General features: G+C 66.3%; 51 protein-coding genes (1 of these 51 only partly in view). 12 read left to right on the plus strand and 39 right to left on the minus strand.

Features of this window, described 5'->3' with window-relative positions; genetic code table 11:
* Window positions 1-517: methyl-accepting chemotaxis protein (locus ACUCV0_RS19095; protein WP_482213387.1), on the plus strand; the 517-nt coding region annotated here is incomplete at its 5' end.
* On the opposite strand, the gene ACUCV0_RS19100 is transcribed toward ACUCV0_RS19095, so the two are convergent.
* Genes ACUCV0_RS19100 through ACUCV0_RS19110 form a run of 3 tightly spaced genes read right to left on the minus strand, consistent with a single transcriptional unit; the run spans window position 518 to window position 4,294 of the window.
* Entirely contained in the window at window positions 518-1,510 is a 993-nt protein-coding gene (locus ACUCV0_RS19100; RefSeq protein ID WP_482213388.1) for a LacI family DNA-binding transcriptional regulator, read from the minus strand.
* A 45-nt stretch (window positions 1,511-1,555) separates the two neighbouring features.
* Complete coding sequence (locus ACUCV0_RS19105; RefSeq protein WP_482213389.1) at window positions 1,556-3,031, minus strand: glycoside hydrolase family 32 protein; 1,476 nt, start codon at window positions 3,029-3,031, stop codon at window positions 1,556-1,558.
* Window positions 3,032-3,040: 9 nt separating this feature from the next.
* On the minus strand, window positions 3,041-4,294 hold the full coding sequence (locus tag ACUCV0_RS19110) for an oligosaccharide MFS transporter (protein WP_482213390.1): 1,254 nt from the start codon (window positions 4,292-4,294) through the stop codon (window positions 3,041-3,043).
* 403 nt (window positions 4,295-4,697) lie between these two features.
* Between ACUCV0_RS19110 and ACUCV0_RS19115 the strand changes: the two genes are divergently transcribed.
* From ACUCV0_RS19115 to ACUCV0_RS19130, 4 genes are all read left to right on the plus strand, one after another.
* Window positions 4,698-9,542, plus strand: coding sequence for a PAS domain S-box protein (locus tag ACUCV0_RS19115; protein ID WP_482213391.1), 4,845 nt, complete (start codon window positions 4,698-4,700; stop codon window positions 9,540-9,542).
* Window positions 9,539-10,480, plus strand: a complete 942-nt coding sequence (locus ACUCV0_RS19120; RefSeq protein ID WP_482213392.1) for a diguanylate cyclase domain-containing protein — start codon at window positions 9,539-9,541, stop codon at window positions 10,478-10,480. The genes ACUCV0_RS19115 and ACUCV0_RS19120 overlap by 4 nt, the downstream gene beginning before the upstream one ends.
* A gap of 130 nt (window positions 10,481-10,610) precedes the next feature.
* Complete coding sequence (locus ACUCV0_RS19125) at window positions 10,611-11,621, plus strand: AI-2E family transporter (RefSeq protein WP_059316320.1); 1,011 nt, start codon at window positions 10,611-10,613, stop codon at window positions 11,619-11,621.
* Window positions 11,621-12,055 carry an NUDIX hydrolase gene (locus ACUCV0_RS19130; protein ID WP_482213393.1) on the plus strand — a complete coding sequence of 145 codons (435 nt, stop codon included), beginning with the start codon at window positions 11,621-11,623 and terminating at the stop codon, window positions 12,053-12,055. Before ACUCV0_RS19125 ends, ACUCV0_RS19130 begins: the two co-directional genes overlap by 1 nt.
* Here the strand turns inward: ACUCV0_RS19130 and ACUCV0_RS19135 are convergent.
* The 5 genes from ACUCV0_RS19135 to ACUCV0_RS19155 form a co-directional block, all read right to left on the minus strand.
* A complete protein-coding gene (locus ACUCV0_RS19135; protein WP_059316318.1) occupies window positions 12,052-12,312 on the minus strand; it encodes a hypothetical protein in 261 nt (86 codons plus the stop codon). The two genes, ACUCV0_RS19130 and ACUCV0_RS19135, sit on opposite strands and share 4 nt — an antisense overlap.
* A gap of 58 nt (window positions 12,313-12,370) precedes the next feature.
* Window positions 12,371-13,087, minus strand: coding sequence for a carbonic anhydrase (locus ACUCV0_RS19140; protein WP_482213394.1), 717 nt, complete (start codon window positions 13,085-13,087; stop codon window positions 12,371-12,373).
* Between the two features lie 161 nt (window positions 13,088-13,248).
* Complete coding sequence (gene pbpG, locus ACUCV0_RS19145) at window positions 13,249-14,160, minus strand: D-alanyl-D-alanine endopeptidase (RefSeq protein ID WP_434775098.1); 912 nt, start codon at window positions 14,158-14,160, stop codon at window positions 13,249-13,251.
* A 240-nt stretch (window positions 14,161-14,400) separates the two neighbouring features.
* Complete coding sequence (scpC, locus tag ACUCV0_RS19150; protein ID WP_482213395.1) at window positions 14,401-15,936, minus strand: succinyl-CoA:acetate CoA-transferase ScpC; 1,536 nt, start codon at window positions 15,934-15,936, stop codon at window positions 14,401-14,403.
* Between the two features lie 224 nt (window positions 15,937-16,160).
* Window positions 16,161-17,612: an anion permease gene (locus ACUCV0_RS19155; RefSeq protein ID WP_482213396.1), complete on the minus strand. Its 1,452-nt coding sequence runs from the start codon at window positions 17,610-17,612 to the stop codon at window positions 16,161-16,163.
* Between the two features lie 306 nt (window positions 17,613-17,918).
* Here ACUCV0_RS19155 and ACUCV0_RS19160 point away from each other — a divergent pair, with 306 nt between their 5' ends.
* Complete coding sequence (locus tag ACUCV0_RS19160) at window positions 17,919-18,443, plus strand: gamma carbonic anhydrase family protein (RefSeq protein WP_017639990.1); 525 nt, start codon at window positions 17,919-17,921, stop codon at window positions 18,441-18,443.
* Between the two features lie 794 nt (window positions 18,444-19,237).
* Here ACUCV0_RS19160 and ACUCV0_RS19165 read toward each other — a convergent pair.
* The 3 genes from ACUCV0_RS19165 to ACUCV0_RS19175 form a co-directional block, all read right to left on the minus strand.
* Window positions 19,238-20,161, minus strand: a complete 924-nt coding sequence (locus ACUCV0_RS19165; RefSeq protein WP_482213397.1) for an SdiA-regulated domain-containing protein — start codon at window positions 20,159-20,161, stop codon at window positions 19,238-19,240.
* A gap of 70 nt (window positions 20,162-20,231) precedes the next feature.
* Entirely contained in the window at window positions 20,232-21,137 is a 906-nt protein-coding gene (locus ACUCV0_RS19170) for an SdiA-regulated domain-containing protein (RefSeq protein ID WP_482213398.1), read from the minus strand.
* 247 nt (window positions 21,138-21,384) lie between these two features.
* Entirely contained in the window at window positions 21,385-22,050 is a 666-nt protein-coding gene (locus ACUCV0_RS19175) for a fumarylacetoacetate hydrolase family protein (protein ID WP_059316311.1), read from the minus strand.
* 224 nt (window positions 22,051-22,274) lie between these two features.
* Between ACUCV0_RS19175 and serA the strand changes: the two genes are divergently transcribed.
* On the plus strand, window positions 22,275-23,504 hold the full coding sequence (serA, locus tag ACUCV0_RS19180; protein WP_482213399.1) for a phosphoglycerate dehydrogenase: 1,230 nt from the start codon (window positions 22,275-22,277) through the stop codon (window positions 23,502-23,504).
* 256 nt (window positions 23,505-23,760) lie between these two features.
* Here the strand turns inward: serA and rpiA are convergent, their stop codons facing one another.
* Entirely contained in the window at window positions 23,761-24,435 is a 675-nt protein-coding gene (gene rpiA, locus ACUCV0_RS19185; protein ID WP_059316309.1) for a ribose-5-phosphate isomerase RpiA, read from the minus strand.
* A gap of 115 nt (window positions 24,436-24,550) precedes the next feature.
* Between rpiA and ilvA the strand changes: the two genes are divergently transcribed.
* Window positions 24,551-26,077, plus strand: coding sequence for a threonine ammonia-lyase, biosynthetic (gene ilvA, locus ACUCV0_RS19190; RefSeq protein ID WP_482213507.1), 1,527 nt, complete (start codon window positions 24,551-24,553; stop codon window positions 26,075-26,077).
* A gap of 381 nt (window positions 26,078-26,458) precedes the next feature.
* Here ilvA and ACUCV0_RS19195 read toward each other — a convergent pair whose 3' ends face one another.
* From ACUCV0_RS19195 to ACUCV0_RS19300, 22 genes are all read right to left on the minus strand, one after another.
* Complete coding sequence (locus tag ACUCV0_RS19195) at window positions 26,459-26,695, minus strand: hypothetical protein (RefSeq protein ID WP_482213400.1); 237 nt, start codon at window positions 26,693-26,695, stop codon at window positions 26,459-26,461.
* Window positions 26,696-26,943: 248 nt separating this feature from the next.
* Window positions 26,944-27,393 (minus strand): hypothetical protein, encoded by a 450-nt coding sequence (locus ACUCV0_RS19200; RefSeq protein WP_059316306.1) that lies wholly within the window; start codon window positions 27,391-27,393, stop codon window positions 26,944-26,946.
* Between the two features lie 102 nt (window positions 27,394-27,495).
* Window positions 27,496-27,894 carry a hypothetical protein gene (locus tag ACUCV0_RS19205; protein ID WP_482213401.1) on the minus strand — a complete coding sequence of 133 codons (399 nt, stop codon included), beginning with the start codon at window positions 27,892-27,894 and terminating at the stop codon, window positions 27,496-27,498.
* A 23-nt stretch (window positions 27,895-27,917) separates the two neighbouring features.
* Window positions 27,918-29,150: a beta-ketoacyl-ACP synthase gene (locus tag ACUCV0_RS19210; RefSeq protein ID WP_482213402.1), complete on the minus strand. Its 1,233-nt coding sequence runs from the start codon at window positions 29,148-29,150 to the stop codon at window positions 27,918-27,920.
* A complete protein-coding gene (gene fabG / locus ACUCV0_RS19215; protein WP_482213403.1) occupies window positions 29,150-29,887 on the minus strand; it encodes a 3-oxoacyl-ACP reductase FabG in 738 nt (245 codons plus the stop codon). Before fabG ends, ACUCV0_RS19210 begins: the two co-directional genes overlap by 1 nt.
* Window positions 29,884-30,333, minus strand: a complete 450-nt coding sequence (locus tag ACUCV0_RS19220) for a hotdog family protein (protein ID WP_482213404.1) — start codon at window positions 30,331-30,333, stop codon at window positions 29,884-29,886. Before ACUCV0_RS19220 ends, fabG begins: the two co-directional genes overlap by 4 nt.
* The gene (locus tag ACUCV0_RS19225) at window positions 30,330-31,514 is read right to left on the minus strand and encodes a beta-ketoacyl-[acyl-carrier-protein] synthase family protein (protein ID WP_482213405.1); all 1,185 of its coding nucleotides are present in this window, start codon (window positions 31,512-31,514) and stop codon (window positions 30,330-30,332) included. Before ACUCV0_RS19225 ends, ACUCV0_RS19220 begins: the two co-directional genes overlap by 4 nt.
* Entirely contained in the window at window positions 31,511-32,011 is a 501-nt protein-coding gene (locus tag ACUCV0_RS19230) for a hypothetical protein (RefSeq protein ID WP_059316300.1), read from the minus strand. The genes ACUCV0_RS19225 and ACUCV0_RS19230 overlap by 4 nt, the downstream gene beginning before the upstream one ends.
* Window positions 32,008-33,255, minus strand: a complete 1,248-nt coding sequence (locus ACUCV0_RS19235; protein WP_482213406.1) for an NAD(P)/FAD-dependent oxidoreductase — start codon at window positions 33,253-33,255, stop codon at window positions 32,008-32,010. The genes ACUCV0_RS19230 and ACUCV0_RS19235 overlap by 4 nt, the downstream gene beginning before the upstream one ends.
* Window positions 33,248-35,572, minus strand: coding sequence for an MMPL family transporter (locus ACUCV0_RS19240; RefSeq protein ID WP_482213407.1), 2,325 nt, complete (start codon window positions 35,570-35,572; stop codon window positions 33,248-33,250). Before ACUCV0_RS19240 ends, ACUCV0_RS19235 begins: the two co-directional genes overlap by 8 nt.
* On the minus strand, window positions 35,569-36,153 hold the full coding sequence (locus ACUCV0_RS19245; protein WP_271653131.1) for an outer membrane lipoprotein carrier protein LolA: 585 nt from the start codon (window positions 36,151-36,153) through the stop codon (window positions 35,569-35,571). Before ACUCV0_RS19245 ends, ACUCV0_RS19240 begins: the two co-directional genes overlap by 4 nt.
* The gene (locus ACUCV0_RS19250; protein WP_271653130.1) at window positions 36,141-36,575 is read right to left on the minus strand and encodes an acyl-CoA thioesterase; all 435 of its coding nucleotides are present in this window, start codon (window positions 36,573-36,575) and stop codon (window positions 36,141-36,143) included. The genes ACUCV0_RS19245 and ACUCV0_RS19250 overlap by 13 nt, the downstream gene beginning before the upstream one ends.
* The gene (locus ACUCV0_RS19255; RefSeq protein ID WP_482213408.1) at window positions 36,568-38,094 is read right to left on the minus strand and encodes an HAL/PAL/TAL family ammonia-lyase; all 1,527 of its coding nucleotides are present in this window, start codon (window positions 38,092-38,094) and stop codon (window positions 36,568-36,570) included. Before ACUCV0_RS19255 ends, ACUCV0_RS19250 begins: the two co-directional genes overlap by 8 nt.
* Window positions 38,084-38,956, minus strand: a complete 873-nt coding sequence (locus ACUCV0_RS19260; RefSeq protein ID WP_313647809.1) for an LpxL/LpxP family acyltransferase — start codon at window positions 38,954-38,956, stop codon at window positions 38,084-38,086. The genes ACUCV0_RS19255 and ACUCV0_RS19260 overlap by 11 nt, the downstream gene beginning before the upstream one ends.
* Window positions 38,957-39,000: 44 nt before the next feature.
* Window positions 39,001-39,738: a glycosyltransferase family 2 protein gene (locus tag ACUCV0_RS19265; protein ID WP_173147070.1), complete on the minus strand. Its 738-nt coding sequence runs from the start codon at window positions 39,736-39,738 to the stop codon at window positions 39,001-39,003.
* A complete protein-coding gene (locus tag ACUCV0_RS19270; RefSeq protein WP_482213409.1) occupies window positions 39,735-41,381 on the minus strand; it encodes an ApeI family dehydratase in 1,647 nt (548 codons plus the stop codon). The genes ACUCV0_RS19265 and ACUCV0_RS19270 overlap by 4 nt, the downstream gene beginning before the upstream one ends.
* Window positions 41,378-41,950 (minus strand): COG4648 family protein, encoded by a 573-nt coding sequence (locus ACUCV0_RS19275; protein WP_482213410.1) that lies wholly within the window; start codon window positions 41,948-41,950, stop codon window positions 41,378-41,380. The genes ACUCV0_RS19270 and ACUCV0_RS19275 overlap by 4 nt, the downstream gene beginning before the upstream one ends.
* 10 nt (window positions 41,951-41,960) lie before the next feature.
* Window positions 41,961-42,215, minus strand: coding sequence for an acyl carrier protein (locus ACUCV0_RS19280; protein WP_017642723.1), 255 nt, complete (start codon window positions 42,213-42,215; stop codon window positions 41,961-41,963).
* A gap of 10 nt (window positions 42,216-42,225) precedes the next feature.
* The gene (locus tag ACUCV0_RS19285) at window positions 42,226-42,486 is read right to left on the minus strand and encodes a phosphopantetheine-binding protein (RefSeq protein ID WP_017642722.1); all 261 of its coding nucleotides are present in this window, start codon (window positions 42,484-42,486) and stop codon (window positions 42,226-42,228) included.
* Window positions 42,479-43,246: a lysophospholipid acyltransferase family protein gene (locus ACUCV0_RS19290; protein ID WP_017642721.1), complete on the minus strand. Its 768-nt coding sequence runs from the start codon at window positions 43,244-43,246 to the stop codon at window positions 42,479-42,481. The genes ACUCV0_RS19285 and ACUCV0_RS19290 overlap by 8 nt, the downstream gene beginning before the upstream one ends.
* The gene (locus tag ACUCV0_RS19295; RefSeq protein ID WP_482213411.1) at window positions 43,246-43,971 is read right to left on the minus strand and encodes a beta-ketoacyl synthase chain length factor; all 726 of its coding nucleotides are present in this window, start codon (window positions 43,969-43,971) and stop codon (window positions 43,246-43,248) included. Before ACUCV0_RS19295 ends, ACUCV0_RS19290 begins: the two co-directional genes overlap by 1 nt.
* A gap of 351 nt (window positions 43,972-44,322) precedes the next feature.
* Window positions 44,323-45,600: an MFS transporter gene (locus ACUCV0_RS19300; RefSeq protein WP_482213412.1), complete on the minus strand. Its 1,278-nt coding sequence runs from the start codon at window positions 45,598-45,600 to the stop codon at window positions 44,323-44,325.
* A gap of 107 nt (window positions 45,601-45,707) precedes the next feature.
* Between ACUCV0_RS19300 and ACUCV0_RS19305 the strand changes: the two genes are divergently transcribed.
* Window positions 45,708-46,607 carry a LysR substrate-binding domain-containing protein gene (locus ACUCV0_RS19305; RefSeq protein WP_482213413.1) on the plus strand — a complete coding sequence of 300 codons (900 nt, stop codon included), beginning with the start codon at window positions 45,708-45,710 and terminating at the stop codon, window positions 46,605-46,607.
* Between the two features lie 229 nt (window positions 46,608-46,836).
* On the opposite strand, the gene ACUCV0_RS19310 is transcribed toward ACUCV0_RS19305, so the two are convergent.
* From ACUCV0_RS19310 to ACUCV0_RS19320, 3 genes are all read right to left on the minus strand, one after another.
* Window positions 46,837-48,357, minus strand: a complete 1,521-nt coding sequence (locus ACUCV0_RS19310) for an SIR2 family NAD-dependent protein deacylase (protein WP_482213414.1) — start codon at window positions 48,355-48,357, stop codon at window positions 46,837-46,839.
* 10 nt (window positions 48,358-48,367) lie between these two features.
* On the minus strand, window positions 48,368-50,239 hold the full coding sequence (locus tag ACUCV0_RS19315) for a 3'-5' exonuclease (RefSeq protein WP_482213415.1): 1,872 nt from the start codon (window positions 50,237-50,239) through the stop codon (window positions 48,368-48,370).
* Window positions 50,240-50,734: 495 nt separating this feature from the next.
* Entirely contained in the window at window positions 50,735-51,127 is a 393-nt protein-coding gene (locus ACUCV0_RS19320) for a globin domain-containing protein (RefSeq protein WP_313647745.1), read from the minus strand.
* 224 nt (window positions 51,128-51,351) lie between these two features.
* Between ACUCV0_RS19320 and ACUCV0_RS19325 the strand changes: the two genes are divergently transcribed.
* Together ACUCV0_RS19325 and ACUCV0_RS19330 are read left to right on the plus strand one after the other, a co-directional pair.
* Window positions 51,352-52,044 (plus strand): bacteriorhodopsin, encoded by a 693-nt coding sequence (locus ACUCV0_RS19325; protein WP_059316285.1) that lies wholly within the window; start codon window positions 51,352-51,354, stop codon window positions 52,042-52,044.
* 2 nt (window positions 52,045-52,046) lie between these two features.
* Entirely contained in the window at window positions 52,047-52,898 is an 852-nt protein-coding gene (locus ACUCV0_RS19330; protein ID WP_482213416.1) for a Brp/Blh family beta-carotene 15,15'-dioxygenase, read from the plus strand.
* Here the strand turns inward: ACUCV0_RS19330 and ACUCV0_RS19335 are convergent.
* Together ACUCV0_RS19335 and proP are read right to left on the minus strand one after the other, a co-directional pair.
* On the minus strand, window positions 52,872-53,351 hold the full coding sequence (locus tag ACUCV0_RS19335) for an Lrp/AsnC family transcriptional regulator (protein ID WP_064309082.1): 480 nt from the start codon (window positions 53,349-53,351) through the stop codon (window positions 52,872-52,874). The genes ACUCV0_RS19330 and ACUCV0_RS19335 overlap by 27 nt on opposite strands.
* Before the next feature lie 473 nt (window positions 53,352-53,824).
* A complete protein-coding gene (gene proP / locus ACUCV0_RS19340) occupies window positions 53,825-55,276 on the minus strand; it encodes a glycine betaine/L-proline transporter ProP (protein WP_059316283.1) in 1,452 nt (483 codons plus the stop codon).
* Between the two features lie 126 nt (window positions 55,277-55,402).
* Here proP and ACUCV0_RS19345 point away from each other — a divergent pair, with 126 nt between their 5' ends.
* On the plus strand, window positions 55,403-55,497 hold the 5' end (the start) of the coding sequence (locus tag ACUCV0_RS19345) for an aldo/keto reductase (protein WP_482213417.1). The gene runs 982 nt beyond the window's last position; 95 of the gene's 1,077 nt are visible here — the first part of the coding sequence; the start codon lies at window positions 55,403-55,405; its stop codon lies beyond the right edge, outside the window.

Below are 55,497 nucleotides of genomic sequence, written 5' to 3' on the forward strand. Positions count from 1 at the left end.
TATCGGCCAGATCCTCGAAGTCATCCGCGGCATCTCCGAGCAGACCAACCTGCTGGCGCTCAACGCCGCCATCGAAGCCGCTCGGGCCGGTGAGGCCGGTCGTGGCTTCGCCGTGGTGGCCGACGAGGTGCGTTCCCTGGCCAGCCGTACCCAGAGTTCGGCGCAGCAGATCCAGCAGATGATCGAGGAACTGCAGACCGGCTCGCGCGATGCCGTGGCCCTGATGCAGGAAAGCCAGCGGCAGAGCGCCCATAGCATGCAGGTCGCCAAGAGCGCCGGCGAACGCCTGGGCAGCGTGACCGAGCGCATCGGCGAGATCGACGGCCAGAACCAGTCGGTGGCTACTGCGACCGAGGAACAGACCTCGGTGGTGGAGACCCTGAACATGGACATCAGCGAGATCAACCTGCTGAACCAGCAGGGCGTCGACAACCTCCAGGCCACCCTGGCGGCCTGCACCGCGCTGGAAGCCGAAGCCGGTCGCCTGCAGCGCCTGGTGGGGGGCTTCCGGATCTAGCTAGAGCGACGCCCGCTCCACCAGCGGGCAGGGCAGTCTGATCAGCCCGCGGTCAGTGCGGGCCTCGATCAGGTGCAGGGCGGCTTGGCGGCCCAGTTCGAAATGCGGCAGTTGCACCGTGGTGAGGGGCGGATGAAAGAGTTCGGCCACCCCCACCATGTTGTCGTAGCCGAGTACCGCGACGTCCGTGGGAATGCGTAGGCCGCGGGCCAGCAACCATTGATAGGCCACCAGGGCAATGCGATCGTTGCCGCACACCACCAGGTCGGGTGGCGACTGGTCGGCAGCGAAGCGGCGCTCCAGTTCGGCCGGAATTTCCTGATAGGCGTCGTCGCCGCTGAGGTCGTATTGCCTGAGGTCCGCCGCGGTCAGGCCCGCCTCACGGCAGGCCTGCAGCATGCCGGCCTGACGCAACGGCCAGGCCAGGCTGTGACGCGGCAGGTTGAGGCACAACGGCTGCCGCACGCCGCGCGCCAGGGCCGCACGCATGCCAAGATACTGGCCAGCGCTATCGTCGGGCACATAGCAGGGCAGGTCGGCCGCCAGGGTATGACAGTTGCTCAGCACCAGGGGGCGTTCGCCCAGGCCGGCGGGAATCTCCACCTGGCACAGGTGCATGGAGCTGAAGACAATGCCGTCAGGACGATGCGCCAGCATCAGGGCCAGATCCTGTGGGCGGGGGCCCTCGTCCAGCAGGTTGACGATGAACAGATTCCAGTCGTGCTCACGGGCGGTACGCTCCAGGCCCAGCAGCAGATCCACGGCGAAGGGTGTGGTGGCGGTGCCGAGGGCGAAGACCCCGATGGTCTTGCCACTGGAGTGCCCGCCGCGGGTGCGCCGGGCAGCTAGGTCGGGCACATAACCCAGGGCCTGGATCGCTGCCTGGATGCGTGCCAGGGTGTCGGCGCTGAGCTTGTCCGGGCTGTTCAGGGCGCGCGACACGGTCATGGCTGAAACCCCCGCCAACCGGGCCACATCCTTTACCGACGCCATCCGCTACTCCACCGCCTGTTATCCAGGGCTGGGAGTATGCCGTCTTCAGAGCTGCAGGTCGCGCAACGTCCAGGCCTGCATGTCGCCGAACAGGGCCTGGCCGTCATGGGCGAACAGCGCCAGTCCCTGGCTGTCCCGGCGGGGATAGAGGCGGCTGCTGAGAACCCAGGCGCCGTCGTCGACAAACACCTCCAGCGAAGAGCGATCGAGAAACAGCTGCAGCTTCAGCCGTGCCTGTCCGGGCGTCAGCGGGATGCTGCGCACGCCGCTGACGCCGCATCCGGCACGTTCTCGGTCCAGCACCAGGCGGCCGGCCTGGGCATCCACATAGAGGCGGGTCTGCTCCTGACCCGTGGCGTCGCAACGCAGGGCCAGGCCGAACCGCTCGGCATCGCTGGTGGCCAGATCCAGTTCAAGCTGCAATTCCAGGCGGTCGCCCCGGAGTGGCAGCAGACGGCGCTCGTTGCGCAGCCGTGTCGCACCGTACTGCTGCGCGGTCTGGCGCAGACCCACCAGCTCCCGCGCCGGACGTTGGCGCAGACGCTCACCGTCCAGGCTCAGCTCCCGCGGTAGCGAGAGCTGGCCGCACCAGCCCTGGGCCTGGCTGGGCATGGGGCTTTCCCACATGTCCAGCCAGGCCCACAGCAGGCGGCGGCCGTCGGGCGCGTCCAGGGTCTGAGCCGCGTAGAAATCGTGGCCGTGGTCGAGTTCGACGAAGGGGGTGCGTGGCTGGAAGCGTCCGTTCGCGTCCAGCCGGCCGAGCCGGTAGCCGGTCTGGTAGCGGTTGCGATGAGCGTAGCCGCAAGGCGCCAGGCCTTGCGGTGAGTAGAGGAAGACTTCGGTGTCGTCGAGCCGAAACAGGTCGGGACACTCCCACATGTAGCCGTCCGCCTCACGGGTACCCGCAAGGGCGCTGCCCAGTGTCTCCCAATGATGCAGGTCAGTGGAGCGATAGAGCAGCAAGTAAGGATCTTCGCCATATCGCGCGCCCAGGGCCAGCCACCAGCTGTCGTCCTGGCGCCAGACCTTGGGGTCGCGAAAGTGTTGCAGCGCCGGCTCGGGCGGATCGATGATCACGCCGTGCTTGGTAAAGGTCTGGCCATCCCGGCTGCTGGCCAGACATTGCACCTGGTGCAACCCCTCGTCGTCGCGGCCCGGCGTGCCGAGCCAGCGGTGACCGGTATAGACCAGGTACAGGGTGTCGTCCCAGACCACCGCCGAGCCGGAAAAGCAGCCGTCGCGGTCGGCCTCGCTGTCCGGTGCCAAGGCCACCGGCAGATGCTCCCAGTGGACCAGGTCGGCACTGCGCGCATGGCCCCAGTGCATGGGGCCCCATTGGGTCGAATAGGGGTGGTGCTGATAGAAGACGTGGTAATGGCCGCGAAAGAACACCAGGCCGTTGGGATCATTCATCCAGCCTACCGGCGGTGCCAGGTGATAGGCCGGGCGCCAGTCATCCTGGCGCTGCGGCAGAAGATGCAGGAGGGCGGCTTGCGCATCGCGCAGGGCGGAGCTGGACATGGACTTCTCTCAGGCAGGGGTCGAGTGTTCGACGGCAAGGGCAGGGCGGGTCGTGCGTGGATCGCCGCGCAGCAGTGACCAAGACAGCAGCAGGCAAACACCCACGAGTGCGGCCAGCAGGAGGTAGACCGGGGCGAAGCCCAGCCGGTCGTAGCCATAGCCGACCACGGGGGCGAGCAGCATGGCGGTGAGTTGCTGGGCAAATTGGTAGCCGACGATGTAGAGGGTCGCCGACAGGCGCGGATCGAAGTGCAGGTTGATGTATTTGAAGACCGCTACCAGCAGGATGGGTACCTCCAGGGCATGCAGCATCTTGCAGGCAGCGAGGGCCCAGGCGGTGTCGACCAACCCCGAGCCGAGGATGCGCACGAACATCACCGTGCCGGCCAGGATCAGGCCCTGCTTGGCCCCCAGGCGGATCACCAGCCAGGGCGCCAACAGCATGCAGCCCGCTTCCACCAGCACCTGGCTGGAATTCAGGTAGCCATAGGCGCGGACGCCCTCTGCCGGCGTGGCGAAGAAGCTGGCGAAATACACCTGGAATTGCTGTTCGTAGACCATGTAAACCCCGGCCACACCAGTCAGGTACAGACTCAGCGCCCAGAACCGCCGCAGGCGCAGCAGCCCCAGGAGATCGGCACCGCGTACCGGCACGGCGGCGGTATAGGCGCGGGCTTCGGCCTGATTGAAGAGGCTCAGGTCGAGCCGGCTCAGCAGCAGCAGAAAGACCGTGCCGGCAGCGCTGCTCAGGTAGAAGGTGATCTGTGGATCGATGTTGAAGGCTATGCCCGCCACTGCGGTGGCCGCAGCCCAGCCGAGCGAGCCCCAGGTGCGGACCAGGCCGAACTCGAAGCCACCGCAACGGGCCAGGCGCTCGGTATAGGACTCGATCACACCGACGGCGGCGAGCATGGCGAAGCCGAGGAACAGCGCACCCACCAGGGCGCCGAGTACCAGGTTACCGGCTAGCAGGGTGGCGTAGACATGAGTGGAGAAGGGGGCGCCCAAGGCCAGCAGAACGCCGATCCAGACCAGGATCTTGCGCGACAACCCAAGTCGATCCTGCAGGGCCCCGTAGCAGGGCTGGATAAGCAGGGCCGCGATGGCATTGGCAGCAAAAACGAAACCGGTCTCGGTGCCATTCAAACCGACCTCTCGGTGCAACCAGAGCGAGAACAACGAGTAGCTGGACGACCAGGCGAAAAAGAAAGTGAACAGCAGACCACTGACCAGCCAATAGGCGCGACGATGCGAACGAGCCATGGAAGAACCTCTTGTTGTTGTTTTGGTAACGTTAACACTGACGCTTACTAAACGTCGTCTTTAGCGTGAAAGTCAAGGGCTGCTGCCGCAGCAGCGCTCCTGCCGGTAGGACCCAATCACGTCGAAATCTCTGGCATCTGGCGTAATTGGCCGACTAGCTACCACCGCCGTTCGTCAGATAGGGCAAAACCTGTTAGCGCACCAACTTGCTCTGGTCCGCCCTTTTCCGCGCCTGCAGCGCTGTGTTTCAGCGCTGCGACCGTTCCGCGGTATCAAGAAAGCGTTTTTTCTCGCCGATGGGTTAGCCGTTACCGCCAGGTCTGGTGGAGGCCCGCTCCCGTTGAGCTTCCTGTCCCTGGCATCGCCAATTCGCGGTGTGGCACCTTTTGCCATCAGGGGCTCCATGTTCATCAGGCTGTGCAAATCCTCTCGCGTACGCTGGAGTCTCGGCGTCTTTCTCTTTGGCGTCGTGCTGACCAGCCTGACCATGCGTCATCTGACCGAGCGTAACGATCAGCAACTGCGCAGCGCCCTGGACAGCGTGGCCGAAGACGTTCGCGATCAGGTGGTGGATCGGCTGCGCATCTACGAATACAGCCTGATCGGCATGCGTGATGTGGTGGTGGTCGCCGGGGACAATCTGTCTCGTGAGCTGCTCGGCAACTATGGCCGCGTCCACGACCTGGGCCAGGAGTTTCGTGGTGCGCGCGGCGTCGGTTTCATTCGTCGGGTGCCGCAGGCCGACGAGGCCCGCTTTCTGCGCGAGGCCCGTGCCGACGGTTGGCCCGATTTCAGCATCCGGACCTTTGCTCCCCATGACGGCGATCGCTATGTCGTCCAGTACCTGGAGCCGAGCCCGCGCAATCTGAAGGCCATTGGCATGGACGCGGCGTCCGATCCCGTCCGCCGCGAGGCCGCCGTCATGTCGATGCGGCATGCCGACATTCACCTGACGGGGCCGCTGCAACTCCAGGCCTCCTCACCGCCGGAGCCGGGCTTTCTGATGCTGCTGCCCATCTACCAGGGCGGGCGGGCACCCGCCGATCCGACCGCGCGTGAGGCCGCTACCCTGGGTTGGTCCTATGTGCCCCTGAGCATCGGCGAGATGTTCGGCAGCCTGCGCCTGAACATTCCGGGCCTGATCATTCGCCTGAGCGACGTGACCCAGCCCGAAGCGCCCAATCTGTTCTATCAACAGGGCGAAGAGGAGCAGGGCGCCGAGGAAGTGTCCGAGCGCCGGCTGGTGCAGGATGTCTATGGGCGTGAATGGCAGCTGGCGTTCACCGCCACCCCGACCTTCGTCGCGGCCCAGCACCTGGTCTCGGTGCCGCTGGTGCACCTCTTTGGCAAGCTGTTCAGCCTGCTGGCGGCCTGCCTGACCTTTGCCCTGCTCACCACCCGCCAGCGACGTCGTCAGTATCAGCAGGACCAGGCCAACCTCACCGCCGTGGTGGAAAGCTCTTCCGACGGCATCATCAGCAAGAACCTCCAGGGCGTGGTGCTGAGCTGGAACCATGCGGCCGAGCAGCTGTTCGGCTATTCCGCCAGCGAGGCCGTGGGCCAGCGCCTGCTCGATCTGGTGGTGCCCACCGAACTCGAGCACGAAGAGTGGAACGTGCTCGGCCGCATCGGTCGCGGCGAGCCGGTACCGCACTTCGAGACCCGGCGTCAGCACCGCGACGGTCGCCTGATCGATGTCCTGGTCAGCGTCTCGCCCATGCGCGGCCGTGACGGCCGGGTGATCGGCGCCTCCAAAACGGTGCGCGACATCTCGGTGCAGAAGGCCGCCCAGGCCGAGATCCTGGCGCTCAATGCCCGCCTGGAAGAGCAGGTGGCCCAGCGCACCGCCGAACTCAGCCAGACCAACCGACTGCTGGGCGACGTGCTGCGCGCGGCCTCCGAGGTGGGCATCATCGCCACCGACCGCGAGGGCCGCATCACCCTGTTCAACGAGGGCGCCGAACGACTGCTGGGCTATCGTGCCGCCGAGGTGGTGGGGCGCTGGCACGCCAGTGATTTCCATCTGCCGGAAGAGCTCTCGACCCAGGGCGTTGCCCTGGAAGCCGCGTACGGCGTGCCGGTCGCCGGCTTCCGGGTGCTGGTGGAGCGCTCCGAGCGCGCCGGCGCCGAGGCCCGCGAATGGACCTACGTGCGCCGCGACGGCGAGCACCGCGACGTCAGCCTGGTGGTGACCACCATGCGCGACGCCGGTGGCCAGATCAGCGGCTATCTGGGTATCGCCTCGGACGTCACCGAGCGCAAGGCCGCCGAGCAGGAGCTGGCCGCCAGTCTGGCCCTGACCCGGGCGATCCTGGACACCGCGGTCAGCCCCATCGTCACCGTGGACAGCGCTGGCCTGGTGCGCTCCTTCAACCCGGCCGGCGAGCACATCTTCGGCTATCGCGCTGACGAGGTGATCGGTCAACCCATCCGTCGCCTGATTCCCGGCTATCTGGCCGGCTACGAGGCGCTGTTCAGCTGCTCGCAGGCGGTACCCGACGACAATGCCGCCCAACAGGGCCAGGAAATGGAGGGGCGCCGTGCGGACGGCAGTGTCTTCCCCATCACCCTGAGCCTGGGGGTGATGTGGACCGATGGCGAGCGCCTGGCGGTTGCCATCATCGCCGACATCACCGAACAGAGTCGCCAGCGCCAGGCGCTCGTGCAGACCCGCGATCAGCTGACCATGGCCGCCGACGTCGCCCAGCTCGGCATCTGGTGCTGGCAGCCCGACACCGGCCAGGTGCAGTGCAACGATCGGATGTTCGATCTCTATGAATGGAGCGAGGAGCAGCGCACTAGCGGCATCACCTACAACGACTGGCGCGACCGTGTGCACCCGGACGACCTGGGCAGCGCCGAAGAGCGTCTGGGTGCGGCCATGGCCGGGCGCGCGGTATTCGATCCGGTGTTCCGGATCCGCCGTCGGGATGGCTCGCTACGGCACATCATCGCTGGCGCCCGCACCGAGCGTGATCCGCGCGGCCGGGTGCTGCGGGTAGTGGGCATCAACCGCGACATCACCGAACAGCTGGAGCTGGAGCATCGCCTGCGCGAGGAGCGTACCCGCGCCGACCTGGCCAGCCAGGCCAAGTCGTCCTTCCTGGCCAACATGAGCCACGAGATCCGCACCCCGATGAACGCGGTGCTGGGTATGCTGCAGCTGCTGCAGCGCACCGCCCTGGACGCGCGCCAGGGCGACTACCTGACCAAGGCCCAGCAGGCGGCGCGCTCGCTGCTGGGGCTGCTCAACGACGTGCTGGACTATTCCAAGATCGAAGCCGGCAAGCTGCAGCTGGACGTCCATCCCTTCAGCCTGGAGCAGGTGCTGCGCAACCTGGGCGTGGTGCTCTCCGGCAACAGCGGCGAGAAGAACGTCGAGATCAACTATCACCTCGAAGCCGGGCTGCCCACCGCGCTGATCGGCGACAGCCTGCGCCTGCAGCAGATCCTCATCAACCTGGCCGGCAATGCCCTCAAGTTCACCGAGGTGGGCCAGGTGCTGGTCAGCGTGCGCCAGCTGTCCTGGGCGGACGGCCAGTTGCGGCTGGAGTTCTCGGTGCAGGACACCGGCATCGGCATCAGTCCGGCCCAGCAGGCGCAGCTGTTCCAGGGCTTTACCCAGGCCGAGGCCTCCATCAGCCGGCGCTTTGGCGGTACCGGGCTGGGCCTGGCCATCTGCAAGCGCCTGGTGGAGCTGATGGATGGCCAGCTGCAGGTGGAAAGCGAACTGGGCGTGGGCAGCCGCTTCTGGTTCGATGTGACCCTGGCGCTGGATAGCCAGAGTCAGGCCCTGCTCGCGCCCCGGCAGCGCCGGGTGCTGCTGGCCGACGACAATATCCTGGTCGGGGAGGTGCTGGTGGAAACCCTGGCCGCCCTCGGCTGGGACGTCGACCTGGTCACCAGCGGCGCCGCCGCTCTGGCGCGGGTCGCCCAGGCGCAGCAGCAGGAGCAGCCCTATGAGGCGGTGCTCATGGACTGGCGCATGCCCGATGGCGACGGCCTGGTCACGGCCCGGCACCTGCGCGAGCACCAGCAGGCCAGTCGACCCAAGGTCATCATGCTCACCGGCTTCGGCCGCGATTTTCTCAATGAAGCCCAGCAGAGCGCCGATGCGCCCTTCGACGACTACCTGACCAAGCCGGTGACCCCGGCGCAGATCGTCGAGGTGGTGGAGCGCGCCCTGGGCGCCGAGGTCCCGGCCGGTGTCCACGCCGCCGCGGTGGTCGACGAAAGCCACCGCCTGGCCGGCATGCGCCTGCTGGTGGTGGAAGACAACGCCCTCAACCGCCAGGTGGCCGCCGAGCTGCTGCTGGCCCAGGGCGCCCAGGTGGAACTGGCGGAGGGTGGGCTGGAAGGCGTCGAACGGGTGCTCTCCGGTGCGCCACTGGACGTGGTCATCATGGACATGCAGATGCCCGACATCGATGGCCTGGAGGCCACCCGCCGCATCCGCGCCGACGGTCGCTTCCGCACCCTGCCGATCCTGGCGATGACGGCCAACGCCTCCCACACCGATCGCGACGCCTGCCTGGCCGCCGGCATGGATGACCACGTCGGCAAGCCCATCGACCTGGAGTTGCTGGTCAGCCGGCTGCAACGCCTGACCGGCCAGGAGGTCAGCGCCGCCGTGGACGTCGCCCCGGTCGCCACCGACCGCCAGGTGGAACCCCTGAGCATCGTCCTGCGCCGCTTCGGCGGTGATGCCCGGCTGTTCGGCTCGCTGCTCGAACGCTTCGCCGAGGACTCCGCCAGTCTGCTGGAAAACCTCGCGCGGGCCTGGCAGGCCGGCGACAGCGAGGGCGCGGTGGCTGTACTACACTCGCTCAAGGGCAGTGCCGGCACCATGGGCGCGCAGCGCCTGGCGGCTCGTGCCGCCGAGGGTGAGCGCCACGGCAAGGCCGGTGCTGGAGTGCCCGCGGATGTCATGGCTGAACTCGCTACCTTGCGACTGTTGCTGGACGAAGCCCTGGTGGAGCTGCGCAGCGCCCTGGCCGAGGTGCTGCCACCGCCGCCGGTCGTGGTCAGCCAGGACCCCGAGTCGACGGTCGACTGGTCCGCGCGCCTGGACGAGCTCGAGCAGCTGCTCGGCCAAGGCAGTCTCGAAGCCCTGGATCTCATCGCCGAGCTGCCTGTGCAGTGCCGCGCCGAAGCCCAGGTGCGTTACGACCTCTTCCGTGCCCAGGTCGAGACCCTCGACTTCGCCGCGGCCCTCACTACCCTGCCTGACCTGAAGGAAGCCCTATGAATCCGCCGACCGCCGAGGCCGCCGGGCGGCGCAGCAAACCCAAGCTGCTGATCGTCGACGACCAACCGCTGAACATCCGCATCCTCCACGAGCTCTTTCGCCAGGATTGCGAGACGCTCATGGCCACCAATGGCGCCCAGGCGTTGCAGCTGGCCCTCGCCCAGCAGCCGGACCTGATCCTGCTCGATGTGATGATGCCCCAGCTCGATGGCCATGAGGTGCTGCGGCGGCTGCAGGCCGATCCGGCCACCGCCGCCATTCCGGTGATCTTCGTCACCGGCCAGGAAGGCCCGGACGAAGAGGTCACCGGCCTGGAACTGGGCGCGGTGGACTTCATCAGCAAGCCGATCAATCCGGTCATCGTGCGTGCCCGGGTACGCACCCAGCTGACCCTCAAGGCGCAGCGTGACGCCCTGCGCAGCATCGCCCTGGTCGATGGCCTCACCGGGGTCGCCAATCGCCGCCAGTTCGACGAGGCGCTGCTGCGCGGCTGGCGCCAGAGTCAACGCGAAGGCACGCCTTTTTCGCTGATCCTCATGGATATCGATCACTTCAAGGCCTACAACGACCACTATGGCCATCTCGCCGGCGACCAGTGCCTGCGTCAGGTCGCCCAGGCCCTGAGCCAGGGGCTGTTCCGTCCCTACGACCTGTTGGCGCGCTACGGTGGCGAGGAATTCGGCTGCCTGCTGCCGGGCACCGACCTGGAGGGTGCCACTCAGGTCGCCGAGCGGCTGCTGCAGCAGTTGCACGACCAGCGGCTGCCCCACGGTTATTCATCGGTGACCGGCTACGTCACCCTGAGCCTGGGCGTGGCCACCGCGCTTCCGCCGACCAATGTCGATCCAGCCGCCCTGATCACCGCCGCCGATGCGCAGCTCTATGCGGCCAAGCACCAGGGGCGCGCGCGGGTCTGCGCCGCCGAGCTGGCCGGCTGAGGCGTTCGGTCGAAAAGGGCCGGTCGGGTAACGCCGGGTAACAGAGGCTCAGGCTTTCTTCGCTATCCAGGCTGGGCGGCGAGGCGGCAGGCTGGCAGACTGCGGACAGGGATTCTGCCGCCGGTAATCTATGTACGCCTTCACGCAACGCCAGGCCATCTTGGCCAGTTGGATCATCGTCTTCACCGCGCTTTACCTGGTTCTCCCGCTCAAGCTCCTGCCCAGCCTGCTGGCTGGGCTCCTGGTGTATGAACTGGTCAACACCCTGGCCGGGCGCCTGCAGCGGCAAATGCCTGGCGGCGGCGCGCGCTGGCTCGCCGTGGCCCTGCTCGGGACCCTGGTGGTGAGCCTGCTGACACTGTTCTTCGTCTGGTTCACCAGCTTCATCATCCAGGAGGTGCAGAACCCCGGACGGTTGCTGGACAAGTTCATGGTGCTCACCGAGCGCGCGCGCGCCCAGTTGCCGCCCTCGCTGGATGCCTACCTGCCGGCCAACGCCGACAGCATGAAGCGGGAGCTGGTGGAGTGGCTGCGCGCCCACGTGGCGCAGTTGCAGCTGTTCGGCCGTGATGCGGCGCGGACCTTCGTCATCGTGCTCATCGGCATGATCCTGGGCGCCATCGTCGCCCTGCAGCCCACCCCCGATCCCGAGCGCCTGCGGCCGCTCAGCGGCGCCCTGCTGGTGCGCGTCGGCCTGGTTGCCCAGGCCTTTCGCAACATCGTCTTCGCCCAGATCAAGATCTCGCTGCTCAACACCACCCTGACCGGCATTTTCCTGCTCGGGGTGCTGCCGCTGTTCGACGTCCATCTGCCGCTGGCCAAGACCCTGGTGATCCTCACCTTCATCCTGGGGCTGCTGCCGGTGATCGGCAACCTGATGTCCAACACCCTGATCTTCATCGCCGGCCTGTCGCTGTCAATCTGGGTCGCGGTGGCGGCGCTGGGCTACCTCATCGCCATCCACAAGCTGGAATACTTCCTCAACGCCCGCATCGTCGGCGGCCAGATCAGCGCCCGCTCCTGGGAGTTGCTGGTGGCCATGCTGGTATTCGAAGCGGCCTTCGGCCTGCCGGGCCTGGTGGCGGCGCCGGTGTACTACGCCTATCTCAAGAGCGAATTGAAGGCGGAAGGGTTGGTGTGATGCGTAACCAGATTCGTGTCCTGGCGCTCTGTCTCCTGCGTCAGGGCAACCGCATCTTGGTGCGCGAGACGCAGGACCCGCACGATGGCCGGAGTTTCTGCCGGCCCCTGGGCGGTGGCGTGGAGTTCGGTGAAACCAGCCACGCAGCCGTGCGCCGCGAGATTCGCGAAGAATTGGGCGTCGAACTGGCCGAGGTAAAGCTGCTAGGCACCCTGGAATCGCTGTTCAGTTACGCGGGGCGGCCGGGCCATGAGGTGGTGCTGGTCTATGCAGCGGAATTTGCTGATCGGCAGCTCTACGCAGAAGCGGAGCTGCCGGGTCAAGAAAGTGATGGCGAAGCCTTCGTGGCGACCTGGCGGTCACTCCACTCCTTTGACCAGGCTTGTCCTCTGGTACCTGAGGGCCTGCTGGACCTTATCACCAGGTCAGCCTAGGGCGTTTTCCGGCTTTCCTGACGATCCAGATTCGACCACATGCGTTGCCAGAAGGCGCCGGCTTCTTCATTAATGGCGCGCCAGTTCTGTTCCAGCCGCTCACGCTCGGGCGTGCCCAGGTCTTCCGGACAGGCCAGGTAGCGATCGGCGGCGGCCTGGGCCTCGGCCTGCAGTCGGCGCCATTCGCGGACGTCATCCAGCCAGCAGCGGCCGGTGACGACTTCATAGTATTCGTGAGCGATCGCGTCTTTGTTCATGGCATATTCCGGACGGTGATAGAGCCCTAGACCTCAGGCGACGTCCGGGGTGCCCGTATCAGACGTCGAAGAAGTCGACATGGCCGTTTTCCAGGGTGTAGTAGGCGCCCACCACCTTGACCCGACCCTCCTTCTGCGGCGCCAGCAGGGTTGGTTCGGAGGCTGCGCGCAGCCGCCGGACCGTGCGCTGCACATTGCTGCGCACCGCGGCTTCCAGCAGATCCGGCGGATTGCCGGCGCGGGCGCTGAGTACCGCCGGCAGGATGGGTTCGATCATGGCGCCGATGGCGCCGGGATAGAGGACGTTCTGCTCCACCACCGCCACCGCGGCCTCCACCGCGCCGCATTTCTCGTGGCCCATGACCACGATCAGTGGCACGCCCAGCTGGCTGATGGCGTATTCCACCGAGCCGAAGGCGGTGGTGTCCAGGGTATTGCCGGCGTTGCGTACGATAAACAACTCGCCCAGCCCGCGCCCGAACAGCAACTCCGGCGAGACCCGCGAATCCGAGCAGGACACCAGCACGCAGAAGGGCGTCTGGCCCTTGGCGATCTCCAGGCGGCGGTCGCGATTGGTTTCCCCATGCAGGGGCTTGTCCTCCATGAAGCCCTGGTTGCCGTCGATCAGCCGTTGCAGGGCCTGCTCGGCCGTGAGGGTGGTGTGGGCCTTGGTGGGAGCAGCCAGGGCGGGCAGGGTCAGGGGCGCCAGGGCCGCGGCGAGCGGCAGGTAACAGGCGCAGTGCAGGAGCTGGCGACGCGACAGGGCAGGCTTCATCGGAACACCTCTTCGAGGGCGGACGGGCAGGGCGTGCCGGTACGGCGATCTCCAGCGCTTCAGCTAACTATTGCTGGCCACTGCCGATCACGCCAGCCGCCTGGACGCCAGACATGAAAAAGCCGCATCGGGGACGCGGCTTCGGGCCTTTCCTGGGCGAGTTACTTGCGCGCCAGTACCGTGCTGCGTGCGCCCTTGGGCGCGCCCGGCAGGGGCGTCAGCTCGCCACTTTCCAGCCAGCGACGGACGCGGGTGGCGTCGGCCATGTGGGTGAACTTGCCAAAGGCGTCCATCACCACGAAGGCCACCGGACGACCGGCCATCACGGTGCGCATCACCAGGCAGTGACCCGCCTTGTCGGTGTAGCCGGTCTTGGTCAGCTGCACGCTCCAGTCGGCGTTGTAGACCAGGTGGTTGGTGTTGCGAAAGCCCAGCACATAGTTGGGATTGTGGAAGGCCTGGGTCTTTTCCGGGGTGGTGCTGAGCTGACCGAGCAGGGGGTAGCGCTCGGTGGCCTTGAGCAGGGTGACCAGGTCGCGGGCGGTGGAGACGTTGAGCGGCGACAGGCCGGTGGGCTCGGCGTAGCGGGTATTCTTCATGCCCAGGGCACGGGCCTTGGCATTCATGGCGGCGACGAAGGCGCGCTGACCACCCGGATAGTGGTGGGCGAGGCTGGTGGCGGCACGGTTTTCCGAGGACATCAGCGCCAGTTGCAGCATGTCGCGGCGGGTCAGCTGGCTGCCCAGGCGCACCCGCGAGAAGATGCCGCGCATGGCGGGGTTCTCGCTGATGTCGATGTCGATGGTCTGCTCCAGCGGCAGCTTGGCATCGAGCACCACCATGGCGGTCATCAGCTTGGTCACCGATGCGATGGGGGCGACCTGATCGGGGTTCTGGGAAAAGAGTACCTGGTTGGTCTTGAGGTCGACGACCAGGGCGTGGTTCGAGGCCAGGCGCTGGGCGGTGGCGGCAGCCGCGGCCTTGACCTTGGGTGGGGTCTGGGCCAGGACGGCCGGACTCAGCCCGACCAAGCCAGCCAGCAGCAAGCCGGCAAGTTGATGACAGATCTTCACGGTGGCAGCTCTCAAAGGGGGGCGGGGTTAGAACAACCGCGAACGGCAATGCACCTTGCAGATCAAGGACATTGCTCAGAGATTTCACGTCTTTTATCACCCGGGATGTCGGCTGGGAATCCGACAAGGCAGCTTTTTACACAGCGCGCTGGCAAAAAGTCACAATTAGTTGCATATGGGCGACGGACGGCATGGATGGCAGGGCGAAAGGGCGCCCGAGTGGCCTCGGACGCCTTGCCTTCAGTCGTGGGCTTCCTGGGCGGCGGGACCGAGCATGCTGCCGGTGATCAGGTAGCGTTCGTGCCAGGCCAGGGCCTCGGGAAGGAGGTGCGGAGTGTGCTTGCCATGGCTGCCGGCCAGGGCGCGCTCGAAGTAATCCTCCAGCGCCGGGCGGAAACTCGGATGCACGCAGTGCTCGAGGATGGCCCGGGCACGCTGCTTGGGACTGAGCATGCGCAGATCGGCCAGGCCCTGGTCGGTGACGATCACCGAGACATCATGTTCGGTATGGTCGACGTGGCTGACCATGGGCACCAGGGTCGAGATCAGGCCGTTCTTGGCCGTGCTTGGCGCCATGAAGACCGACAGGTAGGCATTGCGGGCAAAATCCCCGGAGCCGCCGATGCCGTTCATCATCCCGGTACCCATCTGGTGGGTGGAATTGACGTTGCCATAGAGGTCGGCTTCGAGCATGCCGTTCAGGGCGATGCAGCCCAGGCGGCGCACCAGTTCCGGATGATTGCTCACCCCCTGCTGGCGCAGGATGATGCGCTGGCGCAGGGACTCGGCGTGTTCGAGGAAGCGCTCGATGCCCGCCGGGCTCAGGGAGAAGGACGTCGCCGAGGCCAGTTCCATCTTGCCGCTGATGAGTAGCTCCAGCATGCCGTCCTGGATCACCTCGGTGAAGGCGGTCAGCCCCTCAAATTCGCTTTCGGCCAGGCCCTGCATGAAGGCGTTGGCGATGTTGCCGACGCCCGACTGGATGGGCAGCAAATTGGCCGGGATGCGCCCCTGGCGTACCTCGAATCTGAGGAAGTCCAGCAGGTGCGCGGCGATGGCCTGGGACGCGGCGTCGGGTGCCTTGAAGGGACTGTTGCGATCGGGGGCGTCGGTCTCCACCACAGCCACCACCTTGTCCAGCGGTACCTCCAGGTAAGGCGAGCCGATGCGGTCACTGGGATGGGCGAGCGGAATGGGCGTGCGGTGGGGCGGCAGGGCGCCGTCGGTGTAGATGTCGTGCATGCCGTCCAGGGCATCGGGCTGCCAGCGATTGACCTCGAGGATCACCGCATCGGCCATGTCCAGCCAGGTCTTGTTGTTGCCGACCGAGGAGGAGGGTACCAACAGGCCGTCTTCGCGGATCGCCGCGATCTCCACCACCGCCACGTCGATCTTGCCGAAGAAACCGTAGCGCACCTTTTCCGCCAGCTGGCCCAGGTGGATGTCCATGTAGTCCAGGCCGCCGGCGTTGATGCGGCTACGCAGCTCGGGATCCGACTGGAAGGGCACCCGCAGCTCGATGCCATCGACCCGCGCCAAGGCGCCATCCAGTTCCGGAGCGGTGGAAGCACCGGTCAGCACCTTGATACGAAACGGCTCGCCGGCGCCATGGCTGGCAGTGATGCGCTGGGCCAGGGCGCCGGGCACGGCCTTGGGATAACCGGCTCCGGTAAAACCGCTCATGCCCACGGTCATGCCGTGACGGATGAACTGTGCGGCCTGCTCGGCGCTCTGGCGCTTGGCGGCGAAACCGGGATGGCGAATACGGTGGGACATGACGACCTCTGCGGGCATTATCGAAAGCACACTAAGAATGTGGATTCTACGCCGAAGGGATGCTTAGGTCCCTAAGCAAAAGGTCGGGTGGGCGAAACGAAGACCATCCGAGTACTCGATAAGCAGCCAGGGCACCGCTAAACCAAGGCTTCACGGCAACCTCCGCAATGTTGGGCTTCGCTATCGCTCAACCCAACCTACGGTGCTCCGCACGGGCCTCCGCCTCATGCCACCATCATGATCCACGGCACCCCGATCCCCAGCAGCACCAGCAGGAACAGCGCGCCGAAAATGGTCCCCAGTCGCCAGTAGTCCGCGCTGGGCAGGTAGCCGCTGCCGTAGTACACCGGACTTGGCCCGGTGCCATAGGGGGTAATGATCCCCATCAGCCCCAGCGAGGTGCCCAGCAGCAGGGCGAACACCGGCAGGTCGATGCCGGGGATGCCCATGCCGGCGGCCAGCATCACGGGGAGCAGGGCGGTGGTATGGGCGGTAGAGCTGGCGAACAGGTAGTGGGCGAGATAGAAGACCACCACCAGCGCCACCATGGCGGTGCCGGCATGGAAGCCGCCCAGGTGGCCGGCGACCCACTGGCCGAACCAGGCTACGAAGCCGACCCGGGTCAGGCCGTCGGCCAGGGATACCAGGGTGGCGAACCAGGCGAAGGTGTTCCAGGCGGCCTTGTTGCCCAGGGCATCGTTCCAGTTGATGACCTTCAGCAGCAGCATCAGCACGATCACCAGGATGCCCACCAGTGCCGGATCGGCCCAGGCGGCACCGAAGATCCATAGCGCCAGGGCGCCGATTACCAGGGCCAGCAGCAGCTTCTCGTTGCGTGTCAGCGGGCCGAGTTCGGCCAGTTCCTTGGCTGCCCACAGCGGCACCTGGTCGTTGCGTTTGATCTCAGGCGGATATAGCCAGTAGGCCAGCAGCGGCAGCACGGTCAGCAGCAGGATGCCCATGGGCGCGGCGGCGATGAACCACTGGCCCCAGCTGATGTGCACCTGGGCGGTCTTCTCGATCAGGGCGGCGGCCAGCAGGTTGGGTGCCAGGGCGGTGAGGAAGAGGGTGCTGGTGACGCAGGTGGAGGAGATCGCCACCCACATCAGGTAGGAGCCGATGCGCCGGGCGCTGGGGTCGTTGGGCTTGGAATCGTAGAGCAGCGGCAGGTTGCGAATCACCGGGTAGACGGTGCCACCACTGCGCGCGGTGTTGGACGGCGTGAAGGGCGCCAGGGCCAGGTCCGCCAGCATCACCGCGTAGCCCAGGGTCAGGGTCCGGCGGCCCATGGCCTTGACCAGCAGGAGGGCGATCCGTCGGCCGAGACCGGTCTTTTCGTAGCCCAGGGCGAACATGAAGGCGCTGAAGATCAGCCAGACGGTGTTGTTGGAAAAGCCCGCCAGGCCCCATTTCAGAGCCTCCTGGGGCGCGCGGAAGCCCGGTGTCGCCAGTTGCGCCGGGCTGAACAGCACCCAGGGCGCCAGCAAGGCCGCCAGGGCCACGCCGATCAGACCGATCACCGCCCCGGGCAGGGGTTCGAGGATCAGCCCCACCACCACCCCGGCGAAGAGGGCGAAGTACAGCCAGGCATGGCTGGGCAGGCCGGCGGGGGCAGGCAGCAGCGCCAGCAGTCCGGTGACGGCGAGGGGCAACAGGAATTTCCAGGTGGTACGCATCGGGCGCTCGCAGATTCCGGTGGTCTCGGGAAACCGGCCTGGGCCGGGATGGCTGACGTCCCTGGCCCGGTAGGGGCCAGGGACGTCAGCAGCAGCAAGCTTTGCAAAGGGCAGCACCCTTTCCCAGCGCTCTGGCCGTGGTCATTCGTCGCAGTCCTGCGGTCTTAGGTTCCCTGAAGGCATTCTTTCGTTATCGAGAATGACTTGCAACAACCGATGGGCTGATCGCGCACCGATTGCACCCGCAGCTCGCATCGGCGAACAATCGGCCCTTCCGCCAATGACAACAACACGAGGATGAGCACCATGAAGTACCGCCTGGGAGAACACCGCGTCGACGCCCATCCGCACAGTTGGGTCGCGCCCACTGCCGCAGTGATCGGCAAGGTACGCCTGGATGAAGGCGCCAGCGTCTGGTTCGGCGCGGTGCTGCGCGGCGACAACGAGCTGATCCACATCGGTCCGGACAGCAATGTGCAGGACGGCGCCGTGTTGCACACCGATCCCGGCTCGCCGCTGACCTTGGGGCGTGGCGTCACCGTCGGCCACCAGGCCATGCTGCATGGCTGCGAGATCGGCGACGGCAGCCTGATCGGCATCCACGCCGTGGTGCTCAACGGCGCGCGCATCGGGCGCAACTGCCTGGTGGGCGCTAATGCCCTGGTCACCGAGAACGCGGTGATCCCCGACGGCTCCCTGGTGCTCGGCTCGCCGGCCAAGGTGGTCCGCACCTTGAGCGACGCCCAGCAGGCGCAGCTGGCGGCCAACGCCCAGGTCTATGTGGCCAATGCGCGACGCTATCTGGAAGAGTTGTTCGAGCAGGGGGAATAGGGGGAGTCAGTCGGTTGGCAGCGGTGATATGAAGGGGCACTGGACCACCCCTCGCCCTCAGGGAGAGGGCCGGGGTGAGGGAGGAGTCGCCAAAAGCCTGTTGGGCTTCGCTGCGCTCAACCCAACCTACGGCGAGTGTCGTAGGTTGGGTTGAGACGGCTCCATCGTCGAAGCCCAACACTGGTGGCGTAGCGGGGGAAGCGGCGCAGCCTTTTCCGCATGAAGATTCGTTGCCAGGCCGGCCCTCACCCCAACCCTCTCCCGAGGGGAGAGGGAGCTTTCCGAGCAGGCGTTCGTTTCCAGCGCCAAAGGCAGATTCGCGATTCATCGTCGCCACGCCATCCGCTACCGCGGAACTACCCCCGCTCGCTCTGGGAAAGGGTTGAGGTGAGGGTGAAACCCCTCCAGGCCGTTAGGCTTCGCTGTGCTCAACCCAACCTACGGCGATTGTCGTAGGTTGGGTTGAGACGGCTCCATCGTCGAAGCCCAACACTGGCGGCGTAGCGGGGGAAGCGGCGCAGCCTTTTCCGCATGAAGATTCGTTGCCAGGCCGGCCCTCACCCCAACCCTCTCCCGGAGGGAGAGGGGGCTGTCCGGGCGGGCGTTCGTTTCCAGCGCCAAAGGCAAATTCGCGATCCCTTGTCGCCACGCTAGCCACAGGCGCGAGACCACCTAGAGGGTTGGGGAGGGAAGGCTATGCATTGATCGCGGCCATGGGCCGCTCCTACAGGTGCTTCCTGATCTGTAGGAGCGGTCGCTACGGCGCACCGGCATGGCCGCGATGAGCCTCTACCTCATGGCTTCTCGAAGCGATAGAACAGATTCGGCTCGCTGACCACGTACAGCCTGCCCTGGTCGTCCATGGCCACGCCCTCGGCCTGGGGCACGCTGCGGCTCAGGCCGTGCTGGCCGCGCAGCAGGGACAGGGAGCTGATCGGCTTGCCGTCATCGTCCAGCTCCAGTACCAGCCGCGACTGGTCGGAGAGCGCCAGCAGGTGGCCGGTGCCAGGATCGAATTGCAGGCTGGAGAGATCGCGCACGAACAGCCGGCGGTCACGCTTGGGGTCGCTGCGCAGTGACAAGGCCTGCAGGCCCTCGAAGGCCTCGCTGCCCAGGCCGTCGATCTCGTAGATGCGTACCGGATTGCTTTCCTTGGCGACGAAAAAGCGCTCGCGGGCGGCGTCGTAGGCCAGACCTTCGTTGCCGCGGTTGTCGCTTTCCACGTCGCTCAGGCTGAAGGGGTGACTGACCTGGCGATCGTCGATGTCCACCTCGCGGGTGTCGGCGCCGATATGTACCCGCACCAGGCGCTGGCGGCGCTCCTCGCTGATCATGTACACACCCGGCTTGATGTACTCGATGGCTTCCGGATCGCTGAAGCCCTTGAGATCCACCTGGCGCAGCAGCCGTCCGTCCAGGTCCAGTTCGAGAAAGCGCGCCGGCTTGTTGGTCACGCTGACCAGGGTATGGCGATCCGGATCGAAGCTCAGGGCCGAGACGTCGGTGATGCCCTCGCCAATGGGTCGCGCTTCGACGGTGACCCGGTAGCTCGGCAGCCACAGCGAACGGGCCTGGCGGCTCTCGGCCTGAAGCTGGCTCTGGACGTTGAACAGGAGCCGCTCGAACAGCCGGTGCTGCTGGGCCACCAGGGTCAGGCCCAGCAGCAGCGCAGCACCCAGCAGGGCGGCCAGGGTGCGGGGGGAAAACAGCGGAAACATCGACAGGGTCCTGAGGCGGTGATGCCGCGCAGCCTAAGGGCGCCACCCTGAATTCAAGCTGAATAGGCGCTCATTGCACCGCTTTGGACACCTTGTGAAACACGTGGAAGAGATTGGGTTCACCAATCAGGTAGAGATTGCCGGCCTCGTCGAGGGCCACGCCCTCCGGCTGCTCCATGGTGGCGTTCAGGCCGTGCAGGCCGCGTCTCAAGCTGATGAAGCTGACCGGTGCACCTTCCGCGGTCATTTCCACCAGCGTGTGGGACTGATCGGAAAGGGCCAGCAGGTGACCGGTGCGCGGATCGACCGCCACCGCGGAGTAGTCGATCACCAGCTGCTTGAGGGGAAAGGGCTGGAGGGTACCGGTAACGCCGCGGCCGTCGCTGGCCAGGGTGAAGAGGGCGGCCGGGTCGCGCTCCTTGCTGAGGATCAACCGCTGGTGACGCGGATCCCAGGCGATGCCTTCGAAGCCCTTGTTGCCGGCGTCGGGAAAGCCCAGGTCATGGTGTTCGAAGGTATTGGCATCCAGCTCCTGGGTGTCGTCCGTCAGCTGGAACAGCGACAGGCGCCGCTGGCGCTCGTCGACGATGGCCAGGCGCCCGTCCTGCAGGGCGCTCACCCCTTCCAGGTTGGAGACGTTGCGGATCGGGATGCGCCTGAGGATGTCGCCGGTCAGGCTCAGCTGCACCAGGTAGGGGGTGCTGCCGGTGACGGCGAAGAGGGTGCGGGTACGGGGATCGTAGGTGAGATCGGAGGTCTCGGCTTCGGCCAGGCCCGGCAGTGCCTTGCCTTGGATCACTGCCTGGTAGTCCGGCAGCCAGACCGCCTCGGCCCGGACTTCCGGCGGCGTGCGGTATTCCTGCCACCAGAGCAGGGCCCGGTCGTTCCAGTGCCAGACGAAGGTAAGGACGATCAGCACCAACAGCACGAAGGCGGGGAGGAGACGGAACAGGATGAGGCGAGGGAGTCTGGACATGCGGGCTCGTACGGCTTCTTGTTATGGCTTGCCTGCAACGTCGCCGAGCGAAGGTCAGGCAAGGCAAAAACCCTTGAGGAAGCGGATCGGACTCGCGCTCGAGTTTACGAGGGGTAAATGAGCACTCCGAAAGGGTTTTTAACGCCGCATGGCCGAGCGCAGGCACTTTTCAGGCAAAGCCTGGAGCGTCGTGGCCGTGCCGGCACACCATCGCCAGGCACTCGCCAGGCGACGGTGGGTGGCGGGGTTATAGCACGCGCGTTTCGAAGCGGCTAACGTCCGGCAGCTCCAGCACCAGCTCATCGCCCACGTTGAGAGGTCCGACACCCACGGGCGTACCGGTGAGGATGACGTCGCCTGGTTGCAGGGAGAAATGCCCGGCGATGGTCTGGATCAGCGGCAGGATGGGATTGAGCATGTCGCGGCTGTTGCCGTCCTGGCGGACCTCGCCGTTGATGGTCAGGCGCACCGGGATGTCGGCCAGGTCCTCGAAGGCATCGCCGGGCACGAAGGGCGCGAGCACGCAGGCGCCGTCGAAGCTCTTGGCGATTTCCCAGGGATAGCCCTTGTCCTTGAGGCGGCTCTGCACGTCTCTCAGGGTCAGGTCCAGGGAGGGGGCGAAGCCGGAGATGGCGTCGCGGACTTCCTCTGCCGAAGGCTTCTTCGACAGCGGCTTGCCGATCAGCACGGCGATCTCGGCCTCGTAGTGCACCGAACCCTGGTCGGTGGGAATGGCGAAGCCGTCCGCCACCGGCACCACGCAGCTGGCCGGCTTGATGAACAGCAGGGGCTCGGTGGGAACCGGGTTGTTCAGCTCCTTGGCATGTTCGGCATAGTTGCGGCCGATGCAGACGACCTTGCCCAGGGGGAAGTGGATCTTGGTGCCATCGAGGTACTGGTGCTGATAGGCCATCTTGTGCTCCTGGTGAGTGGCGTCTGCTGGCGATCTTAACCAAAAGCGGGCGCCGCGGCGCGTTGCCGGTCGCGAAGTGCTCATGGTCGCCCTGAGAAAGCTTCAGGTCGCAACCGGACCTGCATCCGGCGGCTCATGCTAAGATAGCGCCCCCTTTGCCGCTGGCTGAACTGGCCTGCGCCGCGCCGGCATCCTTCTCCCTGGAAACTCTGGATTCAACGCAGATGAGCAAGACTTCCCTCGACAAGAGCAAGATCCGCTTCCTTCTCCTGGAAGGCGTCCACCAGTCCGCCGTGGATATCCTGAAGTCCGCGGGTTACAGCAACATCGAGTACGTCACCAGCTCCCTGCCGGATGCCCAGCTCAAGGAAAAGATCGCCGACGCCCACTTCATCGGCATCCGTTCGCGCACCCAGCTCACCGAAGAGGTGTTCGACTGCGCCAAGAAGCTGGTCGCCGTCGGCTGCTTCTGCATCGGCACCAACCAGGTCGACCTGCAGGCCGCCCGCGAGCGCGGCATCGCCGTGTTCAATGCCCCCTATTCCAACACCCGTTCGGTTGCCGAGCTGGTGCTGGCCGAGGCCATCCTGCTGCTGCGCGGCATCCCGGCCAAGAACGCCTCCTGCCACCGTGGCGGCTGGATCAAGAGCGCGGCCAACTCCTTCGAGATCCGCGGCAAGAAGCTCGGCATCATCGGCTACGGCTCCATCGGCACCCAGTTGTCGGTGCTGGCCGAGGGCCTGGGCATGCAGGTGTTCTTCTATGACGTCATCACCAAGCTGCCCCTGGGCAACGCCCAGCAGGTCGGTTCCCTGACCGAGCTGCTCGGCATGAGCGACATCGTCACCCTGCACGTGCCGGAAACTCCCGCCACCCAGCTGATGATGGGCGAGCGCGAGATCCGCGCCATCAAGAAAGGCGGCATCCTGATCAACGCCGCCCGCGGCACCGTGGTCGACCTCGACGCCCTGGCCGCGGCCATCAAGGACGAGCACCTGATCGGCGCCGCCATCGACGTCTTCCCGGTGGAGCCGCGCTCCAACAACGACGAATTCGTCTCGCCGCTGCGTGGCCTGGACAACGTCATCCTGACCCCGCACATCGGTGGCTCCACCGCCGAGGCCCAGGCCAACATCGGCCTGGAAGTGGCCGAGAAACTGGTCAAGTACAGCGACAACGGCACCTCGGTGTCCTCGGTCAACTTCCCCGAAGTGGCCCTGCCGTCGCACCCGGGCAAGCACCGCCTGCTGCACATCCACCAGAACGTCCCGGGCGTGCTGTCGGAGATCAACCGCGTCTTCTCCGAGAGCGGCATCAACATCTCCGGTCAGTACCTGCAGACCGACGAGAAGGTCGGCTACGTGGTGATCGACGTCGATGCCGAGTACTCCGACCTGGCCCAGGAAAAGCTGCAGAACATCAAGGGCACCATCCGTTGCCGCGTGCTGTTCTAAGCATCCTTGCGCCATGAAAAGCCCCGGTCGGGTTCGCCTGACCGGGGCTTTTTTGTGGGCTCAGCGTTTGGGCGGTGTTGGGCTTCGCTGCGCTCAACCCAACCTACCCAAGCCTCGTAGGTTGGGTTGAGACGGCTCCATCGTCGAAGCCCAACAGCTGCTAGCGTAGCGTGGATAACGGCGCAGCCTTATCCACTGGCCGTGCTTGAGCTCACCTGTGGAAAACGCTGGCGCGGTTTTCCACGCTACGGGTGGCTTAGCTGCGCTCCAGGCGCTCCACGCCCTGGGCGGTGCCCAGCAGCAGCACGTCCGCCGGGCGGGCGGCGAAGAGGCCGTTGGCGACCACGCCGACGATGTTGTTGATCTTCGCTTCCAGGCCCACCGGATCGACGATGTGCATGTTGTGCACGTCGAGGATGACGTTGCCGTTGTCGGTCACCACGCCGTCGCGGTATTCCGGATCGCCGCCCAGTTTCACCAGCTCGCGCGCCACGTGGCTGCGGGCCATGGGGATCACCTCCACCGGCAGCGGGAATTCGCCGAGGACGTCGACGCGCTTGCTGGCGTCGGCGATGCAGATGAATTTGCGTGCCACCGCGGCAACGATCTTCTCGCGGGTCAGGGCCGCGCCGCCGCCCTTGATCAGGTTGAGGTGGCCGTCGGCTTCGTCGGCCCCGTCCACATAGAATTCTAGGTCGCTGACACCGTTGAGGTCATAGACGGTGATGCCGTGGCTCTTCAGCCGGTCGGCGGTGGCCTGGGAGCTGGCCACGGCGCCATCGAATTCCAGCTTGTGCTTGGCCAGCAGGTCGATGAAGAAGTTGGCGGTCGAGCCGGTGCCCACGCCGACCACGCTGTCGCGGGAGAGCAGGGGAAGGATGAGGTCGACCGCGGCCTGGGCGACGGCCTGCTTGAGCTGGTCCTGATTCATGGGGATATCCGCAGAGAAACGGGTGAAGGGCCCTCGATTATAGCCGCTCGGACGGCTTGGCTAACCTACCCGGGAGTGCCCGTAGTAGACTTTTCGCCCCCGCCGCACCCACCGGATCGCCCCGCCGATGCTCGAACAGTATGTAAAGAAGACCCTGCTCGCCCCCGTCTACGACGTGGCGATCGAAACGCCCCTGCAACCGGCGCGGGCGCTGTCCGAGCGGCTGGGCTGCCAGGTGCTGCTCAAGCGCGAAGACCTACAGCCAGTGTTTTCCTTCAAGATCCGTGGCGCCTACACCAAGCTGGCCAGCCTCTCGGCCAGCGAGAAGGCCCGCGGGGTGATCACCGCCAGCGCCGGCAACCATGCCCAGGGCCTGTCCCTGGCGGCACGTGAGCTGGGCGTGCGGGCGATCATCGTCATGCCGCGCACCACCCCCGAGCTCAAGGTCATCGGCGTGCAGTCCCGCGGCGGCGAGGTGGTGTTGCATGGCGACGCCTTTCCCGAGGCCCTGGCCGAGGCGCTGCGCCTGGTCGAGGAGCAGGGCTACACCTTCGTGCCGCCCTACGACGATCCCGACGTCATCGCCGGCCAGGGCACCGTGGCCATGGAGATCCTGCGCCAGCACCCCGGGCGGCTGGACGCCATCTTCGTCCCCGTGGGCGGCGGTGGTCTGATCGCCGGCATCGCCGCCTATGTGAAATACCTGCGTCCCGAGATCAAGGTCATCGGCGTCGAGCCGGACGACTCCAACTGCCTGCAGCAGGCCATGGCCGCCGGCGAGCGGGTGGTCCTGCCGCGGGTAGGGCTGTTCGCCGACGGCGTGGCCGTGGCCCAGATCGGCCATCACACCTTCGAGATCTGCCGGCGCTACGTGGACGAAGTGATCACCGTGAACAGCGATGAGATCTGTGCGGCGATCAAGGACATCTACGACGATACCCGCTCCATCACCGAACCTGCGGGCGCCCTGGGGGTGGCCGGGATCAAGAAGTACGCCGAGCGCGCAGGCAGTGGCGGCCAGGTGCTGGTGGCCATCGATTCCGGCGCCAACATCAACTTCGACCGCCTGCGGCACGTGGCCGAACGCGCGGAGCTGGGCGAGCAGCGCGAAGCCATCATCGCCGTGACCATTCCCGAGCGGCCGGGGAGCTTTCGCGCCTTCTGCGAGGCGCTGGGCCGGCGGCAGATCACCGAATTCAACTACCGGTACCACACCGGCCAGGAGGCCCATATCTTCGTTGGCGTCCAGACCCATCCGCAGCGCGATCCGCGTGACGCCCTCATCCAGGGCCTGCGCGACCAGGGCTTCCCGGTGCTGGACCTGACCGACAACGAACTGGCCAAGTTGCATATCCGCCACACCGTGGGTGGCCACGCGGCACGGGTCGGTGAGGAGCAGGTGTTCCGCTTCGAATTCCCCGAGCGGCCCCGGGCGCTGTTCGACTTCCTCGACCGCCTGGGCGGACGCTGGAACATCAGCATGTTCCACTACCGCAACCACGGCGCGGCGGATGGGCGAGTGTTCGCTGCGCTGGAAGCCAGTGATGCCGAGCGGGGCGAGCTGCTGGCGACCCTGGATGCCATCGGCTATCGCTATTGGGACGAGACCGAGAATCCGGCGTATCGGTTGTTCCTGGGCTGAGGTCGGGTGGTGTTGGGCTTCGCTGCGCTCAGCGCCAACCTACGGGTAGGGTGGATAACGGCGTAGCCTTATCCACCGTTGGTAGCGGAGCCCGTCAGTGGAAAACGCTGCGCGGCTTTCCACGCTACGGTTGAGTACGCCTGATCGCGGCCATGGGCCGCTCCTACAGATTCAGATGTCATTGTAGGAGCGGCCCATGGCCGTGATGAGCGAACTATCGAACTTCCGGAGCGCCCGCATCGGCGGATCGCTATGGCCGCGATGAGCCCATAAGCCAACGCTGAACCAGACCGCCCCTTCTTCCTCTGGGAGAGGGCTGGGGTGAGGGAGGCCAAACATCGATAGTCCCGCCCGTTGGGCTTCGCTACGCTCAGCGCCAACCTACGACGCCGGCTCCTCCACGCTGATATCTGTCAACCCATGCACTTCAGCCTGCCGCAGGATGGCCTCGGCGGGGGCGTCGGCGGGTGGTAGGGCTAGGCTGTTCTCGGCATCGGCGCGCAGGTGTTCCAGCACGGCGAGGGCCGCTTCATGGGGCGCGAGCGTCGCCTGCGGATGGTCGAGATCGAGCTGACGGGGTTCGCCGTCCTTGCGGTAGTGGACGCGAAAGTGGGGCATGGCGGCTGCCTCGGGGTGGGTTTCTAGACAGACTACCCCGGACGCACCGCCGTTCCGGCTTAGAAGCTATTCACGATCTGCTACGCGTCGGCCAAACGGCGTTGAAAATACCCTGGGTCGCCAGCCCGGTCGGAATGCTCGTTTACCACTCGTAAACCCGAGCGCGGGTCCGATCCGCTTCCTCAGGCATTTTCGTGGGGCCGCCTAGGCCTTGTTTGGCTCTAGCTCGCGAGATCGTGAACAGCTTCTTACTTGAGGATCACCAGCTTGCCCTTGAGAGCGACACCGGCGATGAAGGCGCCGGCGTGGCATTCGTAGCGGCTGGGATCGCTCCACTCGTTCTTCTTGTAGTAGCTGGTGATGTCGGTGACGGCATTGGCGCCGGCGGCCTTGGCGGCTTCCTGCAGGCGGATCAACGCCGATTGCAGCACCCAGCGGCAGGCGACCTCGTCGGTCTTGTTGAAGGCGTTGGTCTTCTGGTTGGTGGTGATGCTGGAGTTGACCACCGTGGCCTTGCCCGGCACCGGGTTGCCGGCCAAGTAGAACTTGACGCTGCCATCCAGGCGCTTGGCGGCCAGGGCTTCCTGGACCACCTCGGCGAAGGGCAGCTGCAGGGTGGTGTCGCGGGCCTGGGCGGCGGTGGGGAGCAGGGCGGCCAGGCTCAGGGTGAGGGCAAGGGCGGGAGCGATGAGGCGCATGGTGACTTCCTTGTGGGGGGGGGAGGGTGACTATTTAACCCAGAACGTCCGTCCCGTCAGCCTTGGGGCGGTGTTCTGCGATATCGCGCAAGCCGAGGACCGTTACTGCGCGTCGGCAGCGGGGGCCGGCAGCTGCAGTCGCCGGCGAATGTCGGCGTCGAGCAGCTGGACCCACTTGTTGTAGTTGCGATGGATGCGCTCGCCGTCGTAGTCGAGGCCGGCACTGTCGCGGTAGCGGATCTGGTAGCCCTTGGTGCTGTAGGGGATGTCGACCCAGGCCTGGTGGCGATCGCGCACCACGATGCTGGCGACCACCAGGCCGGGGCTTTCCTGGCCCACCGTCCAGCCGCGGCGTTCGAGGGTATCGACGATGGCGCGGCGAACGTCGGCGGCGTTCTCCACCCGGTCGGCGGGGAAAACCTCCTGGGGCGTCACCAGGGGCGCGCGGGTGCAGGCCGCCAGGAACAGCAGAGCGGAGACGAGCAGCAGGCGACGCAACATGGGAATACCTCGGGAAATGGCCATCAGGACCAGCGGCGGAAGATCAGCGAGGTGTTGACCCCGCCAAAGGCGAAATTATTGTTCATCACATGATCGGTACGCAGGGTCCGCGGTCCGTCACGCAGATAGTCCAGCTCGCCGCACTGGGGGTCCAGTTCGTCGAGGTTGAGCGTCGGTACGAAACGCTCTTCGTTCATCATGGCGATGCTGAACCAGGACTCCAGGGCGCCACAGGCCCCGAGGGTATGGCCCAGGTAGCTCTTCTGCGAGCTGATGGGCATGCCGGAGCCGAACAGCGCCTGGGTGGCCCGGGTCTCGGCGATGTCGCCCTGTTCGGTGGCCGTGCCGTGGCCGTTGACGTAGCCGATGGCCTCCGGCGTCAGCCCGGCGTCTTCCAGGGCCAGCTCCATGGCGCGCTGCATGGTGGCCTGTTCGGGGCGGGTGGAGTGCTGGCCGTCGGCGTTGCTGCCGAAGCCGACGATCTCGGCGTGGATGTGCGCGCCGCGCGCCAGGGCGTGCTCCAGCTCTTCCAGCACCAGGATGCCGGCGCCTTCGCCGATCACCAGGCCGTCGCGTCCCTTGTCGTAGGGACGCGGCGAGGTGTGGGGGGCATCGTTGCGCAGGCTGGTGGCATAGAGGGTGTCGAAGACCATGGCCTCGCTGGGACAGAGTTCTTCGGCGCCGCCCGCCAGCATCAGCGGCAGGCGGCCGAACTTGATGGCTTCGTAGGCGTAGCCGATGCCCTGGCTGCCGCTGGTGCAGGCGCTGGAGGTGGGAATCAGCCGGCCCTTGAGGCCAAAGAACAGGCTCAGGTTGGCGGCGGCGGTGTGCGGCATCATGCGCACATAGGTGTTGGCGTTGAGCCCCACGGCGGCGTCGCTGAGCAGCATGTTGGCCAGCGCCTTGATGTCGTCGGTGCTGCCGGTGGAGGAACCGCAGGCTACGCCCATGCGGCCATCGGCGATGCCGGGATCATTCAGCAGCCCGGCATCGGCCAGGGCGCGCTCGGCGGCGGCCACCGCCAGCTGGGAGACGCGGCCCATGCTGCGCAACTGCTTGCGCGTCCAGTGGCTGGGTACCTGGAAGTCGACGATGGGCCCACCCAGGCGGGTATTCATCTCGGTATAGCGGTCCCAGGCGTCCATGCGGCGGATGCCGCTGTGGCCGGCCAGGAAGTGGTCGCGGATGGTCGGCCAGTCACTGCCCAGGGCGGTGACGCCGGCCATCCCGGTGATCACGACGCGACGACCGATCATCAGCACAGCCCTCCGTTGACCGCCAGCACCTGGCGGGTGATGTAGCCGGCCTCGGGGGCGAGCAGGAAGGCCACCGCGTGGGCCACCTCCTCGGGGGTGCCCATGCGCCCGGCGGGGATCATCTCGAGAATCTTGTCCACTGGCACATGCTCGTCGAGGATCTCGGTGTCGATCAGCCCCGGGGCGACGCAGTTGACGGTGATCTTGCGCTTGGCCAGCTCCACCGCCAGGGCCTTGGCGGCGCCGATCAGCCCCGCCTTGGAGGCGCTGTAGTTGACCTGGCCGCGATTGCCGATCAGCCCGGAGACCGAGGTGATGCAGACGATACGCCCCGGCGCGCGGCGGCGGATCATCGGCATGACCACCGGGTGCAGGACATTGTAGAAGCCGTCGAGATTGGTGCGCAGGACCACGTCCCAGTCCTCGCCGGTCAGCGCCGGGAAGGCGCCGTCGCGGGTCAGGCCGGCATTGCAGACCACACCATAGTAGCCGCCGTGGGCTTCGGTATCGGCCTCGAGGATGGCCGCGCAGGCGGCGCGGTCGCCGACGTCGAATTGCAGCACCCGGGCCGTGCGGCCCAGGGCCTCCACCTCGACGCGGACGGCCTCGGCTTCCTCGCGACAGCTGCGGCAGTGCAGCACCAGGTCGTACCCGGCCGCGGCCAGGCGCAGGGCGATGGCGCGGCCCAGGCCGCGGCTGGAACCGGTCACCAGGACCGGGGCGGGGGCAACGCTCATGGCGCGGGCTCCTGTAGATACAGATCCGCCTGGGGCGGACGATAGACGTTCAGGCGGGCGCTGGCCTGGCAGCCAGGGCCCTGCAGGTGGCAGTCGAAGATGGCCATGCCATCGTCGTTCTGCAGTGCCGGCTGGGCCTGGATGCGCAACTCACCGCCGGCGGGAAAGGCCGCCACGTCGCAGGCGAACTGGCGGGTGCCGAGCAGGAAACCCAGGGCCGGAGTCTCGCCGCGGCGGCGCGCTTGGCAGCCAGCGAAGGCGGCCACGCTCTGGGCCATCAGCTCCACGCCGATCCAGGCTGGCAGGGCGCCGTCGGCGTCGGTGAAGAGACCGGGGCGCACCACCAGGCGGGTCTCGATGCCCTGGTCGTCGCAGGCGAGGATCTCCTCGATCAGCAGCATGTCGCCGGCGTGGGGCACCAGCTCGGCGAGGGGCCAGGGGATCATGGCGTGGCTCCGAGGATGAGGCTGACGTTGCTGCCGCCAAAGGCGAAGCTGTTGCTCATGGCGTGGCGGCGGCCGTCCAGACGGCTGTCGGCGTGAGCCAGCGCCAGGCGTGGCAGGGCAGGATCGGCCTGGCCGTCCCAGCGCTGCGGCGGCAGCTGGCCAGCCGGGTTGAGCTGCGGGTCCAGGGTCAACCAGGCGAAGGCGGCTTCCAGGGCGCCGGCGGCGCCGAGGGTATGGCCGGTCAGCGGCTTGGTCGAGGAGCAGGGCACCCCGGCCGGGAACACCTCATGGGTGGCGTGGCTTTCCATGGCGTCGTTGTGTGGCGTGGCGGTGCCGTGCAGGTTGAGATAGCCGATGTCGCCCGGCTGCAGGCCGCTGGCACGCAGCGCTGCCTGCATGGCCTGGACGGCGCCACGACCGCTGGGATCGGGAGCGGAGATGTGGTGGGCATCGGAACTGGCGCCGCCGCCGAGCAGGGCGATGGGGCCGGGCTCGCGGGTCAGCAGGAACAGCGCCGCGCCCTCGCCGATGTTGATGCCGCAGCGATTGACCGAGAAGGGATTGCACAGGCGTTCGCTGACCGCTTCCAGGGCAGCGAAGCCGTTCAGGGTCAGGCCGCAGAGGCTGTCGACGCCACCGCAGAGCACGGCGTCGCAATGGCCTTGGACCAGCAGCCGACGGGCACTGAGCAGGGCGCGGGCGCTGCTGGTGCAGGCGGTGGACAGGCCATAGCAGGGGCCGCTCAGGCCCAGGTAGCGGGCGAGGAAATCGGCCGGCGCGACCAGCTCCTGCTGGGCGTACTGATAGCCCTCGGGCAGTTGGCCGCTGCGCTGGTGCACGGCGATGCCCAGGCTGGCCTCGTGAATGCCGGAGGTGCTGGTGCCCAGCACCACGCCGATGCGCGCAGGACCGTGGCGCTCGATGGCCTCGCGCACCTGGGGCTCGATCTCGGTCAGGGCCGCCAGCAGGAGCTGGTTGTTGCGACTGAAGAAGGGTGCCCAGTCGGTAGGCCAGGCCGGCAGGGCGGCGCTGACGGTGCCCACCGGCGGCTGGCGCTCGGGGATCCAGCCCGGGGTGGGCTGCATGCCTGCCGTGTCGCCGGCGAACAGGCCGCGCGCCACCTCGGCCTTGCCCTGGCCCAGGGCGCAGAGCAGCCCCAGGGCATTCAGGTAGGCGCTCAAGGCGCGGACTCCGGCAGCAGGGTCAGGCGATAGCGCGATCCGTCCGGCGCCTGCAGCTCCAGGCGGTCGGCAGCGGGATAGCGCACCTGCCAGTCCTTGAGGCTACGGCTGCCGTCGGCAGCCTGTTGCCAGTCGCCCGCGGCATAGGCCTGCGGCAGTTGGTCGGCCGGGGTCAGGGCGAACAGCAGTACGCTGAAGAAGGTGCGCGCCCGGGGATTGGGCGGCAGCAGGCCGTCGGCGTGCCAGGCGCCGTCGAGCAGGCGCTGGCGCGCCTGGGGCACACCCAGCGGATCGAACAGGGAAAAGCGCAGGGCTTGGCCTTCCGGCTGGATGGCCAGCAGCAGGGCGTCGCTGCCCTCGGCGGTCTGGCGCTCCACCTGATAGACGAGCGTGTGCGCCAGCGGGGGCGGACTGCTGGGCAGTGGCGGTTGGCTGGCGCAGGCGGCGAGCAGTAGCAGGCAGGCCAGCGCGAAGACGAGCGGACGGGGCAGGGTCATGCAGGGTGGGCCGAATTCAGCTGGCAGAGCTCGACGAGCAGGCGCAGGCGCCGCTTGGGCTCCTTGACGAAGGGGTTGCGAAGGTCCCAGGCGTAGCCGGCGAGAATGGCGCAGATCATGCGGCGGATCTCGGGGTCGGCGTTCTCGAAATAGATGACGTCCTGGAAGCTGCCATCGTACCAGCCCTCCACATAGGCACGGAACGTATCGACGCCCGCCTTGAGCGGTCGGGCGAACTCGCCCTCCCAGTCCACCGCCTCGCCACGCAGCTGGCGATCCACCAGGGGCGCGGCCAGGCTGGCCGAGCGCAGGGCGATGGTGACGCCCGAGGAAAACACCGGATCGAGAAACTCGGCGGCGTTGCCCAGCAGGGCAAAGCCGGGGCCGTGCAGGCGCTTGACGTTGGCCGCATAGCCGCCCAGCTCGCGCACCGGGGTATCCCAGACCGCATTGTGCAGTACCCGGGCCAGGCTCGGGGTCTCGGCGACCCAGTCGCGCAGACAGGTGGCGAGATCGGTGGCGCGTCCGGTATAGCGCTCGGCGGCGGCCACCACCCCGAGCGAGGTGCGACCGTCGCTGAAGGGGATGGTCCAGAACCAGACGTCGCGCCAGGTCGGGTGGGTGGTGATGAGGATGCGGTCGCGGTCGAAGCCGGGAACGTCGATGCGGTCTTCGACATGGGTGAAGAGGGCGCGACGCGGGGGGAAGTCCGAAGGGGCTTCCAGGTCCAGCAGGCGTGGCAGCACCCGCCCGTAGCCACTGGCATCGAGCAGGAAGTCGGTGGTCAGCGCATAGGCCTGGCCGTCGTCGCCCAGCACCTCGATCCGGGTTCTTTCACCGCCTTCGCCCAGGGTCACGGCGGTCACCCGCTGGCCGTAGCGGATCGCCACGCCCTGGCGAGCGGCGTCGTCGGCGAGGATCTTGTCGAAGGGGCCGCGCTGGACCTGGAAGGTGCTGCGCCCGCCACTGTAGGTGTCGCGGAAGTCGAAGTCGGTGTAGCGCTCTCCCCAGGCGAAGGCCGCGCCGACCTTGGTCTGAAAACCAGCGGCCTCGACCGCCGGCAGCATCCCCGCTTCCTCGACGAAATCCAGGCTGTGGGAGAGCAGGCTCTCGCCGATGGAAAAGCGCGGGAAGTGCTGGGCTTCCAGCACCAGTACCGGATGGCCGCGACGCTTGAGCAGGGCGGCGACCACGGCGCCGGCCGGGCCGGCACCGATGACGACCAGGGGATGATGTTCAACCATGACGAAGGTCCTTTTCGTGGGAGACGGGGGGCGAGGCCCAGGGTGCCAGCAGAAAGCTGAACACCAGCCCCAGGCTGATGGCCAGGCCGAAGTTGGCGATGGCCGGGGTGCTGCTGAGCATCAGCAGACCGAACGACAGCCAGCTGCCGACGCCGGACAGCAGGCCTCCGAGCAGACTCACCGCCGCGCCGCCGATGGCCTCGTGCATGAGGATGGCGTAGTCCACGCCGATGGCGGTGATGAGCAGCAGGGCGAAGAGGCTGAACAGGGTCAGCGGCTGACCCAGCCAGCCCAGGCAGGCCAGGGCGGCCAGCGCCGCCAGCAGCGGCAGGCAGACGATGCGCAGCGCCGCGCGGCGACCGAAGGCCCAGAGCAGCAGGAGGAAGATGGCCGCCGAGGCCAGCAACTTGAGCTCCACCGCCAGGCGCTGGGTATGGAGGAACAAGCCGCGCAATTCGCCCAGGCGATCCACCAACTGCACACCGGGCAAACCCTCGGCCACCCTTTGCAGGACCTGGGCGTTGCCCAGCCCTTGCAGGCTGACCAGCCCGGCCGCGCCGCCGTCGGCAGTCCGGCCCAGCCAGAGCGGTCGCCAGGGCTCGCCCAGTGGCCCGGCCAGGGCCTGGTCGAGACTCAGGTCGGGTAGTTGATGCAGTTGCCTCAGTTCGGCGTCCAGCGCCTCGGCCGGAATGCCTACCGCCAGCAGGGGTTGCAGGCGCTCGCCCCAGCCTGCCAGGGCCTGGCGCAGTTCGGCCTGGGCCGCGGCGGGGGCGACCAGGCCGCTAAGGGCGCGATAGCCCTGCAGCTGACCCTGATTGACCAGGCTATCCAGGCGCTGACCCAGGGCGGCCTGGCGGTGCAGCACCTCATCGGCATCCGTCCCGCGCACCAGGAAGAACTGGCTGGTGGGTTGCAGCCCGGTAAGGCGGGCGATGGCCTGGGCTTCGCGGGTCAGCGCCGGGTCCTGGCCAAGCCAGAGGCGCAGGTCGTTCTGCAGGTGCAGTTGCCAGACGCCCGCGCCGCAAAAGGCCAGCAGCGCCAGCAGCAGCGGCAGGCTGCCGGTGCGCGCCAGCAGGCGCAGCCGCAGGTCGAGCAGGCACTGCATCAGTCGCAGGGGCGCAGCGGGCGGTGCCAGGTCCAGGCGCTGCCACCAGGCCGGCAAGAGGCAGACGGTGGTGAGGTAGGCGCCGATCAGGCCGGCGGCGGAAAACACCGCCACCTGGGTCAGCGCCGGAAAGGGCGTGCAGGCCAGCGCCAGGTAGCCCAGCAGATTGGTCGCCAGGCTCAGGGACAATCCCGGCAGGGTCTGGCGCAGGATGGCCGTGGCATTCCATGGGCCACCCTTCCAGCTCTTGCTCAGGTAGTGCAGCGGGTAGTCGGCGGCCACCCCGGTCAGGCTGGCGCCGAGGATCAGGGTGAGGGCGTTGATCTGGCCGAACAGCAGCACGCAGGCGGCGCTGCCGGCCAGGAGGGCCACGCCCACCGCCAGCAGGCTGAGCAGCACCCGCCAGCGGCGGAACAGCCCCAGCAGCAGGGCCAGGGTGCCAAGGGTGGCCAGGCCGCCGATCAGCGACATCTCGCGACTGGCGGTGGCCTGGCCGGCGGCGGCGTATCTCAGGCCGCTGGCGGCGAGTAGCTGACCGCCATCCGCGACCACCTCACGGCGGGCGGCCTCGATCAGGGCTTCCACCCGAGGCGGAGCGTCGAAGTCGAAGGCATCGGCGCGGGTACGGGCGCGGATCAGGGCCCAGGTCAGACCGTCGCCCTGGGTCAGCAGCAGGCCGCTGCCGGCGTCGAATTGCACCTTGCTGGCCGGGGTGAGCTGGCGCTGCACCAACAGGCCGAGGCCGAACCAGTCCTGCTCCAGGGGCAGGGCGCCGGCGCCAGCGAAGGGATCGAATAGGGCCGCGGCCCGGGCCTGCAGATAGCTGTCGGGCGTCTTGAGCAGTTCGTCGCGCGCCGGCCCCGGTGTCAGCGCCAGGCGACTGGCCAGGAGTTGCTGGCGCAGGCCAGGCAGATCCGGCGTGAGTTGCCATTGCACCTTTTCGAACAGTGGCTCCCGCGACCAGGTCTGGCCCAGGCGCTCGACCAGGGCAGCGACCCGCTCACGTTGGGGATGACCCACCAGCAGGAGCACCTCACGATTGAGCGGCTCGGCCATGCGCGCCTCGGCCTGCTGGGTAAGGGCGTCGCCGGCGCCCTGGGGCAAGAGCGCCAGCAGATCGGCGGCCACCGGCGGACCATGCCGCCACTGCCAGGCGCTGAGCGCCAGCAGGGTGAGCAATAACAGCAGGAAGGGGCGCTGCAGCCGGGTCACTGGAAGACCGCGCGCTGCTCGGCGCCCAGGGTGTCGCTGGGCTGGCCGTCCAGGGTGAGCAAGCTGCGGTCGCCCTGGGTCTCACGGATTTCCACCTGTTCGACCAGGGCGCCGCCCTGGATGAGGATGCCGTCGAACACCTGCTTGAGCAGTGCGCCGCGTGGGGTCAGGCGCAGCTGCCAGTGATTGGCGTCGCCTGTCAGGGCCAGCTCGAAGTCGCGTTCCAGGCCGCTGCGATCGCCGCCGAGCACGGCCAGGAACAGGGCGCTCTGGCGCGCGGCCAGGTCGCTGCCGGGCAAGGGCGTCCAACCCGTCGGCGTCTGCTTGGCGATGGCGCCCGGGGTGATGCGATAGGTCTGGGTCAGCGGCTTTTCCAGCCGCCAGAGCAGCCCCAGGCCGCGGGCCAGGGTGAAGTGACCGCTGCTGGTCAGCGGTTGCGGCAGGGCGCGCAGATAGCGCTGCTGGACGAAGCTGCCCTCGACCGCCGCGGGGCGCGCCAGCTGGGCGGCCAGGTCGTCGAGATCGAAGGCCTGGGCCAGGGGCGCGGCCAGGATGAATAGCAGAGCGATCAGCGTGCGCATGCCAGGGCCCTCTCCACGGCGTCGATGAAGACCTTGGGCGAGGCCAGCTGCATCTCGCGGCTGGCCAGGTCCACGGCGACCTGCACGGTGCTGGCGCGGGTCAGGCGCTCACCGGTGGCCGCGTCAGTGATCAGGTAGTTGAGCTTGAGGCGATGCTCCCACTCCACCAGATCGGCCTTTACCCGCACGCGCTGCTGAAACAGCAGGGGGCGGATGTAGCGGATCTGCAGGTCGATCACCGGCCAGCCATAGCCGGAGTCGCGCATCTGCAGGTAGTTATGGTCGAGGCGGTCGAGCAGCGCGCAACGCGCCACCTCCAGGTACTTCACATAATGGCCGTGCCAGGCGATTTCCATCATGTCGACGTCGAAGAAGGGGATCTGCATCTCCACCTCGACCTGCAGGGCACCGGTCTTACGCATAGAGCCTCCAGTGGCGGGCGCGAATCAGGGTCAGGGTCTGGCGCAGTTCGGCTTCCAGGGCACGGTCTTCGATCAGTGGCGGGAAGGTCTCGCCCAGCGCGCGGTGCATGGCGGCCAGGGGCGCGGGCGGTTGCACGCCCTGCTCGCACCTGAGCCAGACGCCTTGCTGGGCGGCCAGCAGGGTGGCGGCGGTCACCTGCTCGGTGAGCTCCAGCACGCGCAGGGCGTCGCGGGCGGCAATGGTGCCCATGCTGACCTTGTCCTGGTTGTGGCATTCGGTGGAACGGGAGAAGACGCTGGCCGGCAGGGTGCCCTTGAGCGCCTCGGCGGTCCAGGCGCTGGCGCCGATCTGCACCGCCTTGAAGCCGTGGTTGAGCATGGCCCGCTCGGCCGGGGCGCCGGAGAGATTGCCCGGCAGGCCATGGTTGTAGCGCGCATCCACCAAGAGGGCGAGCTGGCGGTCGAGCAGGTCGGCGACGTTGGCCACCAGGGTCTTGAGACTGTCCATGGCGCAGGCGATATGGCCGCCATAGAAGTGGCCGCCATGCAGCACTCGCTCGTCTTCGGCGTCGATCAGCGGATTGTCGTTGGCGCTGTTGAGTTCGGTCTCGATGAACTGGCGCAGCCAGGGCAGGCTGTCGGCCAGCACGCCCAGGACATGGGGGGCGCAGCGCAGCGAATATCTGTCCTGCAGGCGGTGCAGGGGCGCGGCCGGCCCTTCGGCGGCGAGATCCGCGCGCAACCAGGCGGCCACCTGGCCCTGGCCCGGATGGGGCTTGGCGGCGAATAGGCGCTGGTCGAAGTGCTCCGGGTTGCCGGCCAGGGCCACCACGTTGAGCGCGGTGATGCGCGTCGCCAGGCGCAGCAGGTACTCGGCGCGGGAGAAGGCCAGGCAGGCCAGGCCGGTCATCACCGCGGTGCCGTTCATCAGCGCCAGGGCTTCCTTGGGCCTGAGCACCAAGGGCGTCCAGCCCAGTTCGGCATGGACATCCGCTGCTTCCCGTATCTCATTGCGCCAGAGCACCTGGCGCTCGCCGCAGAGGGCGGCGGCGACATAGGACAGCGGGGTGAGATCGCCACTGGCGCCCACCGAGCCCTCTTCGGGGATCAGCGGCAGGAGGTCTTCACGCAGGAAGGCGGTGAGGCGTTCGAGCAACTCGACGCGCACCCCGGAGACGCCCTGGCACAGCGACTGCAATCGCGCCGCCAGCACCGCCCGGGTCGCCGTCGGATCCAGATGGCGCCCCAGGCCGCAACCGTGGAAGGTGTAGAGCTGACGCGGCAGCGCCTCGACCTGGGCGAGGGGTACGGCGACCACGCAGGAATCGCCGTAGCCGGTGGTGATGCCGTAGACCGAACCCTCGCGGGCCAGCAGCGAATCGACGAAGCGCGCGCCGCGGGCGATGCCGTCGCGAAAGGCGGCGTCGTCCTGCAATTCGGCCTGGGCCCGGCCCTCGGCCAGGGCGACCAGGTCTTCGATGGCGAGGGCCTGGCTACCAAAGCGAACACTAGCGTTCATCGCGACTCCAGAAGGGGTAGAAGTTGAACCACTGCCGCGGCGCCTTGAGGCAATGGGCGGCGAGGCGCTCGGCATAGGCCTGGGCCAGGCCCTGGATGCCGGCGGCACGCTCCTGGCGACGCCAGGCCGGGGCCGGCGCGAAGTCTTCCAGGTAGAGGTGGTAGCCGTCGGCTTCGCGCAGGCAGAACAGCAGGTTGGTCGGGCAGCGCAGCAGGTGCGCCAGCAGCCAGGGGCCCTGGGGGAAGGGCGCCGGCGCGCCGAGGAAATCCACCTCGACGGTCCGGCCGCCGTGCAGCGGCACCCGGTCGCCGGCGATGGCCAGCCATTCGCCGCGCTCCAGGCGCTCGCTGAGCTGCAGCATCACCGCCGGGTCCAGCTCGCTGACCTGGATCAGCCGCAGATCGCTGGCGCCGGCTTCCTCCAGCAGACGATTGAAGGCCTCGGCATGGCGGGTGTGCACCAGTACATTGAGGCGCACCCGCCGCCCCAGCTGGGCCAGGGCGCGACAGACTTCGAGGTTGCCCAGGTGGGCGGTGACCAGGATCTCGCCGCGCGGCGCGTGCATGCGGCTGTGCACCTGATCCGGGTCGTGCAGTTGTACCTGATCAAGGCCGAGGCGGCCGTTCCAGGCGTCGAGCTTGTCCAGCAGGGCTTCGGCGAAGGCCATGAACTGGGCATAGCCGCTGCGCCAGCTGGGCTGCAGGTCGGGACGATTGCTCCAGGCGGCCAGGCGCTGCTGGTATTCGCGGATGCCGCGGCGGGCGCGGGCGCCGAACAGGAAGAAGTACAGCACGATCAGCCGCAACAGCGGAGCGATGGCGCGGCGGCCCAGGTGCCGTGCCAGCCAGGCGGTGAGGCGCATCAGCACGGGGCTGCCACGCTCGCGCTGCTGCGCCCAGTGGCCGCTCACGCGCGCACCCGGCGCCAGAGCAGGCGCGGCGCGCGCAGCAGCATGCCGAAGAACAGGCGCGTGTGCATGCGCGAGATCAGCACGTTGTCCTGCCAGAGGCGAAAGTGCGAGCGGCCATCCAGCGGGTAGTGCACCCGGGTCGGCCGCCAGCGCATGGGCTGCTCGCGCCAGGCCAGGCGCACCAGAATCTCCGGATCGAAATCCATGCGCTTGCCCAGGCCGCCGGCGCGGATCACCGCCAGGGTCGGCGTTAGCGGGTAGACGCGAAAGCCGCACATGCTGTCGCGGATCGCCAGGGACAGGCTGTTGATCCACACCCAGACATGGGTGAGGTAGCGGGCATAGAGCCGGCCCTTGGGCACCGAGTCGTCGAACTGCGGGTAGCCGCAGATCAGCGCCTCGGGATAGGCCTGGGCCTCGGCGAGAAAGGCGGCCACGTCGGCCAGGTCGTGCTGGCCGTCGGCATCCACCTGCAGGGCATGAGTGAAGCCCAGACGCTGCGCCTCGGCGAGTCCGGCCATCACCGCGCCGCCCTTGCCCTGGTTGACCGGCAGGCGCAGCAGATGGACGTCGGGTTGGGTCGCCAGCTCGTCCATCACCTGGGCGCAGGCGGGGCTGGAGGCATCGTCCACCAGCACGCAGGGCAGGGCGCGCTGGCGCAGCGCCTGGACCACCAGCGGCAGGGCGTGCTCATGGTCGAACACCGGGATCACCGCGCAGGCACGAAAGCTCATGGCTGCGCCTCCTTGAGCAGGATGCGCCCGGAGGAGCAGGCCGCCGTGCCCTGGCGAAAGGCGAAGTGCAGCTTGCTGCGGGTGGCGTCGAAGTGGAAGGTCAGGGTTACCCGGTCGCCGGGGCGCAGCAGCTGCTGGAATTTCAGCACCTCCATCCCGGCGAAGTCCGCGGGCAGCTCCAGGTGCTGACGGGCCAGGCGCTGCGCCCAACCGACCTGCACCACCCCGGGCACCACCGGCGCCGTGGGGAAGTGACCGGAAAAGAACGCCAGGTCTGGAGCAACTTCCAGCTCTAGGCGCCAGCCGTCTTCGGTCTGCTCGACGCCGAGCGGTTCGATGTCCACCGGCCGTGGCTGGGCCAGCAGCCGCTCCACCTCGGCCTGGGCCAGCTTGCCCTGGGCGCTGTAGGGCAGCGCCAGCAGCAGGCGCCAGCGGCGCGGCAGGGCGATGGCCTCGCAGTGGCCGGCCAGGTATTCGCGCAACTCGGCCACCAGGGCGCGGCGACCGCCATTGCGCAACTGGTGCAGACCGCTTTCGCTCAGGGCGACCAGGGCGCCGAGCAGGGCGCGACCCTGTTGCACCACGCCCAGGCGGACGTCGGCGACGGCGGGATGGTCGAGCAGGCGCGCTTCCAGCGCTGGCAGGGCGATGCGCTTCTCTTCCAGTTTGACGATGCGATCCAGACGCCCGAGCAGCTCGAAGCGACCGTCTCCCAGCAGGCTCACGCCGTCCATGGTCTGCTCGCGCACGCCCTCGGGCAGGTAGGGTGAGGTCAGCCAGAGCGCGCCCTCGGCGTCCTGGCCCAGGGTGAGGTCGGCGAAGGCCTGCCAGGGCTGCGGGCCCTGGCGCCAGGCGATGCCGCCGGTCTCGGAGCTGCCATAGACCTCGGTAGGGTACTGGCCGAAGCGCGCCTGGCAGGCCGTGGCCGCCGCCTCCGGCAGCACGCCGCCAGAGGAAAACACCCGCACCACCTGACCGAGGATGGCGTCATCAAGGTTCTCGCCCAGGCGCTTGAGCAGCGCCGGGCTGCTGATCCACACCGCACGGCGACCCTCGCGTAGCAGGGCGGCGGTCTCCCGCTGCAGCTCCTCGGTGAAGGGCAGCGCCTGGCGGGCGAAGGGGCGACCGCTGCAGAGCGGCCAGAGCACGCGGAACAGCAGGCCATAGATGTGTTGGGTGGAGACACTGCCGAGGATGGTCGCCTCGTCCAGGGACTCGCCCCAGAGGCGCTCCAGTGCGGCGACCTCGTTGGCCAGCTGGAACAGCTGCTTGGCGATCAATTTGGGCTCGCCACTGGAGCCCGAGGTGCTCAGGGTCAGCAGCGGTGCCTGGAGGTCGAGCGCGGCGGGCGCCAGGGGCTTGGCAGCGGTCCAGCCGGCAAGATCGTCGAGCCAGGCGTCGAGCGTCGGTACCAGGCGCGCGCGGGTGGCGGGTTGGGCATCGGCCGGCAGGACGACCTCGATGCCGGCGCGCCAGGTGCCGAGCAGGGCGCAGGCCAGATCCTCGGCATCGTCCAGGTACAGCGCCAGGCGCCTGAGGCCAGCGGCCTGGAAGGCCGCCGCCAGGCTCAGGGCGCGCTGCTTGAGGGCCGCATCCAGCGGGCTCGCGGCGCCCAGCAGCTCGGCGAGAGGGGTGAACGTCATGGCAGCCTCCGCACGCGCTGGCGGACCAGCCATTCACCGGCGAACAGCAGGCCCATCAGGCCATAGGCGATCACCCCGGTATAGAGCGTCCACCAGGCCAGGGGCGCCCAGAGCGCCAGGGCAGCGGCGGTGAGCGCATTGAACAGAAAGAACAGGCACCAGACCTGGGTCACCCGGCGGGTGTAGCGCACCGCACGCGGTGGCAGCTCGGGTTCGCGCAGCCGCGCCAGGCGTTCGATCAGCGGCTGGCCGCGCAGCAGGCTCAGGCCGAACACCGTCAGCAGGAAGAGGCTGAGCAGCACCGGATACCAGCGCAAGAGCACGGCGGCGTCGCTCAGGGCCAGCAGCAGGCAGAAGCCCAGGGCGACCAGGGCGGTGCCGCGCTGCAGGCCGTTGAGGCCGGGTTGCAGCAGGCGCAGGCCCCAGAGGGCACCGAGACCGACCGCGAACAGCCGCGGCGACAGGTGCTGCAGGCCGAAGTACACGGCGAAGGGATAGGCCAGGCCGAGCAGGAGCAGCAGGGCAGCGGCGAGCAGGCCCAGCGGGGAGCGGGAAGGCAGGGCACTCATAGGCGGCGGATCAGGCGTCCGCCTGGCTGATGCGATAGACAGCCTCGACCACGTCGCCCACGGTACGCACCTGGCGGAATTGCTCGGCGGCGATCTTGTGCCCGGTCTGGCGGCGCAGGTGGTCGATCAGGTCGACGGCGTCGATGCTGTCGATCTCCAGGTCCTCGTAGAGGTTGGCCTCCAGGGTCACCCGCTCGGGCTCCAGCTCGAAGAGTTCGACCAGGGCGCTGCGCAGGGTCTCGAAGATGGCTTCACGGCTTTGCATGGCGATCTCCTCAGGCGGCGCGCTGGGCGGCCACGAAGGCCGCGAGGGCGTTGACGTTGGCGAAATGGGTGCGGGTGTCCTTGGCTTCGGCGTCGATGCGGATGCCGTAGCGCTTCTGGATCGCCAGGCCCAGCTCCAGGGCGTCCACCGAATCCAGGCCCAGGCCGTCGCCGAACAGGATCTGGTCGTCGCCGATATCGTCGACGGTGACGTCCTCGAGGCCGAGCGCCTCGATGATCAGGCTTTTGAGCTCAAGGTTGAGATCAGTCATGGTTGCCGGTTTCCTTCAGGTAGAGCTGGTGCAGCTGGTCGTTGAGTTCACGCGACGCCAGCGGCAGCGGCCGCCCGGCGAAGGTGGAGGGATCGATGTCGGCGCCGACGTCCAGCTGGAAGTCGAAGCGCCGGGAGGGGATGCGATACCAGGGCGTGGCCTTGGTCAGGGTGCTGGGCACCACGCGGATAGTGACCGGGGTGATGCAGCGGGCGCCGCGCAGGGCGATGGCCGCGGCACCGCGATGGAAACGTGGGGGCTCGCCGGGGGTGGTGCGGGTGCCCTCGGGAAAGATGATCAGCGTCTGGCCCTCGCGCAGGGCGTCGGCGGCTTCGTCGAGCATCTCGGCGCTGCCGTTGTTGCTGATGTAGCCGGCCGCCTGGATCTGCCGCTTGAGGTAGGGGTTCTGCCAGAGGCCCTGCTTGACCACGCAATTGGCGTCGGGCACTAGGCCGATGAGCACCACCACGTCGATCAGCGAGGGGTGGTTGGCGATGATCAGCTGGCCCGGACGACCCAGGCGCTCGCGGCCCTGGATGCGCAGGTTCATCACCCGGGTCAGTACCATGAAGGCGACGAAGAAACGGAACAGCCGGGCATTGGCCCGCCGCGCACGCTGACGCCGCTGCAGCGGATCGCCTGGCAGCACCAGCAGGATCGGCAGGATCAGCAAGCGGAAGACCAGGGCGCCGCAGCCGAACACCACGAAGTTGAGCCCCGTGGCCAACAGCCGGTAACCGTAGTCCAGCCGGCCAGTCATCAGCAGGTCTCCGTCTGCCAATGCCAGGTGCGCCCGGCATAGGGCAGGTGCCGATCACCGCGGGCTTCCAGCAGGCGCAGCAATTCCAGGGCATGCGGCCAGACGCTGGTCGCGGCGTCCGCCGGGGGCGGCTCGCCGCTCAGGCCATGGCTGCTGCCAGGAGTGAGCAGCAGGCCCACGGCATAGGGAAAGGGAACGTCATCGATCTGGGGCGCATAGAGGGTGGGCGGCGCCTCTTCGGCGATCACCACCAGCACCCCGCTGGCGCCTTCGGCGAGCAGGGTGGAGGCTTCCAGCACGGCGTGTTCGAGGCCATCGCGGCCGGTGGCCAGGGCATTCATCTCGCTGTGATCGCCGCGCAGGATCGACCACTGGCCGATGATGGCGTTGTGCACCGAAAGGCTGAACTGGGTCGGGGAGAGCGGCTCGCCGCGGGCCAGCTCCTGGAGGATCGCCAGGGTGCGCGGGGTCTCGCCGTGGCGCGAGGCGAAGATCAGCGGCAGCGGCTCGCCATGGGCGTCGGCCAACGGCCAGGCCACCTGGAAGGTCATGCGTGCCAGGCGACTCAGGCGGCGGCGCTGCATGGCCGGCAGGAAGCTGGCATCGGGTTGGCTGCCGTCGTCCGCTGGACACCAGGGCGCGGCGCACCACTGCCGCCAGGCATCCTGGTCGCCAAGACCAGGCGCCCAGGCGCGCCAATCGCTAATCTGGAAATGTATGTTCACGGCTGAATCTACCCCGGAGCCTACGTGCTTGCCGTTTCATCTATCCCTGATGAGCAGGGTATTGCAGCGTTCGGCGCGCATTATCCAAGCGGCTATTACCCTAGGCAAACATTTGCATGAACTTTGCGAAGGGGTAGCAGTCGCCCGCATTGAGCCGGGAACAGGCTAGCGCGGTAGGGAAGCTGGAGCCCCTTGCAAGGGCGTGAAACGCCGCTCCATGCGACGAGCGGCAGTGAAAGCCGGGATTTGGCGGGGGTGGATGAACGTAAAGGCGAATTCGTCGCTGACGGTTATCGCGATCAGGGCTCCAGGGGCCGCGCCAAGGTCGTCCCCTTCACGACGGAGCGGTCGTCACGCCGCTGGCAGCGGCTGCAACTTCGAAAGACGGACGGCCACGGCCAGGGCCGCGAGCAACAGGGCGCCGATGAACAGGCCGACGCCGGTCCAGCCAGCCAGGTGCCAGCAGAAGCCACCCAGGGTGCCGGCCACGCTGGAGCCGGCGTAGTAGCTGAACAGATAGAGCGACGATGCCTGGCCACGCGCCTGGCGTGCGCGGCGGCCCACCCAACTGCTGGCCACCGAATGGGCGCCAAAGAAGCCGAAGGTGAACAGCAGCATACCCGGCAGCACCAGCCACAGCGGGGTGAACAGGGTCAGCAGCAGACCACAGAGCTTGAGCACGATGGCGGCGGCGAACACCCGCCGCCGACCGAAGCGATCGGCCAGGCTGCCGAACTTGGCCGAGCTGTAGATCCCCGCCAGATAGACCAGTGAGAGGACGCCGATCCAGGCCTGGCTTAGGTGATAGGGCTCGGCCAGCAGGCGATAGGCGATGTAGTTGAACAGTGTGACGAAGGCGCCCATCAGCAGGAAGGCCTCCAGGAACAGCCAGGGCAGGCCGGCATCGCGAAAGTGCAGGGCATAGCCGGCGAGCAGGCTGCGCGGCCGCAGCGGCCTTGGCTGGAAGCGCTTCGACGCCGGCAGGCTGCGCTTGAACAGCAGCGCCGCCACCAGGGCCAGCACCCCCAGGGCGCCGAGAGCGATGCGCCAGGAGACGAAGTCCACCAGCACCCCGCTGATCACCCGGCCGGACATCCCGCCCAGGGCATTGCCACTGATATAGAGGCCCATGGCATAGCCCAGGTGCTCGGGGTGCACCTCCTCGGCCAGGTAGGTCATGGCCACCGCCGCCACCCCGGCCAGCGACAGCCCGACCAGCGCACGGGTCACCAGGATGCCGTCCCAGGTGGGCATCAGGGCGCTGAGCAGGGTGAAGGCGCCCGCGGCGAACAGCGCATAGACCATCACCGACTTGCGCCCGATGGCATCGGAGATCGGCCCGGTCACCAGCAGGCCGCAGGCCATCAGCCCGGTGGCCAGGGACAGCGACAGACTGCTGGCCGCGGCGGTGAGGCCGAAGGCCTGGGAAAAGATCGGCATCAGCGGCTGCACGCAATAGAGCAGGGCGAAGGTGGCGAAGCCGCCGCAGAACAGCGCCAGGGCGGTACGCAGGAATTGCGGCGTGCCCTTTTCGATGAAGGCGTCCGGTTCGTGGTGGGCTTCGTTGGCGGCGGGCAGGGTGGCCAGGGTGGGGGCGGGTGGCGTGGCGGACGACCGGGACGTGTTCACGGGTACCTCAGGGCAGGTCTGATCTCACCACCCTAGGCTGGTGGCTGCCATATATCCAATATATTGTCCGTCTCGATTGATAGGTTCTACGACTCAATGGAAGACGTATGGAATTGCGCCACCTGAGGTATTTCGTAGCGGTCGCCGAAGAGCTGCACTTCGGCCGCGCCGCCCAGCGCCTTAATCTCTCCCAGCCACCGCTCAGCCAGCAGATCCAGGCCCTGGAAAGCGAACTGGGCACCCGCCTGCTGGAACGCACCAATCGACGCGTCGCCCTGACCGAGGCCGGCCGGCTGTTTCTCGACGAAGCCCGGCAGATCCTCCTGGCCAGCGAACGCGCCGCCGAACGGGTCCGTCGCGCCGGCCGTGGTGAGACCGGCCAGTTGCAGGTGGGCTTCAGCGCCTCCTCACCCTTCGTCGCCACCATCCCCAAGACGCTGTTCGCCTACCGCCGCGCCTATCCCGAGGTGCGCCTGCAACTGCAGGAGATGAGCAGTCGCGAACAGATCGACGCCATGCTCGCCGGCAACCTGCAGATCGGCCTGATCCGCCCCATCGAATTGCCCGACGCCCTGGTGGCGGTCGAACTCTTCCGCGAACCCCTGGTGGTCGCCCTGAGACACGATCATCCCCTGGCGCAGCAGGGCAGCGGCCCACTGCCCCTGGCCGCTCTCGCCGAGGAGCCCTTCGTCTACTTCCCCCGCAGCTTCGGCACCGGTCTCTACCAGCAGCTCCACAGCCTCGCCGCCCGCGCCGGCTTCACCCCGCGCATCGTCCAGGAGGCCAGCGAAGTCCTCATCATCCTCGGCCTGGTCGCCGCCGGCCTCGGCGTCACCGTGCTGCCCGCCACCTACCAGCGCACCCAGATGGAAGGGCTGGTGTATCGGGAGCTGGACGATCCCGAGGCGACCTCGGCGGTGTGGTTGCTCAGGCGCCGGGATGAGGTGTCGCCGCAGGCGGAGGCGTTTGTGGGGTTGTTGATTGGGCCAGATGATCAGAGCTGTTGATGACGACGGCATTGTTGAGCGACGTAATTGCGTAAGTGCTCCAGTTGCACCCAATCCCATTTGCCGAGACGGCAGCCAGGAGTTTATTTTTTGGTTCGTCGATTTGAGCCGCTCCAGCACCTTCAGCATGTCCTTCTGCTTGCATTGCAAAAAAGGCGTTGTCTGCACTCTCGCCTATGCTAACGCGTGCTGATCCGTCTAGCGCAGCTTGAATTTTGGTTGGCCTGTTTTAACTTTCTAAAAGCTCTTCAAGTGATTTTTGCTGTTCTTCTGTGATTTTTGTGCTTGAATTTATTAGTTCGGTAATCCAATTTTTGTCTCTTGAGTAGGAGAATTTTAATTCTTCAGTCTCGAAGATATCAATTACGCCCTGTATGTCTTTGCTTGATATCCAGTTTAGATTTTGGCAAAAGGCATTCCAAGTTGACCAGCATTTTCCTATTTCTGACGGTGCTGACCATCGGAGCACCTCAATTATATGTTTTAGTCGTGGGTTGAAGACGCTACTTGTTTTTTGAGGTGAGATTCTTAATATGCTTTTGAATGGGGCTTCTGCGCTATAGAAATCCCATACTCCATCAGTCTCAGTGCATAGGTTGAATACCGATTCGTGAAAGCGGTCTCTTGTGTTTTCATCTGGGTAAGAATGCTCGTTAACAAGAAATATCGCTGCTTTTATTGTGCTGTCAATTGCTCGGTAAGGCATTCGGTTTTCTGGGGAAAGTAATTTTCCTCCATAGTCTTGAAATAAAGATTGATTTGAAAGTATTTCAGTGATCGCGCTTAAGGCTTGATGGCAGGATTCTTTGCTATTGAATTCTGAAAGTATCTCAAGCTTTGAAGGCTCTTTGTTCGATTTGATCAGGTCTACTATCTTTGTAAGTCGATCTATTATGTTTTTATATTGATCGAAAAATCTCCTGTTTGATTTCTTGTATTCTTTGTAAGCTGATGAAATGTCCTCTAAAAATTTTCCTATTTCCGCTTTTATTATATGTATATTCTTGCTTTCGAATAAAAGCTTGGATTCATCTAGAACACTAGTTTTTACGCTGGGGTGAACTATCATGTATGCAGGGGGTTTTTCTTCCCCTAGGTGCGCGTATACTTCGTCGTACAAAAAATTTATATTGGGGTCTGTAAGGCTGTAGCCGATAAATATTGGTGATGCTTCTGAAAACAGGGTGTATATTTTTCTGTTAAGATAAGTGTCCTCTCTTTGAAATGTGAAGTACTGGCTCTGTGTTACAACTATGCTTGCTGGTCGTCCTACATCACCATGTATCTTGAATAGATTTCTACCTGTATTAGATACTTGGGGGCACTTGTCTTTTCGGACGACAACATTTATTAATCCGTCGAATATTTCCTCGATCTGGTTGTCCCAGTTCGTTGTTACGATCATGTTGGGTGAAAATGCTTTAAATCTCCGCACCCAGCTTGGCATAGGTGTTTTGGTTTTCTTTTTGATCAGCGTTTCGGCGATTAGGCTGTTGAATTCATACTCGCTTGTTTTGTGTTTGGATAGTGCAAACGATCGTAGCAGTTCCGCTGCTTTTAAAGGGTTGCTTACATTGAGATCTAAGGGGTAGCCAATCTCTTTGCTCACAGTTGCAAGAATGTCATTCCAGCTGGTGAATCCGAAGTTGTAGGAGAATCCTGATCCAATCCAAAGGAAGTAGTTGTTAGAGTATGCGGAGCTAAGTAGTTTTTCTTTTGCGGCTTTGCTGATTTGGTCTAAGCAACTCATTTGAAGTTCGCTATGTTTCTACGTGTTGAAGTTTGTTTTTTAAAAAAATTTTATTGTTTATCTCGGTTGTGAAATTTGATCCTTTTTGATAGCTCATCACCAACCGATCAATTGCCCTGGTCATAGCCACATACAGCAACCGCGCCTCATCCGCTTCCGGCTCGCCCTGCTTGGGCATTTCGCCCAGTCCTGGAATCAATACCAGCCCGAACTCCAGCCCCTTGCTGGAGTGCATGCTGACGATCTTCAGGCTGTCCTCGGCGTCGTAGAGTTGGGCGCGGCCCTTGTTGCTGGCGCCGGAGCGGTAGGGGATGGCGGCCTTCTTAAGTTCGTATTCGGCCTGGTAGGCCTGGCTGGTGCTGCGGTAGAGGATGGCCATGTCGCTGAGTTGGCGGCCACCCGCCTGTTCGTCGCGGATGCGGGCGATGAGCAGGTCCCATTCCTCGCGGTCGCTACCGCACTGGATGAGTTCGGGGAAGGGGCCGCGGCGGCCGGCGCTTTCCGGGGCGATCAGGGGCACGCCGTCTTCGCTGGCGTCGCGGCTGGTCAGGAGTTCGGTAGCGAAGGCGCGGGCGACGGAGAGGATCTCCACCGTGTTGCGGTAGTTGAGCTTGAGGATGGTGGTGCGGCCCTGGGCCTGGATGCCGACGCTGGCGAAGCTGAAGTCCAGCGCCTTCTTGCCGCCCTTGCCGCGGTAGATGGCCTGGGCGTCGTCATAGAGCACCAGCAGGGACTGGGTGCTGGGGTCGACCATCTGCACCACCAGCTGGAACCACTCGGGGGCGAAGTCGTGGCCTTCGTCGATCAGCACGGCGCTGTACTGACCGCGGGGGATCTGCCCGCGGTCGACGGCGTCGATGGTGCGCAGCACGTACTGCTCCATCTTGGCCGCCACCGGCAAGCGGTGGTCAGGCTTGTCCACCTGGTAGGCGGTGAGCATCTCGGCGCACCAGGCGTGGAAGTTCTGCACCACCACCCGTTCGCCGAGGCCCTTCTGCTCTATCACCTGGCGCAGCCGCCCGGCCAGGGACTTGTTGTAGCAGAGCACCAGGATGGGTTTGACCGAGACCTTGGCCAGGTGGGCGCAGCGATAGCCGAGGATCATGGTCTTGCCACTGCCGGCGGCGCCGTGGATGACGCGGTGGCCGTCACCCAGGGAGCGCGCCAGCTGTTCCTGCTGCAGGTCCATGACCTTGATCAGGCTGGGCAGCGGCGCCTCGGCAGCGTCGAACAGGCCGAATTGGCCGGGCTGGCTGTTGACCCGCACCTCGGGGTAGAGGTGATAGCGCACCCGGTCAATCTGCGGCAGGGTCAGGGCGCAGGGGAAGACATGGGGGAACATGTCCCAGAGGCGTTGCTGGAAGGCTTCCGGGTCGGTGGACTCGGTCATCTCGTCCTGGAAGAGCACGCGCTGGGGATCGAGGACGTCGGCCAGATCGGTCTGCTCGAATTGGCGACGGGTGATGCCGGTGAGCACCACGCCCCAGCCCCAGGGCATGATCAGCTGGCCCGGATGGGGCGAGCCGGCGCTCTGGCGCAGCAACGGGTCCTTTTTCAGCAGCAGGTCGACTTCAAGGATGTAGGAGCGGGCTTGCAGCAGGGGATTGGCGACGGTCTTGAGGCCGTCCTGGGTATGCAGCCGCACCTTGCCCGGGGTGACGGATTCCAGGGTGGCCAGCTTCCAGTCCTTGACCTCCAGCACCAGGATGCCGCGGCGCGGATGCAGTACGACGAAATCCGGGTAGCGCGCCTTGGGGCCGACCGGGACGTTGCTCCAGCAGAGGTAGTCGTCTTCGAGCAGTTTTTCCAGGCGTTCGGCGAAGCGGCGTTCACCGGGGGTATCGAACTGGCACTGGCTGCGAGCGGGGAAGAAGCGGGCCATCGGTCATCCATCCGTAGTGTGGGGCAGGGCGGATAAACCGTGATCTGTCGCACAAAAGTCCTTTCGTCATACGTTAGTCAGGCAGGTGCGGCGGGTAAAGCGCGAGACGGGTGTTGCTGGGCGATTGGCCGAGTTGGCCGACCGATGGTGGCTGGCAGGTGGCCGGTATTGGGCTGTTTTGGGGTATAGCGGTACGTCGAGGTTTGGTTTGCCCTCACCCCGACCCTCTCCCTGAGGGAGAGGGGGCGTTTAGGGCAGGTGCGTTGCTTTGGGGGTGTTGGGCTTCGACGGTGGGGCTGTCTCAGCCCAACCTACGGTGATGGGCTGCCCCTCACCCCGGCCCTCTCCCCGGCCCTCTCCCAGGGGGAGAGGGGGCGTTTGGGTGGGGTGCGGTGCCTTGGGACGTTGGGCTTCGACGGTAGAGCTGTCTCAGCCCAACCTACGGGTGTCGTAGGTTGGGCTGAGCGCAGCGAAGCCCAACACTCAGGGCCCCGCTCAGTAGTAGCTGCGCATCACCGCGATCCCTGCCTCCAGCACGCCCTGCCATTCCTGGCGCAGGGCGGGGGTGAAGTCGGCATCGTGCTGGGCCAGGGTGGCGAGCAGGCAGTCGACCCAGAGTTCGTAGAGTTCGGGGCCTATGTCCAGCCGTGCCCGGCAATGGCTTTCGCCGAGCTGGCGTAGTTTGGTGGTGGGCATGCCGCGGGCCACCAGAACCAGGTTCATGATGCCGTGGCGCAACAGCAGCTTCTGCGCGGCCATGTCGGTATGGACGAACTTCTCCCTCACCCGGGGCGAGCTGGCCAGGAAGCGCTGGTAGAAATCATCGAAGAAGGCGGGGCTGGCGCAGCAGCGTCCGTAGCTCAGCATCACGTTCTGGGCCGGCAGCATGCGAATTCCTGGGCGGACACGAAACGACGCAGCTTGCCTCGGCCACTGCCAGGACCACTTGACCCGGATCAAGGGCCTGCAGCGATTGGTCGCGAACACTGAAACATTTTGAACCAAGTCACGCGGCGACTTCTCTACCTTAAGCGCAGCGGTAGACCAGGAACCCCTACTCCAGAGCGGCTGGCCCTGCCGATGCGCGTCCCTCATCCCTCTGGAGACCTCCAATGAGTCAGACACCCCTGCTAATCGGCTTCGTCATCATGTCGCTCGCCTCCCTGGCGATCTATGCCAAGGGCGCGCACCGTGGTCCGCTACGCGGCCACACCCTGATCCACGCCGCCGTGCCCTTCATCGCCGCTACGGCCTATCTGGCCATGTACCTGGGGGTTGGCAATCTGATCAAGCCGGATGGCAGCGTGACCTATGTCGCCCGCTACCTGGACTGGACCTTCACCACGCCACTGCTGCTGGCCGGGGTGGTGAGCTCGGCCTTTCTCGGCGCGCGTGAGCAAGAGGGACAAGGCGGCTTCGTGGCCTCCATCGTCACCCTGGACGTGGTGATGATCGTGACGGGCCTGGTGGCCTCCCTGGCGCCCTACGGCACCATCAAGTGGGTGTTCTTCGCCTGGTCCTGCGCCGCCTTCGTCGGGGTGCTCTATCTGCTGTGGAAACCGCTGGCGACCCTGGCCGGGCAACATGCCGCGATCGGCGCGGCCTATCGCAAGAACACCGGCTTTCTGACCGTGCTCTGGCTGATCTATCCGGTGGTCTTCGCCATTGGCCCGGAGGGCGTGTGGATGGTGAGCGATGCGGCGACCATCTGGATCATCCTGGTGCTCGACGTGCTGGCCAAGGTGGTCTATGCCTTCACCTCCGAGCGCAATCTGCGTGCGGCCCTGGCGCGGACCGGCGTCTAAGGATGCAGGAGACCGGGCGAGGCTGGCTGGCGCTGGTACTGACCGCCGGGCTCGCCAGCCTGGCGGGCGGGGCCGGGCAACTGGCCTACGCCCTGGTGGTAGGTTTGGGTCTGGGCCTGCTGCATGGCGCCAGTGATCTGCGCCTGGTCGCACCCGGGCGGCGCCTCGCCTTTCTCGGCTGCTATCTGGCGACGGCCCTGGCCTGCCTGCTCTGCTGGCAACTGGCAGGCACGGCGGCGCTGCTGCTGTTCCTGCTGCTCTCGGCCTGGCATTTCGCCCATGAAGACGAGCTGTTTCCCAAGCGGCTGACCTCGCTGGCTTTGGGGCTGTTCATCATTGGCGGTCCGGCGTTGGTGCACGAAGCCGCCGTCGCCCGGTTGCTGGCCCTGGCCATGGGGCCGGCTGCTTCTCTTGCCCTCGCAGATTGGCTAGCCCGCGTGCTCCTACTAGGTGGGCTGCTGGCACTGCCGGTGCTGTTGCTGGCCGCCTGGCAGCAGCGTTGCCCCAGGTTGGCGGTGACGCTGCTGGCCGTGGTGCTGGCGCCGCCCCTGGTGGGGTTCGCCCTGGGCTTCTATCTGCTGCACGCCGCGCCCCAGACCGGGGTGCGCCAACGTTTGCTGGGGGCACCCACCTTCAAGGCCTATCTGCGCCTGACCTGGCCGATCCTGCTGGGCGCTGCACTTTTTACCCTGGCCGGTGGCCTGGTGTTCCTGCTGCAGGAGCGTACCGGTATCCGCGCCCTGTTCGCCGTGCTGGCAGCCTTCGCCGTGCCACACATGCTGGTGCTGCCGCGTTTTCTCGACGCCGACGTCGAAGCCGCGCCGCGCTCAGGGCCGCAGGTGGTTGAGCGGTAGTTCGGTACTGGCCAGGATCTGGTTGAGCACGAAGCTCGACCGCACGCTGGAAACGCCTTCGATGCGCGTCAGGGTGCCTAACAGCAGCTGCTGATAATGCTCCATGTCCGGCACCACCACCTTGAGCTGATAGTCCGCATCCATGCCGGTGACCAGGCAGCACTCCAGCACCTCGGGACACTGGGCGATGATCGCCTGGAAGTTCTCGAAGCGCTCCGGGGTGTGTCTATCCATGCCGATGAGCACGAAGGCGGTCAGCGACAGGCCGAGTTTCTTGCGATCCAGCAGGGCGACCTGGCGGGTGATGTAGCCGCTGTCTTCCAGTTGCTTGACCCGTCTTGAGCAGGGCGAGGGCGATAGTCCGATGCGTTCGGCCAGCTCCTGATTGGAGAGACGCGCATCGCGCTGCAGTTCTGCCAAGATTTTCAGATCGAAGCGATCGAGTTTGTCCATTTTCCATGCCTTGCGCTATCGGGTTGCGTCCAATCCTAGGTTTCTAGTCATGAATTGCGCAAGAGGTAGGAAAGAGTGCGCACAACGCAAACCTCTGCCGGCGGCAGGGGCGTAAGCTGAACTCAACTTCGATAGCCCGGTAGAGCTGTCCAACGGAAGTGCCCCAGGAGGGCCTTTCGCATCGCCAACGACGGTATCCCGTCCGCCGCGCCCGGGCCCGCCCAGGTCACCATTCCTGGTCGATCGCAGCCACCGTCACGAGCGGTGCGAGAGGACAACGAATTCAAGGGGAGGCCGCAAGGTCTCCCCTTTTCTTTTGGGTGGGATTTGGTGGTGGGTGGGGGATGCTGCCAAGTACGGCTATGGCGGTCCGCCGATGGGGCCGCCTCTCGGGCGTGCTCTTTTGATCGCGGCCATGGGCCGCTCCTACGATTTATGTAGGGGCAGCCATGGCCGCGATCCTTTCGTGAAACTCAAGCCTGCCCGGGCGGCTGCTTGTCCACGGTGAGGGGCGCGTCGCTGGCGAGGAACTCCTTGGCTTCCTCTTCGCTGGCCACCGAGGGCGGCGAGCCGCGCAGGGGTTGGCCGGCGGTTTCGCGCACCGTGACCATGGTCAGGATGCCGATCACGGCAGCGGCCATCATGTAGTAGGCCGGCACCAGGGGGTCGCCGGTCTTTTCCACCAGCCAGGCGGTGACCAACGGAGTGGTGCCACCAAACAGCGATACCGAGATGTTGAAGGCGATGGACAGGGCGCTGTAGCGGATCGGGGTGTAGAACAGCGCTGGCAGGGTGGACGGCATGGTGCTGGTAAAGCAGGCCAGCGAGGCGCCCAGCAGCATCAGGCCCAGGAAGATCAGCCAGTCGTTGCCGCTGCCGATCAACTTGAGGCAGGGGATCGCCAGGACCAGGATCGCCAGGCAGGCGCCGATGATCATTGGCTTGCGCCCCAGATGGTCACTGAAGAAACCGCCCAGGATGTTGAGCGGCATCATCACCACCATGACGATGAGGATCAGCAGCAGACCCTTGGTCTCGGCGTAGCCCATGGTCACGGCCAGGTAGCTGGGCATGTAGGTCAGCAGCATGTAGTCGGTGACGTTGAACACCAGTACCAGGCCGACGCACTTGAGCAGGGCGACGCGATGCAGGGTGAACAGCTCGCGCAGGCTGTGCGCCGGGCTATCCGCCGCCTTGCCTTCGTTGGCCTCGGCGTGGGCCTTGAACGCTGGCGTTTCTTCCAGCTTCAGGCGCATGTAGAGGCCGAGCAGGCCGAGCGGACCGGCGATGAAGAAAGGCACTCGCCAGCCCCAGTCGAGCAACTGTTCCTGGGTCAGGGCCGCCGTGAGCGCCGTGACCGTCCCGGCACCGGCGATGTAGCCGGCCAGGGTGCCGAACTCCAGCCAGCTGCCCATGCGCCCGCGGGTCTTGTCGGTGGCATATTCGGCGATGAAGGTCGCCGCACCCCCGTATTCACCGCCGGTGGAGAAGCCCTGCACCACCCGCGCCAGCAGCAGCAGGGCAGGCGCCCAGATGCCGATGCTCTCGTAGCTGGGGATGAGGCCGATGCTGAAGGTGCCCAGGGCCATCATGATCATGGTCAGGGCCAGCACCTTCTGGCGACCGTACTTGTCGCCCAGGGGGCCGAACACCACGCCGCCGAGCGGGCGGACGAGAAAGGCCACGGTAAAGGTGGCGAAGGTGGCGATCAGCTGGGCCGCGGCATTGCCGTCGGGAAAGAAGACCTTGCCCAGGGTCACGGCCAGGTAGCCATAGACGCCGAAATCGAACCACTCCATGGCATTGCCAAGGGCGGCGGCGCCGACGGCGCGCTTGACCAGGGAATTGTCGACGATAGTGAGGTCGTCCGGCTTTACCTCATGGCGACGCTTGAACCAGCCAACGTGATGATGGTGTTTCGACATGTGTTTTCCTCCTTGCGTGGGGCCATAGACCCAAGCGGACCGCTGTAAGTGCGATTCCTGTGCGGTTGAAACTTGCCGAACACGCCTGGAGTCGACCCTTTATCGGTAAAAACTCGTGGAGGCACCATGCAGTATCGTCCGCTTGGCCATTCCGGCCTGCTGGTTTCCCAACTCGCCCTCGGCACCCTGCAGGTGGGTGGTCGTGATGGCTTCGAGAAGTG

The sequence above is a fragment of the Pseudomonas sp. VMV1 genome, from assembly GCF_056790235.1.

Excerpts from the sequence above, each read along its gene's own strand:
- ACUCV0_RS19100 (WP_482213388.1), bottom strand. The coding sequence starts at position 1,510 with ATGGCGTCGGTAAAGGATGTGGCCCGGTTGGCGGGGGTTTCAGCCATG.
- ACUCV0_RS19105 (WP_482213389.1), bottom strand. The coding sequence starts at position 3,031 with ATGTCCAGCTCCGCCCTGCGCGATGCGCAAGCCGCCCTCCTGCATCTT.
- ACUCV0_RS19110 (WP_482213390.1), bottom strand. The coding sequence starts at position 4,294 with ATGGCTCGTTCGCATCGTCGCGCCTATTGGCTGGTCAGTGGTCTGCTG.
- ACUCV0_RS19115 (WP_482213391.1), top strand. The coding sequence starts at position 4,698 with ATGTTCATCAGGCTGTGCAAATCCTCTCGCGTACGCTGGAGTCTCGGC.
- ACUCV0_RS19120 (WP_482213392.1), top strand. The coding sequence starts at position 9,539 with ATGAATCCGCCGACCGCCGAGGCCGCCGGGCGGCGCAGCAAACCCAAG.
- ACUCV0_RS19125 (WP_059316320.1), top strand. The coding sequence starts at position 10,611 with ATGTACGCCTTCACGCAACGCCAGGCCATCTTGGCCAGTTGGATCATC.
- ACUCV0_RS19130 (WP_482213393.1), top strand. The coding sequence starts at position 11,621 with ATGCGTAACCAGATTCGTGTCCTGGCGCTCTGTCTCCTGCGTCAGGGC.
- ACUCV0_RS19135 (WP_059316318.1), bottom strand. The coding sequence starts at position 12,312 with ATGAACAAAGACGCGATCGCTCACGAATACTATGAAGTCGTCACCGGC.
- ACUCV0_RS19140 (WP_482213394.1), bottom strand. The coding sequence starts at position 13,087 with ATGAAGCCTGCCCTGTCGCGTCGCCAGCTCCTGCACTGCGCCTGTTAC.
- scpC (WP_482213395.1), bottom strand. The coding sequence starts at position 15,936 with ATGTCCCACCGTATTCGCCATCCCGGTTTCGCCGCCAAGCGCCAGAGC.
- ACUCV0_RS19155 (WP_482213396.1), bottom strand. The coding sequence starts at position 17,612 with ATGCGTACCACCTGGAAATTCCTGTTGCCCCTCGCCGTCACCGGACTG.
- ACUCV0_RS19160 (WP_017639990.1), top strand. The coding sequence starts at position 17,919 with ATGAAGTACCGCCTGGGAGAACACCGCGTCGACGCCCATCCGCACAGT.
- ACUCV0_RS19165 (WP_482213397.1), bottom strand. The coding sequence starts at position 20,161 with ATGTTTCCGCTGTTTTCCCCCCGCACCCTGGCCGCCCTGCTGGGTGCT.
- ACUCV0_RS19170 (WP_482213398.1), bottom strand. The coding sequence starts at position 21,137 with ATGTCCAGACTCCCTCGCCTCATCCTGTTCCGTCTCCTCCCCGCCTTC.
- ACUCV0_RS19175 (WP_059316311.1), bottom strand. The coding sequence starts at position 22,050 with ATGGCCTATCAGCACCAGTACCTCGATGGCACCAAGATCCACTTCCCC.
- serA (WP_482213399.1), top strand. The coding sequence starts at position 22,275 with ATGAGCAAGACTTCCCTCGACAAGAGCAAGATCCGCTTCCTTCTCCTG.
- rpiA (WP_059316309.1), bottom strand. The coding sequence starts at position 24,435 with ATGAATCAGGACCAGCTCAAGCAGGCCGTCGCCCAGGCCGCGGTCGAC.
- ACUCV0_RS19195 (WP_482213400.1), bottom strand. The coding sequence starts at position 26,695 with ATGCCCCACTTTCGCGTCCACTACCGCAAGGACGGCGAACCCCGTCAG.
- ACUCV0_RS19200 (WP_059316306.1), bottom strand. The coding sequence starts at position 27,393 with ATGCGCCTCATCGCTCCCGCCCTTGCCCTCACCCTGAGCCTGGCCGCC.
- ACUCV0_RS19205 (WP_482213401.1), bottom strand. The coding sequence starts at position 27,894 with ATGTTGCGTCGCCTGCTGCTCGTCTCCGCTCTGCTGTTCCTGGCGGCC.
- ACUCV0_RS19210 (WP_482213402.1), bottom strand. The coding sequence starts at position 29,150 with ATGATCGGTCGTCGCGTCGTGATCACCGGGATGGCCGGCGTCACCGCC.
- fabG (WP_482213403.1), bottom strand. The coding sequence starts at position 29,887 with ATGAGCGTTGCCCCCGCCCCGGTCCTGGTGACCGGTTCCAGCCGCGGC.
- ACUCV0_RS19220 (WP_482213404.1), bottom strand. The coding sequence starts at position 30,333 with ATGATCCCCTGGCCCCTCGCCGAGCTGGTGCCCCACGCCGGCGACATG.
- ACUCV0_RS19230 (WP_059316300.1), bottom strand. The coding sequence starts at position 32,011 with ATGACCCTGCCCCGTCCGCTCGTCTTCGCGCTGGCCTGCCTGCTACTG.
- ACUCV0_RS19235 (WP_482213406.1), bottom strand. The coding sequence starts at position 33,255 with ATGGTTGAACATCATCCCCTGGTCGTCATCGGTGCCGGCCCGGCCGGC.
- ACUCV0_RS19245 (WP_271653131.1), bottom strand. The coding sequence starts at position 36,153 with ATGCGCACGCTGATCGCTCTGCTATTCATCCTGGCCGCGCCCCTGGCC.
- ACUCV0_RS19250 (WP_271653130.1), bottom strand. The coding sequence starts at position 36,575 with ATGCGTAAGACCGGTGCCCTGCAGGTCGAGGTGGAGATGCAGATCCCC.
- ACUCV0_RS19255 (WP_482213408.1), bottom strand. The coding sequence starts at position 38,094 with ATGAACGCTAGTGTTCGCTTTGGTAGCCAGGCCCTCGCCATCGAAGAC.
- ACUCV0_RS19260 (WP_313647809.1), bottom strand. The coding sequence starts at position 38,956 with ATGCGCCTCACCGCCTGGCTGGCACGGCACCTGGGCCGCCGCGCCATC.
- ACUCV0_RS19265 (WP_173147070.1), bottom strand. The coding sequence starts at position 39,738 with ATGAGCTTTCGTGCCTGCGCGGTGATCCCGGTGTTCGACCATGAGCAC.
- ACUCV0_RS19270 (WP_482213409.1), bottom strand. The coding sequence starts at position 41,381 with ATGACGTTCACCCCTCTCGCCGAGCTGCTGGGCGCCGCGAGCCCGCTG.
- ACUCV0_RS19275 (WP_482213410.1), bottom strand. The coding sequence starts at position 41,950 with ATGAGTGCCCTGCCTTCCCGCTCCCCGCTGGGCCTGCTCGCCGCTGCC.
- ACUCV0_RS19280 (WP_017642723.1), bottom strand. The coding sequence starts at position 42,215 with ATGCAAAGCCGTGAAGCCATCTTCGAGACCCTGCGCAGCGCCCTGGTC.
- ACUCV0_RS19285 (WP_017642722.1), bottom strand. The coding sequence starts at position 42,486 with ATGACTGATCTCAACCTTGAGCTCAAAAGCCTGATCATCGAGGCGCTC.
- ACUCV0_RS19290 (WP_017642721.1), bottom strand. The coding sequence starts at position 43,246 with ATGACTGGCCGGCTGGACTACGGTTACCGGCTGTTGGCCACGGGGCTC.
- ACUCV0_RS19305 (WP_482213413.1), top strand. The coding sequence starts at position 45,708 with ATGGAATTGCGCCACCTGAGGTATTTCGTAGCGGTCGCCGAAGAGCTG.
- ACUCV0_RS19310 (WP_482213414.1), bottom strand. The coding sequence starts at position 48,357 with ATGAGTTGCTTAGACCAAATCAGCAAAGCCGCAAAAGAAAAACTACTT.
- ACUCV0_RS19315 (WP_482213415.1), bottom strand. The coding sequence starts at position 50,239 with ATGGCCCGCTTCTTCCCCGCTCGCAGCCAGTGCCAGTTCGATACCCCC.
- ACUCV0_RS19320 (WP_313647745.1), bottom strand. The coding sequence starts at position 51,127 with ATGCTGCCGGCCCAGAACGTGATGCTGAGCTACGGACGCTGCTGCGCC.
- ACUCV0_RS19325 (WP_059316285.1), top strand. The coding sequence starts at position 51,352 with ATGAGTCAGACACCCCTGCTAATCGGCTTCGTCATCATGTCGCTCGCC.
- ACUCV0_RS19330 (WP_482213416.1), top strand. The coding sequence starts at position 52,047 with ATGCAGGAGACCGGGCGAGGCTGGCTGGCGCTGGTACTGACCGCCGGG.
- ACUCV0_RS19335 (WP_064309082.1), bottom strand. The coding sequence starts at position 53,351 with ATGGACAAACTCGATCGCTTCGATCTGAAAATCTTGGCAGAACTGCAG.
- proP (WP_059316283.1), bottom strand. The coding sequence starts at position 55,276 with ATGTCGAAACACCATCATCACGTTGGCTGGTTCAAGCGTCGCCATGAG.